Annotated in this window: 53 protein-coding genes and 1 other RNA gene (2 of these 54 only partly in view); 25 read left to right on the forward strand and 29 right to left on the reverse strand. The window is 60.3% G+C overall.

The features are described 5' to 3' along the window. Positions 1-270 carry the final stretch of an anti-sigma factor family protein gene (locus JNB88_RS23890; protein WP_220357585.1) on the forward strand. The gene continues 513 nt to the left of window position 1, outside the view, so the window shows 270 of its 783 coding nt (coding positions 514-783); its start codon lies beyond the left edge, outside the window; the stop codon is at positions 268-270. Positions 271-272: 2 nt separating this feature from the next. On the opposite strand, the gene JNB88_RS23895 is transcribed toward JNB88_RS23890, so the two are convergent. The 3 genes from JNB88_RS23895 to nthA are packed head-to-tail and all read right to left on the reverse strand — an operon-like array spanning position 273 to position 1,919. Then, positions 273-644, reverse strand: coding sequence for a nitrile hydratase accessory protein (locus tag JNB88_RS23895; RefSeq protein ID WP_220357586.1), 372 nt, complete (start codon positions 642-644; stop codon positions 273-275). Continuing rightward, positions 631-1,290, reverse strand: a complete 660-nt coding sequence (gene nthB / locus JNB88_RS23900) for a nitrile hydratase subunit beta (RefSeq protein WP_220357587.1) — start codon at positions 1,288-1,290, stop codon at positions 631-633. The genes JNB88_RS23895 and nthB overlap by 14 nt, the downstream gene beginning before the upstream one ends. Next, positions 1,287-1,919 (reverse strand): nitrile hydratase subunit alpha, encoded by a 633-nt coding sequence (gene nthA, locus JNB88_RS23905; protein ID WP_220357588.1) that lies wholly within the window; start codon positions 1,917-1,919, stop codon positions 1,287-1,289. The genes nthB and nthA overlap by 4 nt, the downstream gene beginning before the upstream one ends. Positions 1,920-2,018: 99 nt before the next feature. Here nthA and JNB88_RS23910 point away from each other — a divergent pair, with 99 nt between their 5' ends. Both JNB88_RS23910 and JNB88_RS23915 read left to right on the forward strand, forming a co-directional pair. Further along, positions 2,019-3,299 (forward strand): SDR family oxidoreductase, encoded by a 1,281-nt coding sequence (locus JNB88_RS23910; protein ID WP_220357589.1) that lies wholly within the window; start codon positions 2,019-2,021, stop codon positions 3,297-3,299. Then, the gene (locus tag JNB88_RS23915; protein WP_220357590.1) at positions 3,299-3,775 is read left to right on the forward strand and encodes a DUF2269 family protein; all 477 of its coding nucleotides are present in this window, start codon (positions 3,299-3,301) and stop codon (positions 3,773-3,775) included. Before JNB88_RS23910 ends, JNB88_RS23915 begins: the two co-directional genes overlap by 1 nt. On the opposite strand, the gene JNB88_RS23920 is transcribed toward JNB88_RS23915, so the two are convergent. Next, on the reverse strand, positions 3,767-4,360 hold the full coding sequence (locus tag JNB88_RS23920) for a LysE family translocator (RefSeq protein WP_220357591.1): 594 nt from the start codon (positions 4,358-4,360) through the stop codon (positions 3,767-3,769). The two genes, JNB88_RS23915 and JNB88_RS23920, sit on opposite strands and share 9 nt — an antisense overlap. 154 nt (positions 4,361-4,514) lie before the next feature. On the opposite strand from JNB88_RS23920, the gene JNB88_RS23925 reads away from it, so the two are divergent. Next, positions 4,515-5,363 (forward strand): aldo/keto reductase, encoded by an 849-nt coding sequence (locus JNB88_RS23925; protein ID WP_220357665.1) that lies wholly within the window; start codon positions 4,515-4,517, stop codon positions 5,361-5,363. A 65-nt stretch (positions 5,364-5,428) separates the two neighbouring features. Here JNB88_RS23925 and JNB88_RS23930 read toward each other — a convergent pair whose 3' ends face one another. Continuing rightward, positions 5,429-6,553 carry an alkene reductase gene (locus tag JNB88_RS23930; protein ID WP_220357592.1) on the reverse strand — a complete coding sequence of 375 codons (1,125 nt, stop codon included), beginning with the start codon at positions 6,551-6,553 and terminating at the stop codon, positions 5,429-5,431. Between the two features lie 85 nt (positions 6,554-6,638). On the opposite strand from JNB88_RS23930, the gene JNB88_RS23935 reads away from it, so the two are divergent. Beyond that, on the forward strand, positions 6,639-7,616 hold the full coding sequence (locus tag JNB88_RS23935) for a LysR family transcriptional regulator (protein WP_220357593.1): 978 nt from the start codon (positions 6,639-6,641) through the stop codon (positions 7,614-7,616). A gap of 58 nt (positions 7,617-7,674) precedes the next feature. Here the strand turns inward: JNB88_RS23935 and ilvN are convergent, their stop codons facing one another. Continuing rightward, the gene (ilvN, locus tag JNB88_RS23940; RefSeq protein ID WP_037129025.1) at positions 7,675-8,247 is read right to left on the reverse strand and encodes an acetolactate synthase small subunit; all 573 of its coding nucleotides are present in this window, start codon (positions 8,245-8,247) and stop codon (positions 7,675-7,677) included. Positions 8,248-8,271: 24 nt separating this feature from the next. Then, a complete protein-coding gene (locus JNB88_RS23945; protein ID WP_220357594.1) occupies positions 8,272-10,065 on the reverse strand; it encodes an acetolactate synthase 3 large subunit in 1,794 nt (597 codons plus the stop codon). Between the two features lie 345 nt (positions 10,066-10,410). Between JNB88_RS23945 and JNB88_RS23950 the strand changes: the two genes are divergently transcribed. After that, complete coding sequence (locus JNB88_RS23950; RefSeq protein WP_220357595.1) at positions 10,411-12,501, forward strand: ATP-binding protein; 2,091 nt, start codon at positions 10,411-10,413, stop codon at positions 12,499-12,501. Between the two features lie 15 nt (positions 12,502-12,516). Here the strand turns inward: JNB88_RS23950 and miaA are convergent, their stop codons facing one another. Beyond that, positions 12,517-13,404, reverse strand: a complete 888-nt coding sequence (miaA, locus tag JNB88_RS23955; protein ID WP_220357596.1) for a tRNA (adenosine(37)-N6)-dimethylallyltransferase MiaA — start codon at positions 13,402-13,404, stop codon at positions 12,517-12,519. 1 nt (position 13,405) lies between these two features. On the opposite strand from miaA, the gene serB reads away from it, so the two are divergent. Together serB and JNB88_RS23965 are read left to right on the forward strand one after the other, a co-directional pair. Then, a complete protein-coding gene (serB, locus tag JNB88_RS23960; RefSeq protein ID WP_220357597.1) occupies positions 13,406-14,296 on the forward strand; it encodes a phosphoserine phosphatase SerB in 891 nt (296 codons plus the stop codon). Then, entirely contained in the window at positions 14,293-14,859 is a 567-nt protein-coding gene (locus JNB88_RS23965) for a GNAT family N-acetyltransferase (RefSeq protein WP_220357598.1), read from the forward strand. Before serB ends, JNB88_RS23965 begins: the two co-directional genes overlap by 4 nt. Before the next feature lie 111 nt (positions 14,860-14,970). Here JNB88_RS23965 and JNB88_RS23970 read toward each other — a convergent pair whose 3' ends face one another. The 5 genes from JNB88_RS23970 to JNB88_RS23990 form a co-directional block, all read right to left on the reverse strand. After that, positions 14,971-16,566 (reverse strand): DegQ family serine endoprotease, encoded by a 1,596-nt coding sequence (locus JNB88_RS23970; RefSeq protein ID WP_220357599.1) that lies wholly within the window; start codon positions 16,564-16,566, stop codon positions 14,971-14,973. A 186-nt stretch (positions 16,567-16,752) separates the two neighbouring features. After that, positions 16,753-17,685 carry a protease modulator HflC gene (gene hflC, locus JNB88_RS23975; protein WP_220357600.1) on the reverse strand — a complete coding sequence of 311 codons (933 nt, stop codon included), beginning with the start codon at positions 17,683-17,685 and terminating at the stop codon, positions 16,753-16,755. Between the two features lie 3 nt (positions 17,686-17,688). Next, positions 17,689-18,780 carry an FtsH protease activity modulator HflK gene (gene hflK, locus JNB88_RS23980; protein WP_220357601.1) on the reverse strand — a complete coding sequence of 364 codons (1,092 nt, stop codon included), beginning with the start codon at positions 18,778-18,780 and terminating at the stop codon, positions 17,689-17,691. Between the two features lie 152 nt (positions 18,781-18,932). Then, complete coding sequence (locus JNB88_RS23985) at positions 18,933-19,448, reverse strand: dihydrofolate reductase (protein ID WP_220357602.1); 516 nt, start codon at positions 19,446-19,448, stop codon at positions 18,933-18,935. Between the two features lie 12 nt (positions 19,449-19,460). Then, positions 19,461-20,255 (reverse strand): thymidylate synthase, encoded by a 795-nt coding sequence (locus JNB88_RS23990; protein WP_220357603.1) that lies wholly within the window; start codon positions 20,253-20,255, stop codon positions 19,461-19,463. 186 nt (positions 20,256-20,441) lie between these two features. On the opposite strand from JNB88_RS23990, the gene ssrA reads away from it, so the two are divergent. The 4 genes from ssrA to JNB88_RS24010 all read left to right on the forward strand — a co-directional run bounded on the left by ssrA (position 20,442) and on the right by JNB88_RS24010 (position 22,008). Beyond that, positions 20,442-20,812, forward strand: a transfer-messenger RNA (tmRNA) gene (gene ssrA, locus JNB88_RS23995). Positions 20,813-20,940: 128 nt separating this feature from the next. Then, the gene (locus JNB88_RS24000; protein WP_037129053.1) at positions 20,941-21,447 is read left to right on the forward strand and encodes an SspB family protein; all 507 of its coding nucleotides are present in this window, start codon (positions 20,941-20,943) and stop codon (positions 21,445-21,447) included. A 50-nt stretch (positions 21,448-21,497) separates the two neighbouring features. After that, positions 21,498-21,692 (forward strand): DUF4169 family protein, encoded by a 195-nt coding sequence (locus JNB88_RS24005; RefSeq protein WP_037129056.1) that lies wholly within the window; start codon positions 21,498-21,500, stop codon positions 21,690-21,692. A gap of 97 nt (positions 21,693-21,789) precedes the next feature. Next, a complete protein-coding gene (locus JNB88_RS24010; RefSeq protein WP_220357604.1) occupies positions 21,790-22,008 on the forward strand; it encodes a ribbon-helix-helix domain-containing protein in 219 nt (72 codons plus the stop codon). Between the two features lie 31 nt (positions 22,009-22,039). Here JNB88_RS24010 and JNB88_RS24015 read toward each other — a convergent pair whose 3' ends face one another. The 3 genes from JNB88_RS24015 to JNB88_RS24025 form a co-directional block, all read right to left on the reverse strand. After that, positions 22,040-25,786 carry an AsmA family protein gene (locus tag JNB88_RS24015; protein WP_220357605.1) on the reverse strand — a complete coding sequence of 1,249 codons (3,747 nt, stop codon included), beginning with the start codon at positions 25,784-25,786 and terminating at the stop codon, positions 22,040-22,042. 181 nt (positions 25,787-25,967) lie between these two features. Further along, a complete protein-coding gene (locus JNB88_RS24020; RefSeq protein WP_220357606.1) occupies positions 25,968-27,380 on the reverse strand; it encodes an FAD-binding oxidoreductase in 1,413 nt (470 codons plus the stop codon). Between the two features lie 106 nt (positions 27,381-27,486). Continuing rightward, a complete protein-coding gene (locus JNB88_RS24025; RefSeq protein WP_220357607.1) occupies positions 27,487-28,521 on the reverse strand; it encodes an aldo/keto reductase in 1,035 nt (344 codons plus the stop codon). A gap of 94 nt (positions 28,522-28,615) precedes the next feature. Between JNB88_RS24025 and JNB88_RS24030 the strand changes: the two genes are divergently transcribed. Both JNB88_RS24030 and JNB88_RS24035 read left to right on the forward strand, forming a co-directional pair. Further along, positions 28,616-29,518, forward strand: coding sequence for a LysR family transcriptional regulator (locus JNB88_RS24030; protein ID WP_220357608.1), 903 nt, complete (start codon positions 28,616-28,618; stop codon positions 29,516-29,518). 326 nt (positions 29,519-29,844) lie between these two features. Then, positions 29,845-30,939: an AbrB family transcriptional regulator gene (locus JNB88_RS24035; RefSeq protein ID WP_220357609.1), complete on the forward strand. Its 1,095-nt coding sequence runs from the start codon at positions 29,845-29,847 to the stop codon at positions 30,937-30,939. Here the strand turns inward: JNB88_RS24035 and JNB88_RS24040 are convergent. Next, complete coding sequence (locus JNB88_RS24040; RefSeq protein WP_220357610.1) at positions 30,899-31,786, reverse strand: AraC family transcriptional regulator; 888 nt, start codon at positions 31,784-31,786, stop codon at positions 30,899-30,901. The genes JNB88_RS24035 and JNB88_RS24040 overlap by 41 nt on opposite strands. Before the next feature lie 32 nt (positions 31,787-31,818). On the opposite strand from JNB88_RS24040, the gene JNB88_RS24045 reads away from it, so the two are divergent. Beyond that, positions 31,819-32,226 (forward strand): DUF2000 family protein, encoded by a 408-nt coding sequence (locus JNB88_RS24045; protein ID WP_220357611.1) that lies wholly within the window; start codon positions 31,819-31,821, stop codon positions 32,224-32,226. 51 nt (positions 32,227-32,277) lie between these two features. On the opposite strand, the gene JNB88_RS24050 is transcribed toward JNB88_RS24045, so the two are convergent. The 4 genes from JNB88_RS24050 to JNB88_RS24065 all read right to left on the reverse strand — a co-directional run bounded on the left by JNB88_RS24050 (position 32,278) and on the right by JNB88_RS24065 (position 38,681). After that, complete coding sequence (locus tag JNB88_RS24050) at positions 32,278-32,943, reverse strand: YiaD family glycine zipper/OmpA-like lipoprotein (protein WP_037129073.1); 666 nt, start codon at positions 32,941-32,943, stop codon at positions 32,278-32,280. A gap of 195 nt (positions 32,944-33,138) precedes the next feature. Continuing rightward, on the reverse strand, positions 33,139-34,134 hold the full coding sequence (locus tag JNB88_RS24055) for a flagellin N-terminal helical domain-containing protein (RefSeq protein WP_037129076.1): 996 nt from the start codon (positions 34,132-34,134) through the stop codon (positions 33,139-33,141). 237 nt (positions 34,135-34,371) lie between these two features. Continuing rightward, positions 34,372-37,527 (reverse strand): efflux RND transporter permease subunit, encoded by a 3,156-nt coding sequence (locus tag JNB88_RS24060; RefSeq protein WP_220357612.1) that lies wholly within the window; start codon positions 37,525-37,527, stop codon positions 34,372-34,374. Then, on the reverse strand, positions 37,524-38,681 hold the full coding sequence (locus tag JNB88_RS24065; protein WP_220357613.1) for an efflux RND transporter periplasmic adaptor subunit: 1,158 nt from the start codon (positions 38,679-38,681) through the stop codon (positions 37,524-37,526). The genes JNB88_RS24060 and JNB88_RS24065 overlap by 4 nt, the downstream gene beginning before the upstream one ends. Positions 38,682-39,002: 321 nt before the next feature. Here JNB88_RS24065 and JNB88_RS24070 point away from each other — a divergent pair, with 321 nt between their 5' ends. Next, positions 39,003-41,486: an ATP-dependent helicase gene (locus JNB88_RS24070; protein ID WP_220357614.1), complete on the forward strand. Its 2,484-nt coding sequence runs from the start codon at positions 39,003-39,005 to the stop codon at positions 41,484-41,486. Between the two features lie 65 nt (positions 41,487-41,551). On the opposite strand, the gene JNB88_RS24075 is transcribed toward JNB88_RS24070, so the two are convergent. Together JNB88_RS24075 and JNB88_RS24080 are read right to left on the reverse strand one after the other, a co-directional pair. Beyond that, a complete protein-coding gene (locus tag JNB88_RS24075) occupies positions 41,552-41,899 on the reverse strand; it encodes a hypothetical protein (protein WP_220357615.1) in 348 nt (115 codons plus the stop codon). 78 nt (positions 41,900-41,977) lie between these two features. Then, entirely contained in the window at positions 41,978-42,379 is a 402-nt protein-coding gene (locus JNB88_RS24080; RefSeq protein WP_220357616.1) for a DUF488 domain-containing protein, read from the reverse strand. Positions 42,380-42,580: 201 nt separating this feature from the next. Between JNB88_RS24080 and JNB88_RS24085 the strand changes: the two genes are divergently transcribed. From JNB88_RS24085 to pncA, 3 genes are all read left to right on the forward strand, one after another. Further along, positions 42,581-44,056: a sensor domain-containing diguanylate cyclase gene (locus tag JNB88_RS24085; RefSeq protein ID WP_220357666.1), complete on the forward strand. Its 1,476-nt coding sequence runs from the start codon at positions 42,581-42,583 to the stop codon at positions 44,054-44,056. 310 nt (positions 44,057-44,366) lie between these two features. Next, positions 44,367-45,644 (forward strand): glucose/galactose MFS transporter, encoded by a 1,278-nt coding sequence (locus JNB88_RS24090; protein ID WP_037129285.1) that lies wholly within the window; start codon positions 44,367-44,369, stop codon positions 45,642-45,644. 105 nt (positions 45,645-45,749) lie between these two features. Further along, positions 45,750-46,376: a bifunctional nicotinamidase/pyrazinamidase gene (gene pncA, locus JNB88_RS24095; RefSeq protein WP_220357617.1), complete on the forward strand. Its 627-nt coding sequence runs from the start codon at positions 45,750-45,752 to the stop codon at positions 46,374-46,376. On the opposite strand, the gene JNB88_RS24100 is transcribed toward pncA, so the two are convergent. Beyond that, the gene (locus JNB88_RS24100) at positions 46,377-46,625 is read right to left on the reverse strand and encodes a DUF2164 domain-containing protein (RefSeq protein WP_220357618.1); all 249 of its coding nucleotides are present in this window, start codon (positions 46,623-46,625) and stop codon (positions 46,377-46,379) included. It lies immediately after the preceding gene. 132 nt (positions 46,626-46,757) lie between these two features. Between JNB88_RS24100 and JNB88_RS24105 the strand changes: the two genes are divergently transcribed. Both JNB88_RS24105 and JNB88_RS24110 read left to right on the forward strand, forming a co-directional pair. Next, on the forward strand, positions 46,758-47,474 hold the full coding sequence (locus JNB88_RS24105) for an AzlC family ABC transporter permease (protein ID WP_220357619.1): 717 nt from the start codon (positions 46,758-46,760) through the stop codon (positions 47,472-47,474). Positions 47,475-47,476: 2 nt separating this feature from the next. After that, positions 47,477-47,785, forward strand: a complete 309-nt coding sequence (locus JNB88_RS24110; protein WP_220357620.1) for an AzlD family protein — start codon at positions 47,477-47,479, stop codon at positions 47,783-47,785. 29 nt (positions 47,786-47,814) lie between these two features. Here the strand turns inward: JNB88_RS24110 and JNB88_RS24115 are convergent, their stop codons facing one another. Next, complete coding sequence (locus JNB88_RS24115) at positions 47,815-49,650, reverse strand: aminopeptidase P family protein (protein ID WP_220357621.1); 1,836 nt, start codon at positions 49,648-49,650, stop codon at positions 47,815-47,817. Positions 49,651-49,930: 280 nt separating this feature from the next. On the opposite strand from JNB88_RS24115, the gene JNB88_RS24120 reads away from it, so the two are divergent. Next, positions 49,931-50,104 (forward strand): hypothetical protein, encoded by a 174-nt coding sequence (locus JNB88_RS24120; RefSeq protein ID WP_220357622.1) that lies wholly within the window; start codon positions 49,931-49,933, stop codon positions 50,102-50,104. A gap of 156 nt (positions 50,105-50,260) precedes the next feature. Here JNB88_RS24120 and JNB88_RS24125 read toward each other — a convergent pair whose 3' ends face one another. From JNB88_RS24125 to JNB88_RS24135, 3 genes are read right to left on the reverse strand one after another with little or no spacing between them, the layout of a single operon-like run. Then, positions 50,261-51,139 (reverse strand): 50S ribosomal protein L11 methyltransferase, encoded by an 879-nt coding sequence (locus JNB88_RS24125; RefSeq protein WP_220357623.1) that lies wholly within the window; start codon positions 51,137-51,139, stop codon positions 50,261-50,263. 14 nt (positions 51,140-51,153) lie between these two features. Next, complete coding sequence (locus JNB88_RS24130) at positions 51,154-52,281, reverse strand: FAD-dependent oxidoreductase (protein ID WP_220357624.1); 1,128 nt, start codon at positions 52,279-52,281, stop codon at positions 51,154-51,156. A gap of 4 nt (positions 52,282-52,285) precedes the next feature. Continuing rightward, positions 52,286-52,888, reverse strand: coding sequence for an SCO family protein (locus JNB88_RS24135; RefSeq protein WP_220357625.1), 603 nt, complete (start codon positions 52,886-52,888; stop codon positions 52,286-52,288). A 356-nt stretch (positions 52,889-53,244) separates the two neighbouring features. Between JNB88_RS24135 and JNB88_RS24140 the strand changes: the two genes are divergently transcribed. From JNB88_RS24140 to JNB88_RS24150, 3 genes are all read left to right on the forward strand, one after another. Continuing rightward, positions 53,245-55,209, forward strand: coding sequence for a methyl-accepting chemotaxis protein (locus JNB88_RS24140; protein ID WP_220357626.1), 1,965 nt, complete (start codon positions 53,245-53,247; stop codon positions 55,207-55,209). A gap of 2 nt (positions 55,210-55,211) precedes the next feature. Beyond that, positions 55,212-55,679: a chemotaxis protein CheW gene (locus JNB88_RS24145; protein WP_007534808.1), complete on the forward strand. Its 468-nt coding sequence runs from the start codon at positions 55,212-55,214 to the stop codon at positions 55,677-55,679. A gap of 178 nt (positions 55,680-55,857) precedes the next feature. Then, positions 55,858-56,268 carry a GFA family protein gene (locus tag JNB88_RS24150; protein WP_220357627.1) on the forward strand — a complete coding sequence of 137 codons (411 nt, stop codon included), beginning with the start codon at positions 55,858-55,860 and terminating at the stop codon, positions 56,266-56,268. Between the two features lie 32 nt (positions 56,269-56,300). Here JNB88_RS24150 and JNB88_RS24155 read toward each other — a convergent pair whose 3' ends face one another. Then, positions 56,301-56,878, reverse strand: partial view of an aldose 1-epimerase family protein gene (locus tag JNB88_RS24155; RefSeq protein WP_220357628.1) — the 3' portion only. 292 nt of this gene lie beyond the right edge of the window; the window shows 578 of its 870 coding nt (coding positions 293-870); its start codon lies beyond the right edge, outside the window; it ends in the stop codon at positions 56,301-56,303.

Here is a 56,878-nt window from a genome sequence, read left to right on the forward strand (position 1 = left end):
GGCTTCAAGCTGGTCGGCGGCCGCCTGTTGCCCGTCGATGGCAAGCCCGGTGCGATGTTCATGTACGAGGATCAGGCAGGCGAACGCCTGACGGTCCTCGTCGGGCGTAACGCGGACAACAGGTCGACCAGCTTCCGCTTCGCCTCGTCTGGCAATGTCGAGACCTTCTACTGGATCGACGGTGAACTCGGCTACGCCGTGACGGGCGAGGTTTCGCGCGATGTGCTGAGAAAGGTCGCGGAGGAGTGTTACAGGCAGTTTCCGTCCTGAGCTCAGCGCAGCGGATCGTTGGCAAGCTCGATCGGCTTGCCATGCGGTGTCGCTTCGGCCGCCCGCCGCCAGCTTTTCTGAAGGTCGAGGATCATGTCGGCATCAGCGACCCCGTTTTTGACGAGAATTGCCGAAAGCGCAGCAACCCAGCAATCGAAATAGTCACTGCCATCTTCGGCGCGCCCGGGAGCGTGCAACTCGCTGGATAGGGTTTCGGCCCACTCGCCCCAGGTAAAGAGACCGCGTTCGTGCAGATGCACAGTTATGGCAAAGGCTTCCGCAGCCCACGGTTCGGGAAAGACCGGCTCGCCATCGGTCGATCTCGGCAGTTGCGGCGATTGCGCCAGCGGCGAGCGTATCTCACACTGGCTCAAGATAGCTCTCCCATGCATCGATCGACACGCTCAGCGTCGGGTCGGCACCCTCGCCCCAGATCTCGCCTCCATCGAACACGACCGTATAGACCCATTGCGGGTTCTCGCCCTTTCCATGGGCGTTGTCGTCGGGGAAAACGTAGGAGCCCTGGACTGCCTCCACCACGCCGGATTTGGCCCGCGCATAGCGGGGCAGCCGCGTATGTGTCGTCGGACTGAAGTTTATGGTTCGAACCTTGTCGCCGGCAGCGAAGCGAGGCGCCATTGTCACCGGCCGGTCACAAGGGCCACCCTTGGCGAGAACGCCCGCTACCATATCGGCCTTGAGAACCCGCTTCGGCGTTGCGCCATCCATTTGCTTGTGACCGGAGGCGATCTCGTCCGCCATCACGAACCCATGGCGCTGCAGCAGCACCTCGAGCGCCCGTGTCCAGATCTCGTAGTAGCTCGCAGCAAGATATCTCGCCGGTGGAATGTTCTCGCGCGCGTGCCGGCTCTCATCGATATTCCAGGCGCCAAGCGCACCGCCGGACAGCGTCAGTCCAAGCGCCCGCTTCTCCCAATCGGCGTGGAAATAAGGCTCATTCTTCTCCGGTGCCACCGGGCCGAAACCCATCTGGCCGCCAAGGTCGTGCGGACCGTTCATGGCGCAACTCCAGGGGCAGCAGCGAGGCCTGTTCCGATCATCGCGTCGCGACTGACGAGGTCGGCAAGCTGCTCCTCGTTCCACCCTTCGGTGCCTTCCGGCCTCTCTGGAATGACCAGATAGCGCAACTCGGCCGTAGAATCCCAGACACGGATCTTCTTACTCTTCGGCAATGTCACACCGAACTCGGCGAGCACGCCGCGTGGATCGATAACCGCGCGCGAGCGATAGGCCGGCGCCTTGTACCACACAGGCGGCAGGCCCAGTACCGACCAGGGGTAACAGGAGCAAAGAGTACAGACGACGAGATTGTGCGTTTCATCGGAGTTGAACACTGCACGCATGTGCTCGCCCTGGCGACCGGTGTAGCCGAGGCTCGCAATCGCCGCCGTCGCATCGCGCCGCAACCAATCCGCAAACGCCGGATCGCTCCAGGCCCTCGCCACGACATGCGCGCCGTTGCGCGGACCGATCTTGGTTTCATAGGTCTCGACGATCGCGTCGATCGCCACGGGGTCGATCAGCCCCTTCTCCGTCAGGACGGTCTCGAGCGCCCTCACCCGCGCCTGCATGTCGGTATAGCGGTTGTCATGATGGTGATGGTCGTGATGGTGATCGTCGTCGTGCACCAGATATCTCCCTTCGCCAGTCTGCAGCTATCTTTAGGCTCTTGCGCTCGTCTCGCCAAGGCCTCTTGCCGATGCAACTTTTCGGTTAAGTTCGATGCCATGAACATCCTGATTCTTGGCGCAACAGGCTTTATCGGTTCGGCGGTAGCAGCCCGCCTTCTTGCTGACGGGCACAATGTGACCGGCCTCGGCCGTAACCCCTCCCGTGCCCGTCTGAAGTCACCGGATATCAAATGGATAGCAGCCGATTTGTCAAAGATGCTGCACGCGGAAGACTGGCGCGGCCTCATTGAAGATTGTGACGCCGTCGTCAATTGTGCAGGCGCTCTGCAGGACGGTCTTGCCGACGACCTATCGGGGACACAGCACAAGGCGATGCTTGCGCTCTATGCAGCTGCGCGGGACGCGCGGCCCCTGATCGTGCAGATATCTGCGCGGACGAACAACGCCGCCGGCGATCTGCCGTTCCTAGCAACAAAACGCCACGCCGACGAGGCGCTCGCTGCAAGCGGCCTGTCGCATGTCATCCTGCGCCCGGCTCTCGTTCTCGGTCGCAACGCCCATGGTGGTTCGGCCCTGCTGCGGGCGCTTGCCGCCCTGCCTCTCGGCATCCCGTTGGTTCACGCAGCAAGCCCGGTTGCGACAGTTGCGCTTGATGATGTCGCGGCGGCAGTAAGCAGCGCCGTCGCGGGGCATCTCCCGGTGGGTACTGACACCGATCTAGCATCGACCGAGCAATTGACGCTCGCTCAGCTCGTTACACTCCACCGGCAATGGCTGGGTCTGCCAAATTCGGCTGTCGTTCCCCTACCCGCGATCGTCGCCAAGCCGCTCACCTGGCTTGCAGACGCTGCCGGTCGCCTTGGATGGCGGTCACCCTTGCGATCCACTGCCATGACCGTCATGGCGGAAGGCATCCAGCCAACCGCCGGCGCTAACCCAGGCATTGCGGTCGCGTCGGCGCGTGAGACCCTGCGAGTGAACCCGGCCGGGGTGCAGGACCTTTGGTTTGCCAGGCTCTATCTCTTGAAGCCGATGATGATTGGTACTCTGTCGATCTTCTGGCTGCTCTCGGGCTTTCTCCCGCTGTTCGACGTTCAGCGCGCTGCCACGCATTTCCTGCCGCTGCTGCAGGCGGGCCCTGCCGCGTTGCTGACCGTCCTCACCTGCCTGGTCGATATGTTGCTTGGGGCCGCCGTCCTCGTCCGGCCGCTCGCCCACAGGGCTATGCGCGGCATGCTGCTGGTTTCGCTGGGCTATCTTGCCGGTGCGACCATCGTCGAACCCTTGCTGTGGCTCGATCCGCTTGGTCCTTTGGTGAAAGTCCTGCCGTCGCTGCTGTTGACGCTGGCGACCCTCGCAATTCTGGATGAGAGATAATGCTGGAACAGTCACTGCTGCTGGCACACGTAATCGGTGCGACGGTTCTGTTCGGAACTGGCGCGGGCATCGCGTTCTTCATGGTTGTCGCCCACAGGACGCGGGATCCGGAGCTGATCGCTCATGTTGCAGGAACGGTCGTCGTCGCCGACACACTGTTCACCGCGACAGCCGCAATTCTCCAACCGGTGACAGGATACCTGCTGGCGAGACTTATCGGCTGGGAACTGACAGAAGGCTGGATAGCCCTTTCATTGCTTCTCTACGTTTTTACCGGTCTCTTCTGGCTGCCGGTTGTCGGGATCCAAATCCGCATGAGAAACCTCGCGCGCGCCGCCGTAGAAGCGCGCACGGAGCTACCCGCCGACTATTTCCGGCTTTGTCGCATCTGGTTTGCCTTCGGGTTTCCGGCATTCTTTGCAGTTATTGGCATCCTGTGGCTGATGCTCAACAAACCGACGATCACGCTATTTTAGCATCGGCCAAAGACTGAGCACCAACAGCACGGCCATTGTGATGTTGAACCATTTCAATCGTACGGGATCCGACAACCAGTCGCGCAGCGCCGAGCCGAAGCCCGCCCAGGTGGAGACGCTTGGGACGTTGACCAGCGCGAAGGCCAAGCCGACGATCAGGACACTCGCCAGGTAGATGTCGGGGATCGTATAGGTCGCCATCGCCGTCACGGCCATGACCCATGCCTTCGGATTGACCCACTGGAAGGCTGCCGCCGACAAAAACGACATCGGCTCTGCGCCGCTTTTGCCCTCGCCAAGGGTACGCGACGTCGCGATCTTCCACGCGATCCAGGCAAGATAGACGCCGCCAGCGAATTTCAGCGCCGTGTAGAGTACTGGTATTGTGTGCAGCAGCGCGCCCAATCCAAAGCCGACACCGATCAGCAGCGAGAAGAATCCTGCCCCGATGCCCAGCATATGCGGAACGGTACGGCGGAAGCCGAAGTTCACACCGGACGCGAACAGCATCATGTTGTTGGGACCCGGTGTTATCGACGTCGTAAAGGCAAACAGGACGAGTGCCAGAAATGTGTCCAGCGGCATGAGACCTCCCGGAGGGCTCGCGATGCTTGAGCAAGCCCGATTAATTTAGGTCAACATAACTGACCTAAATTCGTCATGCCACGCAATCATTGTCATGGTGACAGGATTGGTCGAAAGATTGCTGACTAGTCTCTTGGAAAACGGAATGAGCACAATGCAGGACGACACCATCCCAATGATCAGCTTTCCCGACGGCGTGAAGGTTCCGGCCCTCGGTCAGGGCACCTGGAACATGGGCGAGAAAACCTCCGAAGCGAAGCGGGAGATCGACAGCCTGCGCGCGGGTCTCGATCTCGGCATGACGCTCATTGATACCGCAGAAATGTATGCCGAGGGCGGAGCGGAAAGGATCGTCGGCGAAGCGATCGAGGGAAGACGGGACGAGGTATTCCTCGTCAGCAAGGTCTATCCCTGGAACGCCAGCCGCAAGGGAACGATCGCCGCCTGCGAACACAGCCTGCTCCGCCTCGGCACCGATCGGATCGACCTCTATTTGCTGCACTGGCGCGGCAACCACCCGCTGTCCGAAACCGTCGACGCATTCGAGGAACTGAAGGCATCGGGCAAGATCGGCGCCTGGGGCGTTTCCAACTTCGACACTGATGACATGGAGGAACTGCTGGGCGTTCCTGCAGGCCGGAATGTCGCTACCAATCAGGTTCTCTACAATCTGTCTCGCCGTGGCGTCGAATACGACTTGCTGCCGTGGTGCCAGCAACACCAGATCCCGGTCATGGCCTATTCGCCGATCGAACAGGGGCGCATCCTGCATCATCCGGAGCTGATCCGCATTGCCAAGGCCTACCAGGCAACGCCAGCCCAGGTGGCTCTTGCCTTCCTGCTAGAGCGTGATGGCGTAATCGTCATCCCGAAGACGTCGAGCGCTATCCGGGCCGCCGAAAACCGCGATGCAGTCTCGCTCGACATTACCGACGGAGATTGGGCAGCACTGGATGCCGCCTTTCCCCCGCCAACCCGAAAAAAGCCGCTGGAGATGCTCTGATCTCCAGCGGCTCCTGAGCGACGATGAGCTGGCGAGCTTCAAGGGCTCGCCGGCAGGCATTGCGGTCAAGCAGCCTTTGTTTCAGGGCCAACCGCGTACACCGGGTAGTCGGTGTAACCCTCCTTGCCTCCGCCGTAGTAGGTCTCCCGGTTCGGCGTCGCCAACGGCAGGTCCCGCTGCAACCGCTCCACCAGGTCGGGATTTGCAATGAACGGCTGACCGAAAGCGGCAAGATCGACGAGGCCGTCCCGCAGGAACTGTTCTGCGCGACGCTTATCGAGCGAACCGGCAAGAATAAGCGTGCCAGAATAGCTCTCGCGGAACTTGCGCAGAAACTCCTTCGAAATGGCCGGGTTGCTGGCTGGTCCCTGGTCCTTCAAATGCACATAGGCAAGGTCGCGTTCAGAAAGCGCAGCCGCAAGGTGCAAATAGGTTTCCTCGATCAGAGAATGATGCGGCATGTCGAACAGCTTGCCGAATGGCGAAAGCCTGATACCGACCTTCTCGGCGCCAATGCGCGCGACCACCGCGTCGACAATCTCAAGCACGAAACGTGTCCGGTCCTCGACGTTTCCGGCGCCGTAACGGTCGGTGCGGTCGTTTATCTCAGGATTGAGAAACTGCTCCAGCAGATAACCGTTTGCACCATGGATCTCGACGCCGTCAAATCCGGCAGCGACGGCATTGGCAGCAGCATTCGCAAAGTCGTCCACGACCCTTGTAACCTCGTCGGTGCCAAGCGGCCGCGGCACGCTCGCTTCGACGAAGCCTGCCACACCGTCCTCGTTGAATGCATAAGCCGTGCTCTTGTCGTCACGCGCCGGTCTGGCACTGGAACTGACGGGCTGGCCACCGCTAGGCTGGAGAGAGGTATGCGACATACGGCCGACATGCCAGATCTGCGCAAAGATCTTTCCGCCCTCCTCGTGCACGGCCTTCGTCACTCCCTGCCAACCGCGAACCTGATCGTCCGACCAGATGCCGGGGATAAAGGCAAAGCCGGTTCCCTCTTGCGAAATCGGCGTCCCCTCGGAGACGATCAGACCGGCACCAGCGCGCTGGCGATAGTAGTGGGCGGTCTGCTGATCGGCGATACCGTCCTGCGCCCTCGCCCGCGTCATCGGAGCCATGACGACACGGTTGCGAAGCTTTTGGCCGCGAAGGTCGTAGGCTTCAAAGAGAGACTTCATGAGCGTTATTCCTTAATTCGGTTGATTATCATCGACGGAACACATATCTCTCCCTCATCCATAAATCCAACAGATGGAAATCATGATGTCGATCGATCACGCTCATATCTTGAAATTCGACCTCAATCTGCTGGTCGCTTTTGATGCCCTCATGAGCGAGCGCAACGTCACGCGCGCCGCGCAGCGCATCGGCACATCGCAATCCGCCTTGAGCCACAATCTCGGGCGGCTGCGAGCGCTTCTGTCGGACGAGCTGTTCGTTCGCTCGGCGCGCGGGATCGAACCGACACCACGGGCGCAGGAACTCGCCGAAACAGTCAGCGGCATCCTGTGCACGATCCAGTCCCGCCTGATCGAGCCGGAACAATTCGACCCCGCAACGGATGAGCGGACATTCACGCTCGGAATGACCGACTATCTCGAAAGCCTGCTGATGCCGCCGCTTCTCGCGTCTGTTCGCGAACAGGCGCCACATGTCGATTTCGTGATACGGTCGCTGGATCAGGATTATCCCGCGGATCTGCTGGACAGTGGCGAGATCGATCTCGCGATCGGCAAGGTGGAGACTGGCAACGAGCTCCACAAACGCCGCAAGCTCTGGTCCGAGCGCTATGTCATCCTCAGCAATCCGGAGACAACCGGCGGTCCCGGCACGATCGATCTCGAGACGTTTCTAGCCACCCCACAGGCCGTGATCGTCAGCAAGGACGGCCGCTGCCGTCTGGTCGACGAAGTGCTGGCTGAGCGCGGATTGAAACGGCGCGCAGCAGTGACGACGCCGCACCTCTTCACGCTGCCGATCCTTGTTCGGGATACGCATGTGCTTGCCGCCGTACCGGCAAGTTTCGCACGGGCCTGGGCGCCGGTGTTCGGCCTCGCCGTCAGCCCTGGGCCAGTGGACATCCCGCCCTATGACATCTCACTTGGATGGCACACCTCGTCCGACCGCAACGCCGGTCACGTCTGGTTACGCCAACAGATTTTGGCGGCACTAGAGCCCGTGCGCGCCAAGGTCTTAGAGGCGAATGCTGGATCCGACATCGCCTTGATCGCCGCCGAATAGGATCACCATCGGAACGAACGAAGTGCCGGATACCACGCTGTCCGGCACATCTGTTTTCTTACATGCCCTGCTGGCCGCGGTTCATCGCGGCGATACCGGTGCGGCAGACCTCGATCAGGCCAAGCGGCTTCATGATCGAGACGAACTGGTCGATCTTCGAAGACTTGCCGGTGATCTCGAGAATGAAGTGATCAACCGTTGCGTCAACGACCTTCGCGTGGAAGGCGTCGGCAAGCCGCAGCGTCTCGGCCCGAGTCTCGCCCGTGCCGACGACCTTGACGAGAGCCACTTCGCGCTCGATCGGGCGCTCCTGGCCGAGTTCTCGGGCACGAACCGTCAGGTCAACCACCCGGTGGACAGGAACGATACGCTCGAGCTGCGCCTTGATCTGCTCGAGAACGTGCGGCGTGCCGCGCGTCACGATGGTAATGCGCGACAGATGCGCCTGATGCTCGGTTTCGGAGACGGTCAGGCTCTCGATGTTGTAGCCTCGGCCTGAGAACAGACCGATGACGCGGGCAAGGACGCCCGGTTCGTTGTCGACGAGGACCGAAAGCGTGTGGCTTTCGACCGCCGCCGTCTCCGGCGAAATGAAGTAGGCAGAGCCCGTCGGCTGTAGGTGTGCATTCATGATCTTGGGTTCCTCTACCTTATATCAAACGAGCTGACGGCCCTTGGCGTCGATCGCATTGGCGACCGCCTCGTCCGTGGCTTCATCCGGCAGCAGCATCTCGTTGTGCGCCTTGCCCGACGGGATCATCGGGAAGCAGTTGGCGAGATTGGCGACGCGGCAATCGAAGATCACAGGCTTCTTGACATCGATCATCTCCTGGATAGTCGCATCAAGATCGGCAGGCTTTTCGCAGCGCAGACCAACGGCGCCGTAGGCTTCCGCCAGCTTGACGAAGTCAGGCATCGCTTCCGTGTAGGAGTTCGACAGGCGGTTTCCATGCAGCAGCTGCTGCCACTGGCGCACCATGCCCATGTACTGGTTGTTCATGATGAAGATCTTGATCGGCGCTTCATACTGGATTGCCGCCGACATTTCCTGGATGCACATCTGGATCGAGGCATCGCCGGCGATGTCGATGACGAGGCTTTCCGGATGCGCGATCTGGACGCCGAGCGCGGCCGGCAGGCCGTAACCCATGGTGCCGAGGCCACCCGACGTCATCCAGCGGTTCGGCTTCTCGAAGCCGTAGAACTGGGCTGCCCACATCTGGTGCTGGCCGACTTCCGTCGTGATGTAGGTGTCGCGGTCCTTGGTCAGCGCGTAGAGACGCTCCAGCGCGTATTGCGGCATGATGACGTCGTTGCTGTGCGTGTAGGCAAACGAATTGCGCGCACGCCAGCGAGCGATATCGGACCACCATTCCGCGATCTGGCTCTTCTCCGGCTTCTTCGGCAGGGCACGCCACAGGCGAACCATGTCTTCCAGAACGCTGCCGACATCGCCACGAACAGGAACGTCGACGCGGACATTCTTGTTGATCGAGGATGGATCGATATCGATGTGGATCTTCTTCGAGTTGGGCGAAAACGCGTTGAGGCGACCGGTAATACGGTCGTCGAAGCGCGCGCCGATGCAGACCATGACGTCGCAATCATGCATCGCCATGTTGGCCTCGTAGGAACCGTGCATGCCGAGCATCTTCAGCCAGTTCTTGCCGGATGCCGGATAGGCGCCGAGGCCCATCAGCGTCGAGGTGATCGGGAAGTCCGTCAGCTCGACCAGTTCGCGAAGCAGCTTGGAAGCTTCCGGACCGGAGTTAACAACGCCGCCGCCGGAATAGATGATCGGGCGACGCGCCTTCGACATCAGCTCGATCGCCGCATGGATCTGGTTGAGATCGCCCTGAACCTTCGGCTGGTAGCTCTTCTGGATCGCGTGTGTTGCCGGCGGCGTATAGGTGCCGGTGGCGAACTGAACGTCCTTCGGAATATCGACGAGAACGGGACCCGGGCGGCCCGACTGCGCGATGCGGAAGGCTTCGTGAATGATCGCCGCCAGATCGTTGACGTCCTTGACCAGCCAGTTGTGCTTGGTGCAGGGCCGCGTGATACCAACCGTATCGGCCTCCTGGAAAGCGTCGGAGCCGATCAGCGAGGTCGGAACCTGGCCGCTCAGGCAGACGAGCGGAACGGAGTCCATCAGGGCATCCTGCAGCGGCGTCACGGCATTGGTGGCACCAGGACCAGACGTGACGAGCATGACACCGACCTTGCCGGTGGAACGGGCATAGCCTTCGGCCGCGTGGCCGGCACCCTGCTCATGGCGAACGAGGATGTGCTTGATCTCGTCCTGCTGGAAGATCTCGTCATAGATCGGAAGCACGGCACCACCCGGATAGCCGAACAGGTGTTCGACACCATTGTCCTTGAGCGCGCGGATAACGATTTCCGCGCCTGTCATCCTGTTATCGTCCGTCTTGTTGTCCGTGCCCGTCATGTTTCTTTTCCGTTTTGACTGCTGGGATTTGAGTTCTGTAGCAAGGAAGCCCGAATTTTGGGCATAAAAAAAGGCCCCTGAGGGAGCCTGTCATCTAGCGCATGGGTGGCTATCGCCGGATGGTTACACCATCCTGCCCATGCGCCTTCCCACCACGATAAGAGCTACTGCGATTTTCATGGGGCGAAGTGATAGACAGAAAATTTCGCATCGTCAACGCTTGCAGCAATAAAAAATCGAGCGGCATCAGACAGCCCGAGCCTGCGCGGGAATGCTGCGTCTGTCGCAAAAGACTTTCTTAAACGTTCGCTCATATCCTTCTTTGCTACTGCAGGGAGTAGCCCTTTGCTGAACAAGGACTTGCACACGTCAAGCAAGGCAGGCGAGCATGACCGCCGCGATGACCAGGCCCCGGGTAACCGGTTTCTCGGTCGCGTTGTTGCATGCAGCGGGTCTCGCGCCACCATAGCCGCAGTCGCCGAAGCCGGCGGCACGGAACTGGCCGAACTGTGGTCGGTCGGCAGGCTGATCTCGATCAGCGTCGGTCGAAACCGGGTGGTCGCCCTGGTCTATTCCATGAACACCGGCGGTCACAGTTGGGGTGAAGGCGAGGATAACTATTTCCAGATCGAAACCGAACTGCTCGGCGAAGTCCGTGTCGACGAGGATGGCCGCGAACAGTTTTCCACCGGCATCTCCCGTTATCCCTATCTTGGCGCCGTCGCTCATCGTATTCGCTCGACCGACTTGATGCGTATCTACGATGCCGGAAGCGGAACGACCGCCGTGATCGGCAAGCTCACCCAGGATGAAAGCATCGATGCCGCCATCCATATTCCTTCGATGCTGTCGAAGCATTTCGCCATCGTCGGCTCCACCGGCGTCGGCAAGTCGACAGCCGTGTCCTTACTCTTGCATAAGGCGATCGAGGCCGACCCGAAGCTGCGCGTCCTCATCCTCGATCCGCACAACGAATTTGCCGCCGCCTTCCCGAAGCACTCCGTTGTCATAGACACGGACACGCTCGATCTGCCGTTCTGGCTGATGAAACTGGAGGAGTTCGCGGAAGTCGTCTTTCGTGGTCGCACACCTGTCCCGGAAGAAGTCGATATTCTTCGCGACCTATTGCCGGAGGCGAAGCGCGCCTTCCGCGGCAGCGACAGTTCGCTCGTGAAACGCACAACCGAGAAGAGCTCGATTACTGCCGACACGCCCGTTCCCTACCGGATGGCGGATCTCCTCGCACTCATCGACGAACGCATCGGACGGCTCGAGGGTCGCGGGGAAAAACCGCTGCTTCGGTCGCTGAAGATGCGTGTTCTCGCTGCCATCAACGATCCCCGCTACCACTTCATGTTCTCCAGCAACACGATCAGTGACACGATCATGGAGACCGTGGCGGAAATCTTCCGCATACCCGGTGACAACAGGCCGATCTGCACCTTCCAGCTTTCCGGTATACCCTCCGAGGTCGTGAACTCAGTCGCCTCGGTGCTTTGCCGCATGGCCTTCGAAATCGCGCTATGGAGTGATGGCGCCATCCATATGCTCGTCGTTTGCGAAGAAGCACACCGTTACATTCCGTCCGACCCCAACCTCGGCTTCTTCCCGACCAGGCAGGCTATCGCCCGTATAGCCAAGGAGGGCCGTAAATACGGCGTATCGCTGGGGATCATCACTCAGCGCCCCGGCGAACTAGACCAGACCATCCTGTCGCAGTGCTCGACGCTCTTTGCGATGCGCCTAGCCAACGACCGCGACCAGGAGATCATTCGGTCAGCGATTCCCAACTCGTCGATCTCGACGACCAGTTTCATTTCCTCGATTGGCAACGGCGAAGCGATTGCCTTCGGTGAGGCGATCAGCGTGCCGATGCGGATGCGCTTCTCACGCGTCGAGGAACGCTACCTGCCAAAGGCCAACGGCGCCAATGTAAAGGTCAGCGACGAGGATCCCGACAACGTCGACTTGCGCAAGATCGTAACCCGCATGCGCGCGACAAGCGGCCCCGATATTTCGGCGTTCCAGCAAAGCTATTCCGCAGCGATGCCGCCGAGCGGTCCTTATGAGGACGAAGACGACTACGACGATTACGACAGCCCGGCAGCGACGCGCTCGTATCCGTCGGCGCCAGTTGCGACTCACGTATCAACAACGCCGCCACTCGCTCCAATCGAGCCGTACCGCCGCGAGATGTTGCCTGGAGCAGGCTCTCCGCGAGAGCCTCTGGCTACGGCGCCACGCGCAACCGCTGCAGCACCTGAAACGTCGATAGACAGCCGCCTTGAAGCGTTGAGGCGCGAGATCCATCGAGAACCTGCATCAGGGCAAAGCGATAATCCGCCGATCGCAGGGAGCATTCGCCGCGAGCCCGGCATGTCGCTCCGGGACAGCATACTGAAAAGGCCACTCAGCAGCCTGAATAACAAGGAATAACGCCACGCGCCCTCACTATAGGCGCTCCCAGCTTTCGTCCATCTGGTTGCGAAACCAGGTCATCTGCCGCTTGGCGTACTGCCGCGTCGCGGCGGCACCCCGCTCCAGCACTTCGTCGCGCGTCAGCTCACCGTTCAACATCGCCGCGATCTGAGACACGCCGATGGCCTTCATGACAGGCATGTCGGGCGACAGCGAAAGGGCGAGCAACGCCTTCACTTCGTCCTTCGCTCCCTGTTCCAGCATTTTTTCAAACCGCCCATTGATCCGCTGGTGAAGGACGGCGCGTGCCGGTTCTACGACGATCTTGCGCGCCGCCGAGGGGTCGATGATTACGGGCCCGGTTTGCGCCTGGAAATCGACGATCGAGCGCCCTGTCGCCTCGACAACCTCCAGCGCCCTCACGATACGCTGTCCATCCTGCGCACGAAGGGTGCCGGCGGCCACGGGATCGCGCTCTTGCAGTTGTCGATAGAGTTCGTCGGGCCCTTCCTCCTGCAGGCGAGAACGGAGGCGGTTGCGCACGTCCTCCGGTATTGCGGGCATGTCGGAAAGCCCGCCAGTCAATGCCTTGAAGTAAAGCCCGGTCCCGCCAACGAAAATCGGCTTTCGCCGCTCGGCACGAAGCCGGTGCAGCAGATCCGTAACATCACGCAGCCAGCTGCCGGTGGAATAGGCGCGACCGGCTGGAACATGACCGTACAGGTGATGTGGCACGCCTTGCATGTCCTCCTCCGAGGGACGCGCGGTCAGCACGTGCAGCGTGTCGTAGACCTGCATGCTGTCGGCGTTGACGACGACGCCATCGTGCTGTTTTGCCAGTTCGACGGCCAAGGCGGACTTGCCGCTGGCGGTCGGCCCGGTTATCAGGATCGCGTTCACTGCGCTCAGAAGGTTTTCCATCATGGCCCTCGTTGCCACGCTTGTTGCCAATCCGTCAAATCCTGTTCTCACGCCTGATATCGCCGAGCAGGCAGCCGATGCAGTGAAAGCTTCCGGCCTTTACTGGCTCGCCGACGGGATCGCCTGCGATATCGCGCTGAAGGATGGGACCGACGAGGAGGTTGCCCGCGCCAGCATTATCGCTGTGATCGGCAGCGCAGCAATCGATCTCGTCATCCAAGATACCGAGACGCGCCGCAAGAGGCTACTGATTGCCGACATGGACTCCACCATGATCGGCCAGGAATGCATCGATGAACTCGCCGCCGAAGTCGGACTGAAAGAAAAGGTCGCCGCCATCACCGCCCGCGCCATGAACGGCGAGATCGCTTTCGAGCCTGCCCTTCGCGAGCGTGTCGCGCTCTTGAAGGGATTGCCGATATCGGTCGTCGATGAAGTCATTGCCAAGCGCATCACGCTGACCCCGGGCGGTCCTGAATTGATCGCTACCATGAAATCGAAGGGACACTACACCGCGCTTGTCTCCGGCGGCTTCACTGTCTTCACCGGCCCCATCGCAAAGACGCTCGGCTTCGATGAAAACCGGGCGAACATTCTTCTGGAAGACGATGGCGTCCTCTCCGGCTTCGTCGCTGAGCCTATCCTCGGCAAACAGGCCAAGGTGGATGCGCTGAACGACATTTCAGAGAAGCTTGGCATTTCGCCAAGTGACGCCATTGCTGTTGGTGACGGCGCAAATGACCTCGGCATGCTGCAACTGGCAGGATCCGGCGTCGCACTGCACGCCAAGCCGACGGTTGCAGCACAGGCGAAGATACAGATCAATCACGGTGATCTCAGCGCCCTCCTTTATGTCCAGGGCTACCGAAAAACCGATTTCGTAACGCCATGACAGTGATCCTGACGACCGATCGCCTGCGTCTGCGCAATTGGACCGAAGAGGACCGACCGCTCTTCCACGAGATCAATTCCGACCCGGACGTAATGGAGTTCTTCGCCGTCCGTCGCGGCCGCGCGGAAGCCGATTCCATGCTGGACACTATCCGCGATAGCATCACCACGACAGGGCTCGGCTTCTATGCAATGGCTCTCAAGGAAACCGACGAGCCGATCGGCTTTTGCGGTCTGTGGAAACCCAAACTCGAACCGTTCCTTCCTGCGGACGCCATCGAGATCGGCTGGCGTCTTGCGAGGCGGCATTGGGGCAAAGGGTATGCGACGGAAGCTGGAGCGGCGGCACTACGCCGCGGCTTCACAGAGTTCGATCCAAGCGAAATCGTTTCTTTCGCGGTGACCGACAATCACCGTTCCACCGCCGTGATGCGTCGACTGGGCCTGCATCATGAACCGCAGCGCGATTTCGACCATCCCCGCGTGCCTGACACGCATCCGCACCTGAAACGCCACGTTCTCTATACGATTAGCCGTCAACAGTGGAACCAGACGACCGGCTGATACCGATTGCACGTTCGCGCATGAAACGCTTGCGGCCCGCCGCGTTGACGCAGGCATGAGAAGGCGCCTTCGTTCCGTCATTCCCGAAATGATGGCGCATCCCGCGTCTCATCATTCCATCGGCACTGCCACAAACCGCAGATCACCGTTCGACGAAGCGATCATCATCTGAGCGTTGCGCCGGCCTTCCTGCTTCAGCGACTGCACTTTCGCGGCAACCGCCTCTGGCGAGCGCATGAACTCCTGGGCAACTTCGACGATCACGTCACCGGGCTTCAGGCCTTTTTCGGCGGCCAGCGATCCAGGTGCGACTTCTGCGACAAGCACGCCGTCGACGCTTTCAGCGATACCAAATGTCTTGCGGGTCTCAGCGCTCAGTTCTGACAGCGAAAGGCCAAGCACGTTCTTCGGGTTCGTTGCGTCAGGTGTCGCCTGATCCGTCTTGCCCTTTGTGTCGGGCATAGGCTGGCTCTGCTGGTCATCTGGCTCATCCATATCCTGGTTTTCATCCGGGTCCGGATTGATGACGCCGCCTTTGCTGTTCGAGCCGGCATCGTTCGAGGCGGCCTGATCGCTGTCTTCCAGGCGGCCGAGCTTCACCTTCACGGTCTGCTCCTTGCCGTCACGAAGGACGACAACATCCACTTCCTTGCCAACCGGGCTTTCTGCCACGACGCGCGGAAGGTCGCGCATTTCGTTGACGGGCTTGCCGTCGAATTTCAGAATAACATCACCCGCCTTGATCGAGCCGTCATCGACCGGACCACCCTTGATGACGCCGGCAACCAGCGCGCCCTTGGCGCTCGAAAGACCGAGGCTGTCTGCCACGTCGTCGGTCACCGGCTGAATGCGAACACCGAGCCAGCCGCGGCGCGTCTCGCCAAACTCGCGCAGCTGATCGACGACACCGGCGGCCAGTTCCGATGGGACAGAGAAACCGATACCGATCGATCCGCCGCTTGGCGAAATGATCGCCGTGTTGATGCCAATGACCTCGCCCTTCATGTTGAACAGCGGACCGCCGGAATTGCCCTTGTTGATGGCCGCATCGGTCTGAATGAAATTGTCGTAGGGGCCGGCATTGATGTTGCGTCCACGGCCGGAAATGATGCCAACCGTGACGGAGCCACCGAAGCCGAACGGATTGCCGATCGCCATCACCCAGTCACCAATGCGCATGACGCTGGAATCGCCGAATTTGACGGCCGTCAGCGGCGCCTTCGGCTCAACCTTCAGGACTGAAAGGTCGGTCTTCGTGTCGGTACCGATCAACTTTGCCTTCAGCTTCGTTCCATCAGCGAAATTGACCTCGATGTCATCGGCGCCCTCGATCACGTGGTTGTTCGTGACGATGTAGCCTTGCGGGTCAATGACGAAGCCGGAGCCCAGCGAGTTGACGTTGTGGTTGCCGCCCTTGTTACCTTGCTGCTTGTTGAAGAAGTCGTTGAAGAATTCCTGGAATGGAGAACCGTCAGGCGCGCGTGGAGCCGGACCGACGCCCTCATCATCCTTGACATTCTGCGAGGTGGAAATGTTCACGACCGCATTCAGAAGCCCCTCGGCAAGATCAGCAACGGATGCCGGACCGTTCGTCGGCGGCGTGCCCTGGGCATGAACCGCCTCGGTCAGACCAATGTTAGCCAGAAGTGCAGCGCCGGCCAGGAGAGCGAGCGATCGTCTGAAGGTCGGGCGTGTCGTCGGGGCCATCAAGCATCCTCATTTCAAGTAAAATGCACTCTGACCATCAGCATAAGGCGGAATGATGGAGGGTGAAATCACCTTTTCGCGAATTCCCGTGCAATCTGACGTTTGCTATTGGCTCCATCACGTCGCGGAATAAAAAAGGGCCGGCAAACAGCCGGCCCTTCGTATTTTGCAGGTTTCGGTCGTCGATCAATTCGTCGGCGCAGTCGGCATCGCCGGCGCCGCCGCCGGACTTCTCGGCGCGCCGCTTTCGTTGTCGAAGAAGCGGAAGAACTGCGAATTCGGGGACAGCACGAGCGTCGTGTCCTGCGAAGGCAGAGCCACCGAATAGGCCGCCATGGAGCGATAGAATTCGAAGAACGCGGGATCCTTGCTGAAGGCATCAGCAAACAGGCGGTTGCGCTCGGCATCGCCCTGACCACGGAGGATTTCAGAATCGCGCTGTGCGTCGGCGGTAATTTCGACCACTTGCCTGTCCGCGATAGCGCGGCGACGCTGGCCTTCTTCCGTACCCTGCGCACGCAAGAGTTCGGCTTCGGCAAGACGCTCCGCACGCATGCGGTCGTAAGTCTTCGGCGCAACTTCACGTGTCAGATCCGTACGACGGATCCGAACGTCCTGAATGTTGAGGCCAAGTGCTTCCGCATCGCGATGCAGGTCATCGCGAACCTCGAGCATCATTGCCACGCGCTCTTCCGAAAGCGCGGCGTCAAAGTCGCGCAGACCGTAGACGCGGCGAAGCGAGGAATCGAGCTGCGTACGAAGGCGCGCTTCCGCGGCCTCTCGATCGCCCGAGACCGTTTCGCGGAACTTGCGCACATCCCTGATGTCATAGACCACGAAGGCGTCGACGTCGAAGGTCGCACCGCCGCGAACCTGCACGCGGATGTTGTCTAGGTCGAAGCGGAGTGCCTGCCGTTCGACGATCTGGACGCGATCGGCATCCATGAACGCAAACGGAAGCTTGAAGTAGATGCCGGGCTCGGTCTTCACCGACTGGATCTGACCGAATCGGACAACGATCGCCTGCTCACGCGCGTTCACGACGAAGATCGACGAGTAGAGCACAACCAGGATGGCGGCAAGAATGCCTAGGATAAGAGGAAGCCTGTTCGATGTCATGGCTCAACCTCCCTGCTGTGCCGGCTTGCCGATCTCGTTGAGCGGCAGGTAGGGAACGACCCCCTGCTTCTCGTCGATCACGACTTTCTTGGAATTCTTCAGAACCTGCTCCATCGTTTCGAGGAAGAGGCGCGTACGGGTGACTTCAGGCGCTTTCGCGTACTGCTCGTTGATGGCCATAAAGCGCTGGGCCTCACCTTCGGCTTCCTTGACGACGCGATCCTTGTAGGCGGCAGCCGCTTCACGGATCTGAGCGGCGTCACCGCGCGCCTGACCGAGTTTCTGGTTGGCGTATTGGTTGGCCTCTTCGACCAGCCGCTGCTTGTCCTGGTCTGCGCGCTGCACTTCTTCGAAGGCATCGGCCACCTCACGCGGCGGCGCCACGTCCTGGATCGTCACCGCTCCGATGGAAACACCGGCCCTGTAACGGTCCATGGTGCCCTGAACGATGTTGGCGACTTCGGTCTCGATCGGCTGACGATTGTCACGGAACGCGTCCTGAGCAGGACGGCGACCAACGACTTCGCGCATGGCGCTTTCGGCGACCTGCTGGAGAGTCTCGGCCGGATTTTCGACGTTGAAGAGATAAGCCTTGGGATCGCTGACCGTAAAGAACACGGAGAACTGGACGTTCAGGATGTTCTGGTCGCCCGAAAGCATCAGACCGCTTGATGACGAAGAGGACGTCGACGCTGCGCCGATGTTCTGCTGCTGCATGGTCACCTTGACGATCTCGACAGTCTCCATCGGCCACAGGTGGAAATGCAGACCCGGCGTCGCGATCTCATCCTTCGGATTGCCGAAACGCAATTCGACGCCGCGCTCGTCGGGCTGGACGATGTAGATGCACTGGAACAGCCAGAACACTACCAATACTGCCGCTACAAGGACGAGTACACCACCATTGAACCCACCGGGTACGATATTGCGAAGCCTGTCCTGGCCACGCCGGATGATATCCTCAAGGTCGGGCGGCCCGCCCCTGCCACCGCCGCCACCGCGTGGGCGATTGGGCCCTTGCCCCCATGGTCCCTGATTGTTACCGCCGCCGCCGCCCCAAGGGCCGCCGCCGCCATTCTGATTGCTCCAGGGCATCAAAACCTCGTTATTCGTTAAACTCCGATCGCCTAACCCGCGGGGGCGGCAGATAACTGCGATCGTGACCGTTATAGGTATCGCCGCATCGGCTTTCAACGCAACATGAGAAACTTGGCGATATTTATTGGAAAATAGTTGGTTTTCAGCTGCTAACGGCGGTCGTAGACCACGAACTTCGTGGGATAGCTGTCCCTGTCGCCTGCCGGTACGTCAATCGTCTCCGTCGCCGTCCAAAACGCCGGGTCGATCGGGGGAAAGAATGTGTCCCCCTCCACCGTCGTTTCGACGTGCGTCACGCAAAGTCGGTCGGCGAGTTCCATCGCCTGCGCGTATATCTGGCCACCACCGACGATGCAGATCTCTTTCTCACCATTGCGGCTAGCAACTTCCTCTGCGACATCCATGGCTTCAGTCAGGGAATGAGCCATTCGCACATCCGGATGGTCGATGCCGATCGCCTGGCGTGAGATCACAATGTTCGCCCGTCCCGGCAGCGGCTTGCCGATCGAATCATAGGTTTTCCGGCCCATGATGACAGGCTTGCCGAGCGTCAGCGCCTTGAACCGCTTGAGATCGGTCGATAGCCGCCACGGCATGTCGCCTTCGCGCCCGATAACGCCGTTGTCTGATACGGCAACAACTATGGTCTTGCGAATTCCCGACATGGATGTCTCCGATCAGACCGCGATCGGCGCCTTGATGCTGGCGTCGGCCTCATAGCCAACGAGCTCGAAATCCTCGAATTTGAAACCGAAGATATCCTTCACTTCAGGATTGATGCGCATGAACGGCAGCGGCTTCGGCGCGCGGGTCAGCTGCAGCTTCGCCTGCTCGAAGTGGTTGTGGTAGAGATGTGCGTCGCCCAGCGTGTGGACGAAGTCGCCGAGCTTCAAGCCCGCGACCTGCGCCACCATCATCGTCAGCAGCGCGTAGGATGCAATGTTGAACGGGACGCCGAGGAAGATGTCGGCAGACCGCTGATACAGCTGGCAGGAAAGTTTGCCGTCGGCGATATAGAACTGGAACAGGCAATGGCACGGCGGCAAAGCCATGTCGTCCACTTCCGCGGGATTCCAGGCCGAAACGATATGCCGACGCGAATTCGGATTCTTGACGATGCCGCCAACAAGATTGGCGATCTGATCGATATGGCCGCCATCCGGAGCGGGCCAGGAGCGCCACTGTGCTCCGTAAACCGGGCCGAGATCGCCGTTTTCGTCGGCCCACTCGTCCCAGATCGAGACACCGTTGTCCTTGAGGTAGCCGATGTTGGTGTCACCACGCAGGAACCAGAGAAGCTCGTGAATAATGGAGCGAAGGTGCAGCTTCTTAGTCGTCAGGACAGGGAAGCCCTCCTGCAGATCGAACCGCATCTGGTAGCCGAACACTGAGCGCGTGCCTGTACCGGTCCGGTCTCCGCGATCGGTCCCGTGTTCCATCACATGCTTCAAAAGATCGAGATACTGCTTCATCGTTCGCCGCCGATTCCCTTCTGTTCCTATTTAGGCGCTTCGGTTGTCGAAACCAATCGCCATTGGCCCTTTATCCCGGCAAATCTCCATACGCGCGAGGAACACTGCGATCGACCGGCTGAACCTATGTCGAAAGCCTCGAGGCCTCCAGGTCTTCCCCAGCCGCACAACGCTTTTGTGACGACGCCTCTTCCCATCCACTGCGGAAAACACTATATCAGCCGTTGCCGGTCTTCGGACCGGCTATGGCGATAAATGAGCGGTGTAATAAACCTATTGGACCCGGGGGCGGTACCCGGCGCCTCCACCAAAAACCGGCGGGCTAACAAAGAGATGGCCGGCTTTTGATGGGGGCGAAACAGGATCGACAAGGGTGTAAAGATCGTCTTTTTGCTCGGCATTGTACCGCCGTTATCGGGCTAAAATTGTAGTTGCAAACGACAACTATGCGGAAGCTCGTCTCGCTGCTTAATCGCGGTGTGACACTTCAAATAAAGCCCTAGTGGTTCGCACCTCTAGGCGGGGTCCGAAGGCACCTGGCAACAGAAGCCTTCACCTTCTCCCTTGCGCGCAAATCATGTATGGTTTGGTCAAGCATGACTCGGCTCCGGCCTTTTCCAAGGCGCCTTGGCATGGCATACAGCCTTGGGAAACGAGTCCGAACCAAAGAAAGACAGGAAAAAGCATGGGGCAGGATCACATCCGTTACGACATTCTGGCACAGGACGCACTGCGTGGCGTCATCCGCAAGGTTTTGTCTGAAGTTGCCGCGACGGGCCGCCTGCCGGGCGAGCATCATTTCTTCATCACCTTTCTCACGGGCGCTCCCGGTGTTCGCATCTCGCAACACTTGAAGGCTAAGTACCCTGAGCAGATGACGATCGTCATCCAGCACCAATTCTGGGAACTGAAAATCACCGAAACCACTTTCGAGATCGGCCTGTCTTTCTCGGACGTTCCGGAAAAACTGTTCATTCCCTTCAATGCAATCCGCGGCTTCTACGATCCCTCCGTCAATTTCGAACTGGAGTTTGACGTCCCTCTCGCAGACAGCGAAGAACTGCCGGCAGCCGAGATTACCGCCTACCCCGTCGCTGAAAAGACCGAGGAAGCATCAGCCGGAAAAGGCGAAGGCGAGGAAAAGAAGCCCGGTTCCGTCGTCTCGCTCGACGCCTTCCGAAAGAAGCAGTAAAACGAAGGGAAGCGATTGCTTCCCTTTTTCAATTCGGATCGAGGCCAGCCGTGACCGCCGAAGTCGTCAATCTGCGACAGTTCAAGAAGAAACAGGCCCGCGCCGAAAAAGAGAAGCAGGCCGAGCAAAACCGCATCTCCTTTGGCCGCACCAAGTCCGAGAAGCAGCTCACGACGGCACTCAATGAGAAGGCCGAACGGTCTCACCAGCAGGGCCGGATCGAAAAGTCCGACGACGACAAATGAGCGTCCCGAGAAGCAAAAATGATTCCGGGATCAATCTGTTGGATGTCTTTCTGGAATCATATCCTGAGCAGCCTGAACCGAATTCTGAAGCTTTGGGATGATCCGCAAGCACTCGGCTACCCTGCACGGACACCGCACCAGCTTTTCCCTGGAAGACGAGTTCTGGACCGAGCTGAACGCGATCGCAAAGGCCCGCGCCATACCGCTTGCAACGTTGATCTCCGACATAGACGATAAACGACAGCCGGAAAGCAACCTCTCGTCAGCGCTGCGCGTTCATGTCCTTCACTGGCTGAAATCCAAGGGCGTCAGCTAGCTCACGCCCTCCGACACTTTCGACGTCGGCGCTATTGCGGTATCTGCACACCCGGCAGTCCCGGTATCGTCTGGAAATTGAGCGAGTTCTCAGGCGGCACGGCAAGCTGCTCCTGGGCCCGCCGTGCGGCCTCGGCGGCGCGAGCATCATCCGCTGCGGCCTTTGCACGTGCCTCCGCCGCGGCTTTCGCTTGAGCTTCTGCCTCAGCCCTCGCCTTTGCTTCAGCCGCCTGCCTGTCGCGCTCGGCCTGCGCTGCCAGAGCCCTCAAACGTTGCTCTTCGGCCTGCCGCTGCGCTTCGAAGGCAGCAGCCTTTTGTCGCTCGGCATCGTTGAACTTGTAGAGCGCGACTTCGCGGCGCAGCCGTTGCTTTTCCAGTACGTTCGACTGCAGCCGCTCGACCCGTCGACGTTCACGTTCGAAAGCCCGCAACGATAGGAAGCCGGTGATGTCGGTAACGTCCATGGTTCGACCCGGCGACGCAAGCAGCCCTGAAAAGTCGAGGCGTACCGCGGGCTCCGCGCCCGGAAGCACGTCGCCGCCGGGATTGAGGGCGATGTTCAACGATGCGTTGATGCGCTCCTGTGGTAGATCAATCTGGCCGTTACCGACAACCTTGGCCTGATCGGTCGTCGCACTGACGTTTTGAAAACGCAGAACACCATCCGTCACGTTAAACGGAACGGCGGTCGGCGGCAGCTTCGCCTCGCCGTTGTTGAGCAAGGTCTCGACGATCGGATGAACCTTACCAGCATTCAGCTGGTCTTCCATGGGGTCGGTCGCAGCCAGCAATGGCGCCAGCATGCCAAGATTGAGCCCGCGAACGCTTGTATCGCCGAGCCGCATTTCGCCGGAACCGTTGAGCGAACCGACGATATCCTTCATCGACTTGCCGGACGCTTCCATGGAAAGCGCCAGCCCGAACTTGCCATTTGCGACAGGCGCTCCGTCGCGTGTCCATACGACGCCGGCCAAGTCCGCATCCGCCATGGCGAGCTTCGTCTGGAGGAATCCAGTCCCATCGGCATTGGTGAGAAGCAAGTTGCCATTGAAGGTACCGCCATCCCAGCCGCCCTTCATGTCATTCAGCTGCAGTTCGTCGCCTTTGTAGACGACAGCAGACGAGAAGTCCGAGACTGCACCCGACCAGCCCGGCCAGAATTGCTTGACGGAGAGCTTGAGATTGACGTTCATGTCCTTGAACACGGGAAGCCCGAGCGCTCCGCCCGACAGATCACCGGTTGCCGCATCCGTCATCGGCCCGTAGACGGCCTCGCCAAGCCATGCGGCGTCTACCTTGGAGAGCGTCATATCGCCTGTGGCCGTCGTTGTTTCGGCCTTGCGGTCGACCGTCAGTGCACCGCTGAACTCATTGTCGGCGGCATGTCCTGCGATGTCGGCCAAAGCGATCTTTTCGCCATCGATCGTTGCGTTCGTGGTCAGCTTGAACGGCAGGCCCGTCCCCATCTGCGGGATCGCGATGCCGTTCATGACAAGATACGGATCAAGGTCGGCGCTCTCCAGGGACACCGCAAGCTGTCCGTTCATGAAGGCTTGCGGGCGAACGTCAACCTTGCCCGCGGCCGTAAACGAGGTGCGGTCGGTCGCAAACGTTAGCTGCGCGTCGGCAGGATCCGTACCTTCGGCCTGCACCTTGAGTGTCAGGCGCCCGTTCGCGTCGGCATCCACCGGCAGAGGATCGAGGCCGGCCTGCCCGAACAGGATGGAGGTGACGCTGTTCTCCAGTGTCGCTTCGAGGCTCGTCGTTCCCTTGCCCGTCAGCGCCAGCAGATCCGACATGCGATAGTCAAGGTTGACGCGGCTGCCGTTGCTCACTCCAGCTAACGTCAGGGTCAGACCGTCGCCCCCTTCCCCTCCAAGCGTCAACGCTCCGCGCAGCGCCGTGTTCGTGTACCATGCGGCGTTGCGAACGAGCCGATCCATAACCGGATGCTGCGGCAGATGCTGCTTGAGCATCGTAAAGAATGAGCCCGGATCGGCCGATTTGAAGGTGATTTCTCCAGACCCCTTGTAGTCGAGGAGAGATCCCTCGACGCGACCGGTCGCGGTCACTTCGGCGCCTGCCAGGTTCTTGACGGAAAGCGTCTGGAACGCGAGAGCCCCATCGGCAATCGCAAAGCTTGTTTCCACATCAGCCGCTTCGACGCCAAAGGCTGTGAACTTGTCTGCCTTCAGTTGCGCGTTGATCTTGTGATCGAGCACGTTGTCGCCCGCGTCCTGGCCGGTAAACAATCCGGTCAGCGCGCGCAGCGCATCGAGATCCAGCGCATCGCCGGCAAGCGCCACGTCCAGCGTCGGTGTCTGGTTGACGACCGATTGGCGCTCCAGCCGCCCCTTGAGCGTCGCCTGGCCGACAGCGATCTCCAGATTGTTGAAAGTCTGTCGATCATGGGTAAGGCTGACATCGGCCGAAAAGCCGGCCTGCCGCAGTTGCCGGAGCGCTGGATCGACGGAACCGGCAAGCCAGGCGGCAAGCCCGGTAGGCTGGTTGGATGCCACGGTGATCTGTCCGTCGAAGGACGGCTGCCCCTGAAGTTTGAGGCTGCCCTGCCCCTCAACCTGCGTACGGCCCGGGAGTGTGCCCACGAAGTTGTCAATCGTCCAGCCCTTGCCGGCAGGCTGGACATCGAGCTGGATGTCACGGATCGTCGTGTCTCCCGCGACGATTGCCGGCAATCGAACGCTCGCCTTCCCGGGCACCTGCGGAACCGGCACCTGCGAAACGATCTGAATAAGGGCGTTCAAGCGCTGGCGCGCCGACAAACCGGGATCACGCGTGGTCTTGCCGTTGGCGCCCTGATTGCCGATGCGATTGACGTCGATCTGCTGGCCGTTCGCAATCAGCAGGAATTGTGGCTTGCTTCCGGTGTCCAGCGTCGCCTCGCCCGTGACGACGTACGGATCGTCCACAGCTCCGACCTCCAGACGATACTCCGGTATCCGGATGCTGTCGTTGGTAAGTTCGAACTTCCCCTTCAAACGCGGAGGCACGTCAGCCTTGTCGGCCTTCTTGCCGTTGCGGTTCTCGATCGATGCCGACACCGTTCCCTGATAGTTCGGTCTGCGGTCAACGAGCTTCAGCTCGCCGTCGAGATCAACCGTGACCGGTTGCCTGTCAGGCTGCAGGCGCGTGCGCATCCTCAGGATGCCGTTCTCGTCGGGTTGGTTGCTGGCGATGGTGAAGCTGCCATGCTCGCCATCCAGAGCCGCATCGCCTTCGATCCGCCACGGACCAGCGAGCGACTTTGCCGACATTTCGGCATTGAGACCCGTAATGTGCCGCGACCGTCCCGACTGATCGTCTATGAACTGGACATCGCCGCCGCTGACATGAACGTTTTCGAGAACGACAGTCTTGGCCGGAATTTCAGGTTGGCTTCCGCGGGTCCAGTCCAGGGTGCCGTCCTTCAGCAGTCGCAGCTTCACCTTCGGGTTGACCACGCGCATGTCGAAGATCAGCGCTTCGCCCGACAGGAAAGGCGCAAGTTCCGCGTCCATGGAGAACTGCTCGACCTGCACGATGGGCGACCCGTCAAGCTCCTGACCGACGCGCACGTCGTGGAGTGTCACCGACGGAAACGGCAGCAGGCGCGCGTCCACGGCCCCATGGACGACGACCTTCTTGCCGATGATCCGGCTCGCCTGGTCCTCGAAATTCCTTCGAAAGTCGGTCCAGTCAATAAACAGCGGCGCCAGCAGCGCCACGAACAGCGCCACGACAACCACACCGCCCAAAAAGACGAGGAACCGGCCTACCAACTCAACAATTCTCCATTCGGGAATCCATCGCGGACACTAGAACATGATACCGAAAGCTGTGAAGCAGCTTTCGGGCAACATCATGCTCTATTTACTTGATTTGGAGATGATTTCGCCTGATCGCCAATTAATCTTCCGCTGCCCCGATCTCGGTCAACCGCAGACCCAACGGAATCCAATTTCAGGCGCGGTGGAATATCTTGCCTGGATTGAAAATATCATCCGGATCGAGCGCTTTCTTGACCTGCCGCATCAGCTCGACGGTGCCGCCGAGCTCTTCCTCGAGGAATGCCATCTTGCCCTGGCCGATCCCGTGTTCGCCAGTGCACGTGCCGTCCATTGCCAGTGCGCGAGCGTTTAGTCGACCGACAAAAGCTTCAGCGACAGCAATGCCTTCCGCCGTCTTGTCGTCGAACAACAGGAGCACATGAAAATTCCCGTCGCCCGCATGACCGACAATCATCGCCAGGAGACCGTGCTCCTCAATGTCGGCCTGCGTCTCGCCAATGCAGTCGGCAAGACGGGAAATCGGCACGCAAACGTCGGTCGACAGCGCAGCCATCTCAGGCGCCAATGCGCGCGACGCCCAATACGCGTCGTGCCGCGCCTTCCAGAGCTTGCTGCGCTCCTCAGCGTTGACTGTCCACGAGAACTCTCCGCCGCCACATTCCGAGGCGATCTCTGCAAACTGCTCCGACTGCAATGCAACGGTTTCATCGGTTCCGTGAAACTCGAGGAAGAGCGTCGGCTTTTCCTCGTAGTTCAGCTTTGAATAAGCGTTGCAGGCGCGGATTTGCAGTGCATCGAGAAGTTCGATGCGGGCAACGGGAATGCCCATCTGAATGGTCATGATAACTGCATCACAGGCAGCGCGAACGGTTGGAAACGCACAGACGCCACCGCCGATCTTCTGCGGGATCCCCTGCAGCCGCAGCGTCACTGAAGTCAATATACCAAGCGTGCCTTCCGCCCCGACGAAAAGCCGGGTCATATCGTAACCGGCGGATGACTTTCGCGCGCGTCTGGCAGTGCGGATCTCCTCTCCGTTTGCCGTGACCGCAGTGACGGCAAGCACGTTGTCCTTCATTGTGCCGTAGCGCACGGCATTCGTCCCCGAGGCGCGCGTGGAGGTCATGCCGCCGATCGAGGCATTCGCCCCTGGATCTATCGGGAAGAACAGACCGGTATCGCGAAGATACGTGTTCAGCTCCTCGCGCGTCACACCCGGCTCGACGGTGCAGTCGAGATCCTCAGCATTGACTTCAAGAATCCGATTCATCCGGCTGAAATCGATCGATATGCCGCCATTGGGTGCATTGACCTGGCCCTCAAGTGACGAGCCGGTTCCGAAGCCGATCACGGGCACCTTGTGCTCGGCGCATATCCGCACGGCGACCTTCACATCGTCGCTGCTTTCGGCAAAAAGCACGCCGTCGGGCAATTGCGCCGGAATGTAGGTGGTGGTGTGCGCGTGCTGTTCGCGAAAGGCTTGACCAGTCTGGAAGCGCTCGCCGAAGCTCTGCTTCAGGACGCCGAGCGCAGCGACGATGCCAGCCTCGTTTCGTGCTCCGGTCTTTGCGTCTTTGAGCGCCATCTCTTTGATCCCCTTCACCTTCACTGCCGGGAGGCAGGTTGGTATGAGACAAGAGACGGCGCCTGTCTAGTGCAAGATTGGGGAGAACAGTCCCCTGCTGAACCCCTTAAACCAACGACGGGTTGAGGCGCGCGAAGGCCTCCTGCCTGCGGTATGGAACGTATGGATAGGGCGCGGTCACGGCACTCGCCTTATCGAGTTTCTCCACCTGTTCCTTCGACAACGACCAGCCAACGGCACCGAGGTTTTGCCGCAGTTGCTCCTCGTTCCGCGCGCCGATAATGACGCTTGAAACAGTTGGGCGGCCGATCAGCCAGTTGAGCGCGATCTGCGGAACGGTCTTGCCCGTCTCTTCGGAAATCTCGAACAGCGCATCGACGATATCGTAAAGCTTGTTGTCATCGACAGGCGGCCCGTACTCAGCCGTCTGGTGCAGGCGGCTTCCCTCCGGCAGCGGTTGACCGCGCCGGATCTTGCCGGTGAGACGACCCCAGGCAAGCGGGCTCCAGACCAGCGCGCCGACGCCCTGGTCGGCGGCGAGCGGCATCAGTTCCCATTCGTAGTCGCGTCCGGCAAGAGAGTAGTAGACCTGATGCGCGACGTAGCGCGGGTGGCCATGCCGCTCCGCGATCCCGAGCGACTTCATCAGCTGCCATCCGGCAAAATTGGAAACGCCGACATAGCGGATTTTTCCTGCGGCGATCAGCCCGTCCAGCGTCGCCAGCACCTCTTCGATGGGCGTCGAGGCATCGAAGGCATGCAACTGCAGCAGGTCGATATAGTCTGTACCCAGCCGCTTCAATGCGTCGTCCGTTGAGCGAATGAGACGCGCGCGTGACGTTCCCCAATCCGCGGGACCGTCGCCCATCGGCAACGCGATCTTGGTCGAGATCAGTACGGCATCGCGCCGCCCCGCGATCGCCTGGCCAAGAACCTCCTCCGAAGCACCAGCCGAATAGACATCGGCCGTGTCGAACAGATTGACGCCGGCCTCCACCGAGATGTCGATCAGGCGCCGGGCTTCAGCGGCATTGGTATTGCCCCATGCCCCGAAGAGCGGACCTGAGCCTCCGAACGTTCCTGCGCCGAAACTCAAGACCGGCACCCTGAGGCCGGATGCGCCGAGATTTCTGTATTCCATGACCTGTCTCCTGTTGTTCCATGCAAGAGATAGACACTGTCTTTTCTGTGATATAGATTGCCGAAAGGAAAACCATTCATGAATTTAAGTCATCATGAGCAGACAGGACATCAATCGCTCGGGCGAAATGGAAGTCTTCGTGCGTGCCGTCGAACTCGGCGGCTTCACCGCCGCCGCACGCGCCTGCCGCATGACACCGTCCGCCGTCAGCAAGCTCGTAGCGCGGCTTGAGGCACGTCTCGGCGCACGCCTCGTCAACCGTTCGACCCGCAAGCTGCAACTGACGTCGGAAGGCTGCGCCTTCTATGAGCGCAGCGTATCCATTCTGGCCGATATTGCCGAGGCAGAGCGATACGCATCCGCAGGAGAACAGGCCGCAGGTCCGATCCGCGTCAACACTAGCGCCTCCTTCGGTCACCACATCCTGTCGCCGCTGATATCCGATTTTCTCGCGCTCCATCCCGCCGTCACCCTCGACATCTCGCATACGGACGCGATTGTCGATCTCGTGGAAGACCGGGCCGACGTCGCAATCCGCGCCGGGCCGCTGAAGAGCTCCAGTCTGATTGCCCGCAAACTCGGGACCACGCGGAAGGTCATCGTGGCGTCGCCGGCCTATCTGAAGCGCACCGGCGAGCCAAAATCCGTTGTGGACCTGAAGCATCACCGCCGCATCGGCTTTTCATATGCACGCAGCGTGCAGGGCTGGCCGCTTCTTCAGGATGGAGAAACCGTAACCCTGCCGATCACGCCAGGCGTTCAGGTGGGTGACGGCGAAGCAATGCGATATATGGCCGTGTCCGGCGCGGGCCTTGCCCGCCTTGCCACCTTCACCGTCCGCGCGGATATCGAGGCAGGTCGGCTCGTGCCGGTCCTCGAAGACCTCAACCCCGGTGATATCGAAGAATTCTACGCTGTCTATATCGGCCAGGGTGGTCCTTTGCCGGCTCGCGTACGGGCTCTGCTCGACTATCTGGCGGAGCACGTCACCCTTTAGAGCCTTTCAGAGTTAAATTGAGCGTTCTGCCGGAGCAGGTTTGCGTCAGGGCAGAGGCGATCGGCGAAGGGCATACCCGGGCGTATGTCCGAGCCGATCACCTCTGATCCTGGCGAAAAGATGCCCGGCCGAACGCTTAAGTTTAACTCTGAAAGGCTCTAAGGCTTGCGAGATCTACAGGATTTCGCAATTGACCCCCTCCATCGCTGGCGCCTATATCGACGCAGTGTTCTCCGGCGTCTCCGGCCGGCCTTTTTGCCAGCCAGTGCGGCTCCCCTGCTTCGTCTCGATCGCGGTTCCAGCATTGGCAAGACATGCACTGGACCATGCCGTTGTACGACTCCAGCCGCTTCCTTCGATATGCCAACCTCCCCCGGTGGGCTTTGTTGCTCGGCATATCGACCCTGCTCGTCGTCGGGCTCGAAATGCTTGGCCTGCCGGCCTCCCTGCTCATCGGGCCAATGGTGGCAGCGATCATCCTCGCGCTGTCGATCGGCCAGGGATCCCTTCGCGTTCCACGATGGCCCCTCTTCTTCGGGCAAGCGCTCGTCGGGTTCCTGATGGCGCGAGCCATCACCGTCGACATTCTGAAAACGATGGCAGTCGACGCGCCGCTTCTTCTCGCGATGATCCTGTCCGTCATTGTCGCCGCGGCCGGTCTTGGCTGGCTGCTGACGCGCTGGCAGGTCCTGCCCGGAACGACGGCGGTGTGGGGCTCGTCCCCGGGTGCAGCGTCCGCGATGGTCATCATGTCGGAAGCCTACGGCGCCGACGCTCGCCTCGTTGCTTTCATGCAATATCTCAGGGTGGTCTTCGTCGCTGTCGCGGCCTCAGTGGTCTCGCGCCTATGGGTGGCCGCAGATGGCGGCGAACCGCCGGCCTTTATCCTCTTCCCACCGGTTGACTGGCCAGCACTTGCCGCCACGGTCGCGCTCACCTGCCTGTCAGCCTATGTGGCAGTGCGTCTTCGCATTCAGGGTGGCACCATTATCGTGCCATTGGTACTTGGCTCGGTGCTGCAGGGCTTCGGCCTGCTCACGATCGAGCTTCCGCTTTGGCTCCTCGCAATCAGCTACGCCCTGATCGGCTGGAGCATCGGGCTGCGCTTTACCCGTGCCATCGTCATACACGCCGCGCGCGCCCTGCCTCGCGTCGCCGCCTCGATCCTGCTCTTGATGTCGATCTGCGGCTGCATGGCCTTTGCCCTGCACAAGTTCGCCGGTGTCGATCCGCTCACGGCCTACCTTGCCACCAGTCCTGGCGGCGCCGATTCCGTGGCCATCATCGCCGCGTCAAGCAACGTCGACGTGCCATTCGTGATGGCGATGCAAACCGGCCGCTTCCTGGTAATCCTGTTCACCGGCCCAATGCTGGCGCGCTTTATCGGCCGCCGCTCAGGGCTGTCGGAGAAGCCCGTCTGAGTCCCGCCCACTGGCCGGGCGTCATACCGTACGCCTTCTTGAAATGGCGCGTCAGATGGCTTTGGTCGGCAAAGCCAGTCGCAGCAGCAACATCCGAAAGCCCCTCGCCCGCACCAATCATGGCGCGCGCCTGCTGCAGGCGCCGCATGAGGAGATAGCGATGCGGGCTCGTTGCAAAGGCGGCCCGGAAGTGCCGCGCGAGCGAAAAGCGGTCGAGGCCGGTGACAACCTCCAGCTCGCCTGATCGGACGGCTTGCGTTGCATGTGCTTCGAGATAGTCCCGCGCCAGTCTTGCGCGCTGCCACGCCACGCTACCGAGCGGACGCTGCGGCGTCTTTGCATGCTTCGCAAGCCCTCCCGCAACACGCGAGACAAAATCATCGACGAAGAGTTCGTCAAGCTCGCGATCCAGTTCGCCAAGCGCTGCGAGCAACGTTCCCGCCAGAACAGGGTCACCGATTACCGGTTGATCAACAAACGGAAGCCCGATCTTCTCCCTCTCCAGGCACTCGAGCAGCAACGCCGGCTCCAGATACAGCATTCGATACTGCAGCCCGTCGTCGGTCCCGGCACCCCCATCATGCTCTTCATCCGGGTGAAGGACGATCACCTGCCCCGGCAGGCTGAAACGCTGCTCTCCGCGATAGGAAAAAGTCTGCACGCCCTTCATCGTGACGCCGAGCGCATAGGTATCATGTCGATGCGGCTCGAAGGCGTTGCCCGAGAATTGCGCCTCTATGCGCTCGATGCCTGGAAAGGCCGGCGCGGTCACGATCCCGTCTGTGCCAGGCCCCGTGCACAAACGTTCAAGACCTTCGAAGGCGTGAATGGTTACATCCTGGTCCAACGCGACTTTCGAACCCGCTGAAAGAGACTGGAATGTTTGATACCAAAATTGCGATCGTCCTGCGAAACAATCTTGCATCATGGCAGAAGCTGAACGTCACCGCCTTCCTGATGAGCGGCATTGCCGGGCAGAACCCGGAGATCATCGGCGAATCCTACAAGGACCGCGCCGGCAACCTCTACAACCCGCTTTCCATCCAGCCGATCATTGTTCTGTCCGCCGAGGGCGAGACGATGTCAACGATCCATCGCCGCTCGCTGGAGCGCGGCGTCACCTCCTCGCTCTTCATCGAGGAAATGTTTGCAACCGGCCACGACGCGGCCAATCGCGCGGTCTTCGCCGAATATGCACCCGATGACGCCAAGGTGGTCGGCATAGCCATCCGTGCCGACAAGAAGATCGTCGACAAGATCACCAAAGGCGCAACGATGCACCAGTAACGAAAACGGCCGGGCGTTGGCCCGGCCGTCTCACGTAAACTGCGCTGCGGATCAGCTTTGCGTGACAGGTGCGATCTGGATTTCGACGCGGCGGTTTTGCGCGCGTCCCGCCTCCGTGGCGTTGGATGCGATCGGCTGCGACGGCCCGAAGCCCACCGCGGAAACGCGGCGCTGATCGATACCCTGGCTGCCGAGATAGTCGGCAACCGACAGCGCGCGGCGCTGAGACAGATCCTGGTTGTGCTGCAGGCTGCCGGTGGAGTCGGTGTGGCCGTTGACGTCGATGAGCGTACGGTTGAACTTCCGCAGAACGATCGCGACAGAGTTCAGTGTCGGGTAGAAGCCCGCCTTCACGGCATCCTGATCGACGTCAAATGTGATGTTGGACGGCATGTTCAGGATGATGTTGTCGCCGCGGCGGGTAACCGAAATGCCGGTTCCCTGGAGCTGAGCGCGCAGTTCGGATTCCTGCTGGTCCATGTAGTTGCCGATTGCACCGCCCGCGAGCGCACCGACACCAGCACCAATCAGCGCGGCGTTTCGACGTCCGACCGGCGAACCGCCGACGGCGAGGCCGGCAAGCGCGCCAACGCCGGCACCTAAAAGGGCACCGCCTGACGTGTTCGACATCTTCTGTTCGCCGGTATAGGGGTCGGTAGTCGTGCAAGCGCTAAGGTATGTAGCAGCAACGGTCAGAAGTATGAATTTCTTGATCATGGACTGGCGTCTCTCCAATTCGGTGTTGGTGCGAGAAGTATTAAGGATTGCGGCAAGAAGATGAAACGGACGGCTTCATCTACTGGAAAATCGCGATATTGCACAGTCACTGCGGATCGCATGCCACAACAACGACCTGTCGCGGGAGACAGCCAGCAGAATTGCTGGCCGCCCGCTATTACACAGGATGCCGAATCAGAGGTTCTGGAAGAGCTGGCGAACGGTATCGTAGCTCGCGTTGGCGATGTTCAGTGATTGCAGTCCGAGCTGCTGCTGCGTCTGCAGCGCGCGCAACCGGCTGGATTGCTCCTCCATGTCGGCATCGACGAGGCGGCTGATGCCGCGCGAGAAGGCATCATCGAGCGACTGCGCAAAGTCGCTTTGCATGCTGATGCGTGTTTCAAGTGCGCCGAAGGCGGAACCCACTGTTGTCATCTGATTCAGCATCATATCGACCACGGTGATCATCTCGTTGACCTCGTCCTCCGTCGTGCTGCTGGAGACACCGATCTCCACCTGCCCGGCTGAGTTGCCCGCCCCCTTCAACATGACATAGTTCTGTGAGGCCCCGGCCTCGGTAGCGAAATACTGGGAAGTCAGAGCGCCATATTCGCCGGATCCCGTCGTGCGGTCATCGACTAGGTACCGGGCGTCCTTTGAGGACGTTGAGCCCACGGGCGCCAGATCGACTTCGTAGCTGAGCGTATCGACGCGGACGCTTCCATCGGAAAAGCGGGTGAAGGACGCCGGTATCTGGCGGGGCTTGGACGGATCGTCGGAATCGTCGATCGCAACCCAGTTGTCACCGTTGAATGACGCCGATTGCGTCACCGAACGCAACTGATCCTTGAGCTGCTCGATATCCGCGTTGACCTTCTCCTTGTCGACGCCGGATTCCGTTGCGGCAACAAGCTTCGCCTTGATTTGGCTGACGAGATCGATCGCACTGTCGACGGCAGTGTATGCAACGCCCATCGTCGCCGCGGCAAGGCCAAGAGCATCGCGGATCGCTGACTGCGCGCTTTGATCGCTTCTCAAGGTGGAACTGATGGCCCAGTAAGCGCCGTTATCGGACGCCTTCTCCACTCTGAGACCGGTGGAAACTTGCCTCTGGGTCTTTGTCATATCACGACCGATGTCGCGCAATACATACAGCGCGGCATCCACCGAGGTGCGCCGGTAAATCGTCAAGGTACTGTACTCCGAACACAACAATACACAACTGATACAAGCAACCGGTACCGCGAACGTTCATGTCCGGGAGCGCCTGGACTGGCGCCGGAGCGGCCCTCCGAAACGCTGGAGGACCTATCGGTCTCAGCTCGAATGATTACCGCTTACGCTTAAAAAACATCTAAGGTTTAGAGCAAATTCATTCAAATCTGCAACTTCTCATAAACTATAACTCATAGCGTTTGCACGCTGCCGTCACTCGGCGGCCTCAAGGCGTCCCGCTTTGGCAGCAGGACGCGGACGCATCGCATGGGCCATTTCCTCATGAAGCCGTTCCTCTTCGTGAGCATGCGGTTTCGCGAAGCGGGCGATCAGCAAATAGGCGACCGGCGTGATGTAGAGCGTCACGAGCGTCGCAAAACCAAGGCCGCCGACGATGACCCAGCCCAGCGCAATGCGCGCCTCTGCGCCGGCCCCATGCGCGAAGACCAGGGGAACGCCACCGAGGATGGTCGCGATCATCGTCATCATCACAGGTCGCAGGCGCAGGGCACAGGCCTTCTCGATCGCCGCGCGAACATCCTCGCCCCGATCGCGGAGCTGATTTGCGAACTCAACGATGAGGATGCCATTCTTCGCCATGACACCGACCAGCAGGACAAGGCCGATCTGGCTGTAAATATTGAGGCTCGAACCGGTCAAGATCAGTGCAAAGACCGCACAGGCGAGCCCAAGTGGCACCGTCGACATGATGATTACAGACGACAGCACGCTCTCGAACTGAGCCGCCAGCACCAGGAAGATGATGACAATGGCAAAGCCGAAGGTCAGCGCCATGCCGCTGGAATTTTCTTCGAGCGTTGCGGCTTCAGCGAGCGGCACCAGCCGCGCGCCTGCAGGCAGGATCGGTTTGGCGATCTCCGTCACCTCCTTGACGGCAGCGCCGAGCGAAACGCCGTTCTTGAGACCTGCGGTGATGGCCACTGACGCCAGTTGCTGTTCGCGATTCAATTGCGGTGCGACGGAACTCTCCGTCAGAGTGGCAATCACCGACATCGGCACGATCTTGCCGTCGCCGGTCTTGAGGAACACGTTCTCGAGATCGGTCGGATCGTCCAGCGGCCGCGTGTTCGATGTGAGCAACACAGGATAGGACTCACCCTTCACGAAGACGTCGACGACCGAACGCCCTTCGAGCAACGACTGCATTGCAGTCGAAAGGCCCGTAATATCGATACCGAGATCGGAAGCGCGCTCACGGTCGATCGTGACAGAAACCTGTGCCTGTGTTGGCTCGTTGGTCAGTCGCGGCGTATCATAGTGTCCCGTTGCATCGAGCGCCTGGACCAGTTCGGCAGCTGCGGCTGTCAGAGCCTCATGGTCGTTGCCGACCAGTGCCATCTGCAACCCGCTGCCGGCGCCACGGATGCGCAGGCTGTTCGACTGGATGGCGTTGCCACGCAGCGCCGGCACCCTGCCAGCGGCCTTGTTGATATCGGCAACGATTTCGGCCTGGGTGCGCTGACGCTCGCCCCATGGGGCCAGCGTCAGCACCATGAAGCCGCTATTGACCTGCCCGCCCTGTCCCGAGATGGAAAAGACGTTGCGGATATCGCCACTGTCGACGAGCGGCTGAAGATATTCCTCGACCCGCTGCAGCTTGTCGCGGGTATATTCGAGGCTGGAGCCCTGCGGCGTGGTCAGGCGCATCATCACCAAGGCACGGTCTTCGTTCGGCGTAAGCTCGCTCTTGACTGTCGAGAAAGCCAGGACAGCCGCACCGGCGAAAACCATCGAAAAGACGATAACGACAAGCGGCGCACTCAGGCAGGCATGCAGCGACCAACGGTATGCATCCGCGAACCAGGTTCCGAAACGGCCGAGAATGCCGTGTTCCTCGGGCATATCCTTCGTCAACATTCGCGAGGCGAGCATCGGACATAGCGTCAGCGCGACGATCGACGACAAGCCTACCGAGAATGCCAGCACGAAACCGAACTCGCGGAACAATCCCCCTACCTGCCCCGGCAGGAAGGAGAGCGGAATAAAGACGGCGGCAAGCGTCGCAGTCGTGGCGATGACAGCGAAGAAAACCTCGCGCGTACCGAGCACGGCGGCGGCGCGCGGCCCCATGCCTTCCGCCCGCCGCCTCACGATATTTTCAAGGACGACGATCGCGTCGTCCACGACGAGGCCGGTTGCGAGCACGATCGCAAGCAAGGTCAGGATGTTGATCGAGAAGCCGACGAGATAGACGGCCGCAAGCGTGCCGATCAGCGCCACCGGCATACTGACGGCGGGAATGATCGTCGCACGCCAGTCCCTGAGAAAGAGATATATGACGCCGGTGACGATCACCGCCGCCAGGATCAGCGCCAGAACAACCTCGTGAATCGCGCCCTGGATAAAGACAGCGTCATCGCTGGTGATGGCGATCCGCGTGCCTTCCGGAAGGGTCTTTGAAAGTTCGGCAACAGCGTCCTTGATGCCATTCGAGATATTGAGTGTGTTCGACTGCGCCTGACGGATGATGCCGAGGCCAATACCGGGAACGCCGTTGGACCGCAGAGCGGTCTGCCCGTCGCGTGGGCCGAGCGTAACGTTGGCCACGTCACCGAGGCGCACGTGGTTCTGAAGGATGACGTTGGCGAAATCCTCAGGCGTCTGCAGGCTGGCCATCGCGCGCACGACAATCGTCTGCGTCGGGCTCTTCAGCGATCCGGCCGGCATGTCGAGAGCGGCGCTCGAAAGCGCCTTCGTCAGATCCCCGACCGTCAGGCCTCGGCTTGCAAGCTCGCTCTGATTGATGTCGACGCGGAAGACCTTTTCCTGATCGCCGTAGGTCTCGACATCGGCAACGCCGTCGACCGAGGCGAGCCGGTCGGTGACTTCGTTTTCAACGAGCAGCGTCAGATCATCCATGTTGAGTTTGGACGAGGTGACGGCAAGGCGCATGATCGGCTGCGAGTCGGAGTCGGCCTTGACGATCTGCGGCGCGTCCGCCTCCTCCGGCAGACGGTCTGCAATGCGGCCGATGGCGTCCCGCACGTCGTTCGCGGCAACGGCAAGGTCAACGGTGTCGGAAAATTCAAGCGTCACTCGGCTCTGGCCGAACTGTGAACTCGATGAAATCGACTTCAGGCCGCTCACGCGTGCCGCCGCTCCCTCGATGACCTTCGTCAATTCCTGATCGATCGTCTGCGGCGAAGCGCCGTCGAAGGTGGTGCGAACGGTGACAACGGGTCGGTCGACGTCAGGCAATTCGCGCACTTCGATGCCGGCATAGGCAGCCAGTCCCGCAACGATCATCAGCGTGTTGAAGACAAGCGCAAGGATCGGGCGCCGGACAAACAGCACCGTAAATGTCTGTTTGCCGGAAGCCGGCTTCTCGTGCATCTCGATCACGTTCATTGGGTTGCAGGCTCCGAATTCGACGCGACTTCGCTTGCGACACGCACCGTGCCACCCTCCCTGACGCGTTGCAGCCCTTCGGTGACGATGGCGTCTCCGTCCTTCAGATCGGCCTTTACGAGAATAAAGTCGGGATTGCGCTGCACGATGCTGACGCGCACCTTTTGGGACTTGCCGTCGATGACGTGCCAGACGAACGCGCCCTGCGAATCCCACTGGACGGAAACCGGGTCCACCGCCGGATACTGATCCCCCGCAAACTTCATGCCGACGTTGAACGACATACCGGCCCGCAATTCGTCAGAGGCATTGTCGATCCGTGCCCGCACGCGCAGCGTTCGGCTTGCCGCGTCGATGCGGTTGTCGATTGCCTCGACCACTCCCGAAAAGGCGCGCCCAGGCAGCGCGACAGACGCTGCCTCGACGGGGTGCCCCACGGTGATCGTGTTGGCAAAGCGCTCCGGCACCCAGTAATCGACGAGAATCTCCGTCCGGTCGTCGAGCGTTGCGATCGGTGTTGTCGTCGAGACGTTGTCGCCGACATTGACCGGGATGATGCCGATAATGCCATCGATCGGCGCGACAATGTTGCGGCGTTCGAGATTGAGCTCGGCGGCCTGCAACTGCAGCCGCGCGCCCTGCTCCGCGATCTCTGCGTCGAACACATCCATGCGCGACACGCTGGACTTGATATTGTGGTAAAGACTGGACTTCTCGATGGCGCTCTTCAGCGCCACATCGGCCTGACCGCGAGCAATGACCTGTTCTTCACTGTCGAGCCTCGCGAGAACCTGCCCTTTGGAAATCCTGTCGCCCGATTTGATCAGGATCTCGCGGATCGTACCGCTTGCCTGAGGCATCACCACCACGGAGCGAATGGCATCGCCCGTGCCGATGGCACTCAAGCGATCATTGACCACACCGCGAACGACTGCCTGCGTCACGACTAGAATCGGCGCATTGGCGCCGCCCTCACGGCGCCGCGACTGGCCTTCGCCTGCCGGCTGCGCGGCCTCACTCGGCGCCAGCTTGGAAACCTCTGAAAAACCGGCCTTGCGGAGCGTTTCACCAGCTCCCGGCACAAAGAAAACCCATCCGGCAAAGCCGGCTGCAATCACGACAAGGCAAGCTATGAACTGTTTCCAAAATGGCATTCACGTCTCCAGAGGGACACGAGGCTGGTCCAGGGTCGATCGAAAGAGGCGTTAGCAGGACAAATTGCCGCGCGTCTGCGACAATATTGTCCCTTTGCTGATCACCGGCAAGCGAATTGGGCCTTCATTACTGAATTGTAATATCAAGACTAAGTGAGCAACCGGCTGCCACTTGGCTGGCGACCAGCAAACGTCACGGGACGACTTCGACGACGACTGTCATCCTCGACTGGGCGCACAAGCTGAGGACAGCGGCTCGACGGGAATGAAAGCAGAACATCTTTTCTGGTCTTTCCATACCGAATCACTACATTACGCGCCATGAGCAATAGTTTCGACGATATGCCCTTCTTCGATGAAGAGCCGGGCGAGCCGCCGCGCAAGCAGCCGGCCCCTGCCGCTCCCGCCGCCGGAGGGCTCGCCGCCCGCGCAATGGCCGCCCGTGACGGTGGCAAGCGCCCCGATTACCTGGCCGGGCTGAACCCGGAACAGACGGAAGCCGTGGAAACACTGGAAGGCCCCGTCCTTGTGCTCGCGGGCGCGGGTACGGGAAAGACGCGCGTCCTGACGACCCGCATCGCCCACATACTCAATACCGGCCGTGCATTCCCCTCGCAGATACTCGCCGTCACCTTCACCAACAAGGCTGCCCGCGAGATGAAGGAGCGTATTGCCGTGCTGGTCGGCGGCGCCGTCGAAGGCATGCCCTGGCTTGGCACCTTTCACTCGATCGGCGTCAAGCTTCTGCGCCGCCATGCCGAACTCGTCGGCCTGCGTTCCGATTTCACCATTCTCGACACCGATGACGTTGTCCGCCTGATCAAGCAGTTGATCCAGGCCGAGGGGCTTGATGACAAGCGCTGGCCCGCCAAGCAGTTTGCCGGCATGATCGACACCTGGAAGAACAAGGGCCTCGGCCCGGGGGATATTCCGGAAGGCGACGCCCGCGCCTTTGCCAATGGCAAGGGCCGCGAACTCTATTTTGCCTACCAGCAGCGACTTTCGACGCTGAATGCCTGCGACTTCGGCGATCTCCTGATGCACCCGATCGCGATCTTCCGGAAGAACCCCGATCTCCTCAAGGAGTATCATGGGCGCTTTCGCTACATTCTCGTGGACGAGTATCAGGATACCAACACCGCCCAGTACATGTGGCTGCGCCTGCTGGCGCAACGTCCAAAGGGCGAACCCCAGAATGTCTGCTGCGTCGGCGACGACGACCAGTCGATCTACGGCTGGCGCGGCGCCGAAGTGGACAACATCCTGCGCTTCGAGAAGGATTTTCCGGGCGCCAAGGTCATCAAGTTGGAACGCAACTACCGCTCGACGGCGCATATTCTTGGCGCCGCCGGACATCTGATCGCTCACAACGAAGGCCGCCTCGGCAAGACCCTGTTCACCGACCGACGGGATCCCGAGGACATCAAGGTCCAGGTGCATGCCTCCTGGGATTCCGAGGAGGAAGCCCGCGCGATCGGCGAGGAGATCGAGCAGCTCCAGCGCGGCGATGCCGGCGGCAAGCGGCACCTGCTGAACGACATGGCGATCCTCGTGCGTGCGTCCTTCCAGATGCGCGAGTTCGAAGACCGTTTCGTCACGTTGGGCTTGAATTATCGTGTTATCGGCGGCCCACGCTTCTACGAACGCCTCGAAATCCGCGATGCCATGGCCTATTTCCGCCTCGTCGCCCAGCCTGCCGACGATCTCGCCTTCGAGCGCATCATCAATACTCCGAGGCGCGGCTTCGGCGGCGCTTCGGAGCGTGCGCTGCACGACTATGCGCGCAAGCGCGACATTCCGAAGCTGGCGGCGGCCGCCGACATGATCGAGACCGAAGAGTTGACAGCGAAGCCCCGCAAGGCGCTGTCCGACGTCGTTCATGCGTTCCATCGCTGGCAGGAAATGCTGGAGACCACACCGCATACTGAGCTCGCCGAGCAGATCCTCGAGGAGTCCGGCTACACAGACATGTGGAAGAACGACAAGTCGGCAGACGCGCCGACCCGTCTTGAGAACCTGAAGGAACTCATCCGCTCGATGGAGAGCTTCGAGTCGATGCGGGGTTTTCTCGAGCACGTCTCGCTGGTCATGGATGCCGAGCAGAACGAAAATCTCGACGCCGTCTCGATCATGACCCTGCACTCCGCCAAGGGCCTGGAGTTCGATACCGTCTTCTTGCCGGGATGGGAGGAAGGCCTGTTTCCGCACCAGCGTTCGCTCGACGAGAGCGGGCGTGCCGGTCTCGAGGAAGAACGGCGCCTCGCCTATGTCGGCATCACCCGCGCCAAGCGGCGCTGCCACGTCTGGTTCGTCTCCAACCGACGCATCCACGGTCTATGGCAATCGACGATGCCGTCGCGCTTCCTCGACGAACTGCCTGAAACGCACGTCGAGGTCGCCGAAACCGAGCAGAGCTACGGCGGCTATGGTCGCGGCGGCTACGGCCAGTCGCGCTTCGACAAGGCTGACCCCTTCGCCGCCCACTCCTATTCGACGCCGGGCTGGAAACGCGCGCAGCAGAACAAGACCGACGCCACCCGCGACAACTGGGGCACCCGCTCGGGTCATTCCGTCGAGCGCATCGGCTACGGCGAAAGCGGCCCCCGCAGCCGTACCATCGACGGCGAACTGGTGGCGAAATCCACGGCGAGCGAGCCCTCGAAGTTCAAGACCGGCGACCGCGTCTTCCACCTGAAGTTCGGCAACGGCAACATCATCGAAATCGAGGGCAACAAGCTGACAATCGATTTCGACCGGGCCGGGCAGAAACGGGTGCTGGACGGGTTTGTGGAGCGGGTTTCCTGAACCTGACTGCAAACGCGTTCATTTCACGAGTGCGCGGGGCCGATTTTATCGATCGGACCGCCCGTTCACCCCAGCATCGGCATTGACCCCAGCCCTAATATGTCATTGAGAAGTGCCAGCCCGATCCCGATCGCAACGATCCCCAATCCAATCAGGAAAAGCCGTCTTGACCGGTCGTATTTGGCAGCGATGAGCGAGTCACGCGCCAGCAGATCGGCGAAGACTTTGACCTGAATCGCAATTCCGATTGTCAAAAGCAGCATCGGCAGAATGTCGATTCTGCTCCAGTCGTTCGGATTGGACACCCAGCGGCTGATAAAGCTCAGCGAAAAGCCGAGGATAATGCCGGCGGCGGTCAGCGAGCCGTTACGGAACGTCGAGTCGATCTTTTCGTCTGGATCGTGGTCGCTCATGCCTCTGGCTCCGGTGGCTTTTCTAGAAAAGGCAGAAATTGCCTGAATCGACAAGACCACACCGCACCGAAGTAACGTCTAGGCGCAGGCTTCGGCCGCAAACGACGCGCCCCGCTCATCGAGCAGGCGTCGAAGCACACTCCGATGGCACCGGCTCTCATTCTCGCAATAGCAACCGATCGAAAAATGGCTGGAATGCGAAAGCGTGGTGAGCAGATCGAGCACGTGGCTCGCTTCCGGCACTTTCATCTCCCTCGTGAAGCTGCGCACGAAGGCCGTCCATTCGGCGTCGGTGCTAGCGGCCTTCGCCTCGGTCACCAGCGCCTGGCTGGGCGAAAGCACCGGCAGCCAGACGTCATAGTAGTTGCGACTGGAGAATTCTTCCTTAGGCACACCGCGCGGTGGCCGGCGGACGGTACCGATACGCACGCCCTCACCCTGCCTCCGTGGCGACCCCAACTGCACGACGCTTATAGCCATTGCCGCCTCTCGTTCTCGAGGTCGCGAATACCCGCTGAAGATTGGCTGGATCGCCGCGCGCGTCAATGGATCGACGCAAGAGTGAACGTCACTCCGCAAATGATGGTTTACGAATCAGCCTTAAAGATCGCACACATAGCGATACGCGCTGCGGCGCGCATCCGTTCCCTGCAGACTATGGTCGAACTGAAAGAACCCATGATGAGCGATTCCGATATCTTTGATCTCTCGCCAATTGCGATGTGGATCGAGGATTTCAGCGGCGTGAAAGCCCAGTTTGACCGCTGGCGCGCAGAAGGCATCGTGGATATCAGAGCTCACTTGAGAGAGGACACGGCACGCGTCGCGGCGTGCTCGCAGTTGATCCGCGTGCTGCGCGTAAACCGCAAGACGCTGGAACTCTTCGAAGCCGACGATCTCTCCCATCTTGTGACCAACCTCGGCCTCGTGTTTCGCGGCGAGATGCTGGAAAGCCACGTCAACGAACTCGCCGAACTCTGGGAGGGCAAGACGGAATTCACCAGCAGTGCGGTCAACTACACATTGTCCGGACGTCGGCTCGACATCCAGCTGCGCGGCTCGGTGTTGCCCGGCTACGAGCAGTCCCTTGGCCAGCTTCTCCTCACCACGGAGGACGTGACTGCTCGCGAGGAGGCACGCCGCAGGGAACGCGAAAACCGTCGCTATGCGGAAGGCATCTTCGAGCATTCGCCGGTCTCGCTCTGGGTCGAGGACTTCAGCCAGATCAAGCTGCTGCTCGAAAGTGTCCGCGATCGCGGCATCGACGATTTCCGGGTCTTTACGGACGTCCATCCCGAGTTCGTACGGCAGTGCATGAGCGAAATCCGGGTCATCAACGTCAACCAGGCGACGCTGGACCTCTTCTGCGCGCCGGATCGCCATACGCTGCTGCAACGCATCGGTGATGTCTTCCGGGACGATATGGAGAAGCACTTCCGCGAACAGCTGTTCGAGTTGTGGAACGGCAAGCTGTTCCATCAGCGCGAAGTTATCAACTATGCACTCGATGGATCCGAACGCTATGTCCTGCTGCAGTTCTCGGTCCTTCCCGGTTATGAATCCAACTGGTCCCTCGTGCAGGTTGCGCTCACCGACATCACCGCACGCAAGAAGGCGGAGGCCTATCTCGAATATCTCGGCAAGCACGACGTGCTGACCAAGCTCCACAACCGCGCCTTCTACGTGGACGAACTGAACAGGCTCGAACGCAAGTCGCTGCGTCCCGTTTCCGCCGTCGTGATCGATCTCAACGGCTTGAAGGATGCAAATGACCAGCTCGGACACGATGCCGGCGACGCGCTGCTGCGCCGCCTTGGCGAAGTCCTGAATGGTGCAGCGTCGCAACCCAACCATGCCGCTCGCATCGGCGGCGATGAGTTTGCGATCCTTATGCCCGGCGCCGACAAACAGGCGGCCGCCACCATGGTCGAGACCATTGGCGAACTCCTGAAAATCAACAACCAGTTCTATTCCAATGCGCCCCTCAGTGTTTCGCTCGGTATTGCCACAAGCGAGCCCGGCGAAACGATGGAGTCGATGGTCCGGCGTGCCGATATTGCCATGTATGCGCAGAAGCGCGCCTATCACGCCAGCCGCAAGCTGGAGGAACCACAGGCCGGCATATCGAAAGACAGCAGGTCCGTTTCAGCAGCTTGACCGGGCTGCCGTCCCCGGCCACATGAATTAAAGCCAGCGAAGACATTCGCCCCGGTCATCACCGAAAAAGCATGGCTTTCACCGCCATGCCCTCGATGGCTCGCCCGTCACGTCAGTTGGCGACACTTCGCAATCTCGACGCACAATAAAAATCGTTTGAATGCTACCAATTCCATTTCAAACGGTTATATGAGCCTTGTGGCTTGCTGCACGCTTCCTCCCAAGGCGCCGCCGAGCCGCCGCCGGGCCGCCGTTTCGTGACGGCTTTCAGGAAGACTTCCGGCGCAACAAGAACAAGAGGTACACAACAGTGGCTGGTATCATCACCAACAATGCCGCGAACCGCCCGGCATCAACTTCCCCCGCAGCGAACCATCAATTTGCCCTTGTGGCCCTGACGTCGCTGTTCTTCATGTGGGGGTTCATCACCTGCCTGAACGACATTCTCATCCCGCACCTGAAGAATGTCTTCCATCTAAACTACACCCAATCGATGCTGATTCAGCTTTGCTTCTTCGGCGCATATTTCATCGTTTCTCTCCCGGCCGGCGCGCTCGTCAAGCGCATCAGCTACAAGTGGGGTATTGTAACCGGCCTCGTCATCTCTGCTATCGGCTGCGCGCTCTTCGTCCCGGCGGCGAGCTACCGCGTCTACGCACTCTTTCTCGGTGCCCTCTTTGTGCTGGCAACCGGGATCACGGTACTGCAGGTGGCAGCAAATCCATACGTTACCGTCCTCGGGCCACCGGATACAGCTGCAAGCCGGCTGACGCTGACACAGGCTTTCAACTCGCTCGGCACAACGCTTGCCCCGGTGTTCGGCGCCTTCCTGATCCTGTCTGCCGCGACGGCCGCCGTTGCCGGCGCGACCCCCGAGCAACTCGATGCCATCAGGATTGCCGAGGCGGACGCCGTGAAGTTTCCGTATATGCTGCTGGCCGCCGCATTTCTGGTGCTCGCAGCGATCTTTGCGGCCCTGAAGCTCCCCCAGGTCGAAGGCTCCGACGAGATCGAGCCGATCACCGGCGGCGGCTCTGCCTGGCAGTACCGCCATCTGGTTCTCGGCGCGGTCGGCATCTTCCTCTATGTCGGTGCGGAAGTGAGCATCGGCAGCTTCCTCGTCAACTTCATGAGCCAGCCTGACATTGCCGGCTTTTCGGAAGCCGAGGCCGCTCATCATGTCTCCTACTTCTGGGGTGGAGCGATGATCGGCCGTTTCATCGGCGCCGTCGCGATGCGTTACGTCGATGACGGCAAGGCGCTGGCGGTCAATGCTGCCGCCGTGATCGTGCTGCTGCTGCTCACTGTCTTCTCGGGCGGGCACGTCGCCATGTGGTCCGTGCTGGCAATCGGCCTGTTCAACTCGATCATGTTCCCGACGATCTTCAGCCTGGCGCTCTACGGTCTCGGAAAACACACGAGCCAAGGCTCCGGCATCCTTTGCCTTGCGATTGTCGGCGGCGCAATTCTTCCGCTCATTCAGGGCGCCCTTGCCGACACGATCGGCATTCACCTCGCCTTCCTGATGCCGATTCTGTGCTATGCTTACATCGCCTTCTATGGGCTGAAGGGGCACCGTCCGACCTGACCTTTTCGAGACTCGCTTCGCCGCCCCTGCGGCGAAGCGCCTCGGTGCTTGCGCCTTCTCTCGACCCTTGGCATGGTGCAGCGCAAACTCGAGGGAGTCGCACCGATGAAAGCCTTGCTTCTAGTCGATATTCAGAATGGCTTTTGCCCCGGCGGCAACCTTCCAGTCCCCAACGGCGACGAGATTGTTCCCATCGCCAATCGGCTGATAGAGAGCGGCAAATACGACCTGATCGTCGCTTCCCAGGACTGGCATCCACCCAAGCATGGAAGCTTCGCCTCCTCTCACGCAGGCAAGCAACCTTTCGAACTGGGCACCCTTTCGGGCAAACCACAAATGATGTGGCCGGACCATTGCGTGCAGGGCACGGCCGACGCGGAATTGCATCCGGACCTCAAGATGGGGAAGATCGACCTCATCCTGCAGAAGGGCGAGAATCCGAATGTCGACAGCTACTCGGCCTTCCGCGACAACGATCAGGATGCGCTTACCGGCCTCGCCGACTTTCTCGAAGGCCAAGGCGTGACCGATCTCGACGTCTGCGGTCTTGCAACCGACTATTGCGTGAAATTCTCGGCGCTGGACGCCACGGAAATGATGTCCGGCATGCGTGTTCGCTTTATCGAGGATGCAAGCCGCGGTATCACACCAGAAGGCGTGATGGAGGCGATCGACGAAATGCGCGGACGTGGCATCGATATCATCACTAGCCGGCAGGCTCTCGACGGCTGATCACTCCGTCGCATTCCGCTGCAACTGATAGACGTCATCGGAAAAATCATCGATGCGCCTGGACAGAGCGACCTGCGCATCTTCCAGCCCCTTCTTGTAGTATGCGGCGCCAACCTCCTTCGCAAAGAATTCCAGAACGAACTCTGCCTTCAGAAGGCCGATTGGCTGGTCGAGTTCGCTGTCGAAATAGTGCTGGATCCGCGCGATGAGCTCGGTCTTCTCCTCTTTCGAAATTTCGATCCGATTCATCTTTGCTCCTCGAACGGCAATCAGTGGCAGCCGCATGGTTCAGCGAAATCGATCAATCAATCAAGGAAATTTGCTTGCGGCGCGTACCACCCGTCCTTAGACGGAGGCAAAATTCCACAAGGATGATCGCCGATGAGTCGCGCTGATTTTTTCGACGGTTTGCGCGGCGGCTCGGCCGTTGCGTTGGCCTCTGCTCCGTTCGGGGCGTTGTTTGGAGCGCTCGCCGTCGAAAAGGGCATGTCGCTGGCGGAAGTGGCCTTCATGAGTGCCACCGTTTATGCCGGCGCGAGCCAGCTCGTCGGTATCGAGCTCTTCGGCCACAACGTCCAGGCATGGCTGATCGTTGCTTCGATCCTGGCAGTCAACTTTCGTCATGTCCTCTATTCGGCAGCAATAGCGCCCTATATCAGGCACTTCTCGCCGCTCCAGAAGTTCTTCACCTTCTTCCTGCTCGTCGATCCGCAATTCGCTGAGACGGTCAAGCGGGGCGAGGCAGGCAAGCCGGTCACCTTCGTCTGGTATCTCGGTTTCGGCATCATCATCTACATACCCTGGGTCTTGGTAAGCTTGCTCGGCGGGATGCTTGGCAGCTTTATCGGCGATCCGAAGTCGATCGGTCTCGACATTCTGCTCCCGGCTTACTTCCTCGGCATCGTCCTTGACTTCCGGCATCGCGACAATTTCCTGCCGGTGGCCAGCGTCAGCGCGGTCGCCTCGGTTATCGCCTACCATTATGTCGGCTCGCCCTGGCACGTCAGCCTGGGTGCCGCGGCAGGCATCATTCTTGCCGCACTGTTCCCGCCTCCGCCGCGCGAACAGGAACTCGAATCCGATCTGCACGAGGTATGATGATGGCCTTCGATCTTCATATGGCGCTCGTGATCCTGGCTGCGGCAGTTGCGACCTACGCAACCCGTATCGGCGGTTATATCCTCATCACGACGATGAAGCGCATTCCGCCGCGCATGGAAGCCGCGCTTGCCGCTGTCCCCGCCGCCGTTCTGACAACGCTTGTGGCGCCGGCCTTCTTCAACGGCGGATGGGATTCGAAGATTGCCCTGCTCGTCGCGCTTGTCGTCGGCCTACGGGTCTCGCACACCTGGATGCTCATTGCCGCCTGGCTCGTCGTCATCGGCTGGCGCCACACGATCGGCGTGTGACGCCTTGACGGCCGGCAAGGCCGCCCTGCTCAGTATTCCAACGGCAAGGTCGCGTTCTCCAACCACGCCTTGACGTCGCGATCGTGGATCAGCGGCATCAGCGCCTCCCGGGTCCGCTCGTGATAGCTGTTGAACCAATGCAGCTCGTCATGGGTCAGAAGTTCCGGAACAACCAGGCTACGATCGATTGGGCAGAAGGTCAGCGTCTCGAAGCCGAGCATCGGCATGTCGCCGCCCTCAATCGCTTCCGCCTCACGGACATAGATCAGATTCTCGATACGAATGCCGAAAGCGCCCGGCCTGTAATAGCCTGGCTCGTTCGAGAGGATCATCCCCGGCAACAGCTCCTGGGTCGACAACCTGGCAATGCGCTGCGGACCTTCATGCACAGAAAGATAGGATCCGACGCCATGGCCGGTCCCGTGGGCGAAATCGACCCCTGCCCGCCAGAGCGCGATACGGGCCAACGGATCAAGGTCGCATCCGCGCGTGCCTTTCGGAAAGCGGGCGGTGCTGATCTGGATCATGCCCTTCAGCACCAGCGTAAAGAAGCGCCTTTGCTCCTCGGAGACTGAGCCGATACCGACCGTCCGGGTAATGTCGGTCGTGCCGTTGATATACTGCGCACCGGAATCGATAAGGAAGAGCTCTCCGGCCTCGAGCTTGCGGTCCGTCTCCGTCGTGACGCGGTAATGCATGATGGCCGCATGCTCGCCGGCCCCGGAGATCGTGTCGAAAGAAATGTCTTTCAGCGGATTCTGCATGCTCTGGCCGACGCGGGCACGCGCTGCTTCCAGTTTCTCTGCCACCTCGATCTCGGTCACAGTCCCCGGCTTGGTCTGCGACAGCCAGTAGAGAAACTCGACCATCGCCGCGCCGTCCTGCAGATGCGCCGCCGCGGAACCGTTGATCTCTACGCTGTTCTTGACCGCTCGCGGCAGCTTCGCTGGATCACTCCCTTCCGCGACCTCGCCGCCTGCATTACGAATGATCTCCGCCAGGGCATAGGAGGTGAGGTCGGGGTCAACGAGAATTCGGCCACCGTCCTTTGCGACAGCCGCCAGTCTCTTCTCGAGTTCCGAGGGCGGCAGCTGCGCGCACATCTGCGCGAGATAGGCTTCGGCCTCGATACCGGTCTTGCGCTTGTCAAGGAAGAGATCCGCCTTACCGTCGGCGTGGACGATCGCGCGCGCAAGCGGATGTGGTGTGTGCGGCACGTCAGCACCGCGAATATTGAAGATCCAGGCAACAGACGACGGATCGGCAATCAGCACGGCCTTGAGGTTCTTCTTGGCGAGTTCGGCCGCGATCGTCGCAATCTTGTCAGTCGCAAGCACGCCCGCCTGCACGATGTTCTGGATCGTCACCTGACCAAGCGGCTCCTGCGGCCGGTCGCTCCAGAGCTTGTCCAGCGGATTGTGCGGCAGGACAACGAGCGACCCACCGATCTCGACAAGGGCCTTCTCAAGTCGCCGCGCCTCTGCCCCGGAATGAAGCCAGGGATCGATACCGACGCGCAGACCCTTGGAGCCGTTCTTGGCGAGCCACACATGAGGCGGCTCGTTCACAAGGTCTCCCCCCGTGAAGACGGAGTTGTCCACCTGCTCGGCAAGTTGCGTCACGTAGCGTCCATCCACGAAGACGATCGCCACCGAACGCGTCACCAGCGCGATCCCCGCCGACCCGGTGAAGCCCGTCAGCCAGGACAGGCGCTCCGAACATGCCGGGACATATTCGCCGTTGAACTCGTCGGCGCGAGGCACAAGAAAGGCGTCAATGCCGAGCGCATCAAAACTTGCCCGCAAGGCCGAGACGCGATCGCGGCCGAATTGTGGCGTCGAAGTGACTTCGAAAGACTGGAACATGCTCAATAACCCGGTTTCTTGGACGAATCCCCTGCTGAGGGATTCAGCTATGTTATCGGAATTTCAGGCGAATACGAGAAATTCGCGGAGTGGTATCTGAACGAAAGCCGCCCAATAATTCGGCGGAAATGAGGCGCAGATCTACAAACTGGCACGCTTTATGCATTCCGCGCATGGCTCCCATGAATGAAACCCCCTCCCTCAGTTTTTCTAAATCGCTATATAGGCGCCATCAGACGGGTTCGAGACGAACCTGAAACGAAACAAAAGGAATTCAGATATGACTGCCCCTCTGTCGCGCTTCGCATACAGCAGCCCGGTGCAGGCTGGCGAGCGCCAGACTGTGCGTCACGTCATCGGCTCGCGCCGCCCGCTGCATGAGGACACCCTCAAGCTGCTCGGCGCCGGCCAAAAGGTTACGCGCCATCAGGTCGCAACCAGCTACGCGTTCTGAGCAACTCGCCGCTCCCTTCTCCTCCTCCCTCACGGGACCGGCGATCAGAACCAGTAGAAGCCCGCTCGAGCGCTCCTCCTCCTTCGAGCTCGCGGGCATGACCGGGAAACTGGTCTCAAGGCGGTGCCATTGGCACCGCCTTTTCTTTTTGCCCTCTCAGGGGCGATCCAGATGGATCGTCACCCAACCGTTGCGCCAGATCGTGCGGACGTGTCGCAGATGCGTCCCGTTATAGGCCGCAAGCACTTTCCAACGCTGCGAGGCGAGAATACCGGAAAGGATGACCGAGCCCCCTGGCGCTAGGTGGGTGACTAGCTGCGGCGCCATCTTGATCAACGGTCGCGCCAGGATGTTGGCGATGATCAGGTCGAATGGACCGTTGGCCGCAAAGGTGGTCGAGTGAAAGCCGGGTGCCGTCGCCGTCGAAATGCCTGACGCTATGCCATTGCTTCTGACGTTCTCGGCAGCAACCCGCGTTGCGATCGGATCGATGTCGGTTGCGAGAACAGGAATGTTCCGCAGCTTCCTGACTGCGATTGCCAGAACGCCGCTGCCGGTCCCCAGGTCGAGTGCATTCCGTACCCGACGAGACCGCAGAACGCGGTCAATTGTCTCAAGGCAGCCCGCTGTCGTCCCGTGGTGACCGGTACCAAATGCCTGGCCCGCATCGATCTCGATTCCAATATCACCGGGCCGCACCTTATCGCGGTCGTGCGAACCGTGAACGAGAAACCGCCCTGCCCGAACAGGCTTCAGCCCCTCGAGCGATTTCGCCACCCAATCGACATCGGGTATCACCTCACGCTCGACCTTGGCGTCGGGAAAGCTCGTCTTCAACGCTTCCTCGACGCGCGCCCTGACCGCAGCCTCGTCTTCACGCATCATGTAGACCGACGCTTCCCAGATGTCCTTTTTCTCGTCGATCTCGGTCGTCGCGATAGCGAAGTCTTCTTCGCCGAAGACATCGGACAGCAGGTCAAGAATTTCACCGGCCTGCACTTCGGTCGTCGTCACATAAAGGCGTATTTCACTCACAATCGGTCTTTCTTCTAAAGGGCGCCATCTATCCAGGGCGGCGACTGCGTATCATATCCCGATACACTGCGAAGCAAATTCTGTGAAAAAGCGGGTATCCGCAACATCAGCGGCGCTGCAAGGTTGCGGATGGCAATCGCCACTCGATTGCTCATCGTGATCAGCGATGTCAACCGATACGTCTGTTTCAGCACCGTTTGGACGGCGGGTATCCTGAGCGCGGCATACTCCTTCTCCCTCCCCTCCGAGATCAGCCACGCCAGCCAGCAGGCGTCCTCAATACCGAGGTTCATCCCGCGTGCGCCGGCTGGCGAATGGATATGGGCCGCGTCGCCGGCCAGAAACACGTTGCCTTTGGCCATTCTGTCGACGTGACGGAAATGAACGCGAAAGTCGGACGCCCAAACGCGCTCGACAACCGGCGCGGGATGCTGAATACGGCGCTCGAAATCGGGAAGCGTCGATATGTAGCGCAGCACATCCCTCGTGACAGGTAGCCGCCCGATGATGCCGGGGTCGACCAGATTGATCTCCGCAAACCCCGCGTCAATCGGCACGGCATAGCGAAAGTCCGCAAGATAGAAGCTGGTCTCAAGCGCCTCGCCCGGGAAATCAATACCGACGGCCTTGCGTACCGCCGAATGTGACCCGTCAGCCCCGATCACGATATCGAATTCCGCGGTTTCGGTAGAGCCATCCGCTTTCCGCATCGTCACACGCGGTTTCGAAAGATCTCCAGCAACCGTTTCGACAACAGTCTGCCACTCTGGAACGATCTCATAGTCGGAAAGCTTGCCAAGCAGCAAGCGCTCGGTATGGCCCTGTGCCAACGCGTATATCGCGCCATAGGGACCCGGCAGCTTGGTCGTATCCAGATCGACAAGCTTCCTACCCTTGGAGGTAACCCGGAACCGCGCGAGCTGTTGCGCTTCTTGCAGTATTGCGTCCGTCACGCGGGAGGGCGAAAGCAGTGTCAGTGTTCTGGCATTCACACCCAGCGCACGGCTTTCTGCCAGCGCCACCGGCCCGGTATCACTATCGACAATGCGTGGAAGATGCCCACGCCGGGCGAGTTCGAGGGCAGCAGTGAGGCCAGTCGCACCGGCCCCGGCGATCAAGATGCTACGATGCCCTGACGCCATGCCGTCATCCCTTGCTGACGAGGTTCTCCAGTTTCTTTACAGCCGTATCAGGATTTTCTCCATAGGCGATGGTCCCGGAGAACCGCCCTGCCGAATCCAGCAGGAAGACGGAAGCCGTATGGTCCATCGTGTAGTCGCCGTCCGGCTTGCTTTCGTCCACCGGAACCTTCTTCGCGTACACGCGGTAACCCTTGATCACATCGGCAACCTTGTCAGGAGCGCCCGATATGCCGACGATGCGCTTCGAGACGTTGGAAACGTAATGATTCATCACCTCGGGCGTATCCCGCTCCGGATCGACGGTCACGAAATAGGCCTGGAGCTTCTTGCCATCAGGATCGACCTTCTCCAGCCAACCGTTCATCTCGAACAGTGTCGTAGGGCACACTTCCGGGCAGTGGGTGAATCCAAAAAAGATCGCCGTAGGCTTGCCACGAAAGGCCTGTTCGGTGATCGGCTGACCGTTCTGAGCAACGAGGGTGAACGGTACGCCAAACGGTCCCTCGGACATCGCCTCTTTTGTCTTTGTGACATTGAGCGTCAGCCAGCCGAGAACTCCGGCCATCAGCAGCACCGCAACCCAGACCGCAATGCGGACAGTCTTCATCGATCAAACCTCTGAAATCGGGAGCATTCCCGTTTCTGCGTGATACCGCCTCGTTCTCCGGCGCGCAATTCAACAAGACGTTTTCCCAACGGCGACCGATTGCCCCACCAATACACGGAAAAATCGCAATGAAGATTTATATTTCTCAATATTTACAAATACATAGCCAATGCGAAATTGGAGTTCCTGCAATCTTCGAGAGTTAGCAAATACTTTAAAAAGTATCTCTATATTTAGCAGTGGATAGAACGCTTGACCGTTCTGGTGACATGACGTCCGCCTGGCATTTCGACCCGGCCATCCGCGTGAGCGCAAGACACATACCGCGTCTCATCGCGGAGGGGGATGATCGTCACATGACTGATACGAAAGTACGCAAGAGCCTCTCCGTAGGCCAGCGGCTTGGGACGCTGGCTGGCGCGGCGTTTATCGGCTTCGGTTCGATGCTTGGGGTTGGCTGGTACCAGAATTCGAGTGCCGACGCCGCCTTGAGGCACGCAAACGAAATTCAGGCCAGCGTCGATCACATCAACGAGATGCGCGCCGCAAACCTCACGCTAATTCTTGCCGCCATGGATACTATCGTCGACCGCGGCGATCGTAGCGTCATGCCCGAGCGCCTGAAACTGATGAACGAAGCCATCGGCGAGTTGCAAAGCAGCTCCAAAGAGATGCACCAGCTAGGAAATGAACTAAACGCCGGAAGCCTGCTGACCACTTACGACGCGGACGTCGCTTCCCTCGGCAAAAGCATCGTCACCGACTTGAAGGCTGCGGTGGAATCCGGCGCGCCGGACAGTGAATTCGATAAGCTGGATGATGCGATCGACGGCGGTGGCGACAAGGTGGGGGCAACGCTGGATAAACTCGCCCGCGAAGGTGGCGAACTGGCCAAGGCACGCATCGACGAAGCAAACGTGATCTCTGAGCGCGCGATTCAGATCCAGCTCGCACTCGGCATCGTGGCCATACTGACGATGGCCAGCCTGCAATATGTCCATGGTGGCTCCATCCGACGCGGTATCGAGGCGGTCCGCAAGAGCATGCAGAACATCATGAGCGGCGATCTCGACAGCCAGGTCCCCGCCACCGACCGCGGCGACGAGATCGGAGACATGGCGCGCGCCGCGGAGAGCTTCCGTCGCGCCGCCATCGAGAAGCAGGAACTGGAGGCGCGCAGCCAACACGAGCGTCAGCAAGGCGAGGCCGAGCGTCGTGGCCGCGAGGCGGCAAAGCTCGCGGATGCGGAAGCACTCAACACGGCAGTGAACGCCCTTGGGCACGGCCTCACGCGGCTGGCCGGTGGCGATGTCACGGTCACTATCAACGAGCCCTTCAAGCCCGAGCTCGAACGTCTACGGAACGACTTCAACCAGACGACCATGACGCTCCGCAAGGCAATGATCGACATTGCCCAGAACGGCACCTCAATCCAGGCAAACAGCCAGCAGATGCGCTCGGCTGCCGATGACCTTGCCAAGCGCACCGAGCAACAGGCAGCGTCGTTGGAGCAGACCTCCGCTGCACTCGACCAGATCACCGCGACGGTGCGCAGCGCCACGAACCGCGCCGAGGAAGTCGGCAAGATGGTCGAACACACGCGCCAGAACACGACCAAGTCCGACATCGTCGTCAACGATGCCATGGCGGCCATGCAGCGAATCGAAACGGCATCTCGCGAAATCGGCACCATCATCAACGTCATCGATGAGATCGCCTTCCAGACCAACCTCCTCGCGCTCAACGCCGGCGTCGAGGCCGCCCGCGCCGGCGAAGCCGGCAAGGGTTTTGCGGTCGTCGCGCAGGAAGTTCGCGAACTTGCCGGTCGCGCAGCTGGAGCGGCCAAGGATATCAAGGCCTTGATCGGAAAATCTGGTGCTGAGGTGAAGGCTGGCGGTGAGCTCGTGACGGCAGCCGGCGAAGCGTTGCGTCAGATCGGCGAAGATGTTTTGCGCATCGACGAGCATGTTAAATCAATCGTAACCTCTGCACGCGAACAATCGACCGGACTGAACGAAATCAATACGGCCATCAGCCAGATGGACCAGGTCACGCAGAAGAATGCGGCCATGGTGGAAGAGACGAACGCAGCAAGCCATGCGCTCGCCACCGACGCCGACAACCTGATCCACCTGATCCAGACGTTCAAGATCGGCGAGGGCATGAATGCCCGTTCAACGCCGCGGGAAGCCACCGCAGTCTCGCATCCGAAACCATCTCCCGCACGAAGCCTCATCGGTAAGGTCGCGGGCGCATTCAGCGGCGGCGCAACCGCCAGAGCCATGGCCGCACCGGCCGGAGACAACTGGGAAGAATTCTGATCATGAACAACACCATCATCAACCAGACCGGCTCGCATCTCGAGATCGTATCTTTCCATCTCGGCGAACAGGAGTTCTGCATCGACATCATGGCGATCCGCGAAATCCGCGGCTGGGCGCCGGTGACCCCGATGCCGCACACGCCGCCTTACGTGCTCGGCCTCATCAACCTGCGCGGCGCGGTGATCCCCGTTATCGACATGGCTTGCCGCCTTGGCATGAAGATGACGGAGCCGTCCGAGCGCTCGGCCATCATCGTCACCGACATCGCCGGCAAGCTGGTCGGCCTGCTGGTCGAGCAGGTCTCCGACATGATGACCATCAAGAGCGAAGACCTGCAGCCGGCTCCGGAGATCATTCCCGAAGCACAGCGCGCCTTCTGCCGTGGTATCGTGGCCCTCGAAAAGACGATGGTCTGCTTCCTGAACCTCGACACCGTAATCGCCGACGAGTTGGCGCAGGCGGCCTAACGGGACAAGCCAGGTCCCCAAAACCCGCGTCCAAACAGACTCCAGAACCGCTCGCAGCAAATCGTTGCGAGCGGTTTTCTTATGCCGGCACTCCCTCGCCGTATTTGCGGGCCCACTGTGAACAAAAAGGCTAAGGGAAGCGTTTGACCGGTCGTTGGAGATGGAACGGGGTAGCACGATGAACGATACGAAGACCCGCCACACCGGAGGATGCGTCTGCGGAGCGATACGCTACAGGATCGACGAGGCGCCTTTGGCGAGCGGCATCTGCCATTGCCGGACGTGCAGAAGGATTGCTTCGGCGCCCACCCTGCCATTCGTTACCTTTCCGGTACGAACGCTGATTTACGAACAAGGGGCGCCGCGAGCCTTCGCCTCCTCGAAGGGCGTCGTACGGACGTTTTGTGGTTCATGCGGCTCCCCACTCGGCTACCACAACGAGGCGGATCCCGGTTTGATCGACGTCATGACGGTTAGTCTTGACGACCCGGATGCGTATCACCCGACCTTTCACGTCTGGACGTCGGACAAGCTATCCTGGGATGTCATCTGCGACGACCTGCCGGCCCATCCCAAAAGCCGTCCCTAACTCGATGGCTGATAGCCGATCACAGAACCCAACTACTCGACGATCTCGACCGTGAACGCGAAGCGGCTGATCTCTCCGGGAGGCAAGGTCAGGCTGTACGGTCGCTCTGCAAGCTCCTTCGAACCGTTCTTTTCAGCAGCCATACCATGCCAGGGTTCGACGCAGATGAATGGTGCCCCCGGCTTCTGCCAGAGCGCCAGATTCGGCAGATTCTCAAAACTGAAATGCATCGTCGGCCCGCCCTCGACGCCGTAGCGCAGCCCCTTCCCCGCGCCTTCGGGAAAGATCATGGCATCCTGCTCGAACATGCCGTGGTCGAGAACAAGCCGTCCCGCCTTGAATGGAGATGCCAGCCTTGAAGCCGAAATCAGGCCCCCCTCCAATCGCACCAAACCGGGTTCGCCGAGATTGTCGAGCGTTATGACATGGTCCTGCCCGCCCGCACCCGGCAACGGCCAGACGAAGGCGGGATGAAAGCCGAAGCCAAACGGCATCGGCCGCTGGTCGCGATTGGTGACTTCGGCGGCGACGGTCAATGCCCGCCCATCAAGTGTGTGTTCCACCGCCAACAGGAAGTCGAACGGAAAGACGGCCTTCGTCGCAGGCGACG

The sequence above is a fragment of the Rhizobium cauense genome, from assembly GCF_019511525.1.
Classification (GTDB): Bacteria; Pseudomonadota; Alphaproteobacteria; order Rhizobiales; family Rhizobiaceae; genus Rhizobium; species Rhizobium cauense.

Coding starts and splice junctions, on each gene's coding strand:
- JNB88_RS24025 (WP_220357607.1), bottom strand. CDS start 28,521: ATGGAATACAGAAATCTCGGCGCATCCGGCCTCAGGGTGCCGGTCTTG.
- JNB88_RS23965 (WP_220357598.1), top strand. CDS start 14,293: ATGACAGTGATCCTGACGACCGATCGCCTGCGTCTGCGCAATTGGACC.
- JNB88_RS24085 (WP_220357666.1), top strand. CDS start 42,581: ATGAGCGATTCCGATATCTTTGATCTCTCGCCAATTGCGATGTGGATC.
- JNB88_RS24020 (WP_220357606.1), bottom strand. CDS start 27,380: ATGGCGCTCAAAGACGCAAAGACCGGAGCACGAAACGAGGCTGGCATC.
- JNB88_RS24105 (WP_220357619.1), top strand. CDS start 46,758: ATGAGTCGCGCTGATTTTTTCGACGGTTTGCGCGGCGGCTCGGCCGTT.
- JNB88_RS23945 (WP_220357594.1), bottom strand. CDS start 10,065: ATGACGGGCACGGACAACAAGACGGACGATAACAGGATGACAGGCGCG.
- miaA (WP_220357596.1), bottom strand. CDS start 13,404: ATGGAAAACCTTCTGAGCGCAGTGAACGCGATCCTGATAACCGGGCCG.
- JNB88_RS24075 (WP_220357615.1), bottom strand. CDS start 41,899: ATGAGCGACCACGATCCAGACGAAAAGATCGACTCGACGTTCCGTAAC.
- hflC (WP_220357600.1), bottom strand. CDS start 17,685: ATGACATCGAACAGGCTTCCTCTTATCCTAGGCATTCTTGCCGCCATC.
- pncA (WP_220357617.1), top strand. CDS start 45,750: ATGAAAGCCTTGCTTCTAGTCGATATTCAGAATGGCTTTTGCCCCGGC.
- JNB88_RS24115 (WP_220357621.1), bottom strand. CDS start 49,650: ATGTTCCAGTCTTTCGAAGTCACTTCGACGCCACAATTCGGCCGCGAT.
- JNB88_RS24010 (WP_220357604.1), top strand. CDS start 21,790: ATGATCCGCAAGCACTCGGCTACCCTGCACGGACACCGCACCAGCTTT.
- JNB88_RS24000 (WP_037129053.1), top strand. CDS start 20,941: ATGGGGCAGGATCACATCCGTTACGACATTCTGGCACAGGACGCACTG.
- JNB88_RS23990 (WP_220357603.1), bottom strand. CDS start 20,255: ATGAAGCAGTATCTCGATCTTTTGAAGCATGTGATGGAACACGGGACC.
- JNB88_RS24035 (WP_220357609.1), top strand. CDS start 29,845: ATGCCGTTGTACGACTCCAGCCGCTTCCTTCGATATGCCAACCTCCCC.
- JNB88_RS24145 (WP_007534808.1), top strand. CDS start 55,212: ATGAACAACACCATCATCAACCAGACCGGCTCGCATCTCGAGATCGTA.
- JNB88_RS24140 (WP_220357626.1), top strand. CDS start 53,245: ATGACTGATACGAAAGTACGCAAGAGCCTCTCCGTAGGCCAGCGGCTT.
- JNB88_RS24100 (WP_220357618.1), bottom strand. CDS start 46,625: ATGAATCGGATCGAAATTTCGAAAGAGGAGAAGACCGAGCTCATCGCG.
- JNB88_RS24110 (WP_220357620.1), top strand. CDS start 47,477: ATGGCCTTCGATCTTCATATGGCGCTCGTGATCCTGGCTGCGGCAGTT.
- JNB88_RS23935 (WP_220357593.1), top strand. CDS start 6,639: ATGTCGATCGATCACGCTCATATCTTGAAATTCGACCTCAATCTGCTG.
- JNB88_RS23920 (WP_220357591.1), bottom strand. CDS start 4,360: ATGCCGCTGGACACATTTCTGGCACTCGTCCTGTTTGCCTTTACGACG.
- JNB88_RS23930 (WP_220357592.1), bottom strand. CDS start 6,553: ATGAAGTCTCTCTTTGAAGCCTACGACCTTCGCGGCCAAAAGCTTCGC.
- JNB88_RS24070 (WP_220357614.1), top strand. CDS start 39,003: ATGAGCAATAGTTTCGACGATATGCCCTTCTTCGATGAAGAGCCGGGC.
- JNB88_RS24150 (WP_220357627.1), top strand. CDS start 55,858: ATGAACGATACGAAGACCCGCCACACCGGAGGATGCGTCTGCGGAGCG.
- JNB88_RS23915 (WP_220357590.1), top strand. CDS start 3,299: ATGCTGGAACAGTCACTGCTGCTGGCACACGTAATCGGTGCGACGGTT.
- JNB88_RS23910 (WP_220357589.1), top strand. CDS start 2,019: ATGAACATCCTGATTCTTGGCGCAACAGGCTTTATCGGTTCGGCGGTA.
- JNB88_RS23985 (WP_220357602.1), bottom strand. CDS start 19,448: ATGTCGGGAATTCGCAAGACCATAGTTGTTGCCGTATCAGACAACGGC.
- JNB88_RS24045 (WP_220357611.1), top strand. CDS start 31,819: ATGTTTGATACCAAAATTGCGATCGTCCTGCGAAACAATCTTGCATCA.
- serB (WP_220357597.1), top strand. CDS start 13,406: ATGGCCCTCGTTGCCACGCTTGTTGCCAATCCGTCAAATCCTGTTCTC.
- JNB88_RS24080 (WP_220357616.1), bottom strand. CDS start 42,379: ATGGCTATAAGCGTCGTGCAGTTGGGGTCGCCACGGAGGCAGGGTGAG.
- nthB (WP_220357587.1), bottom strand. CDS start 1,290: ATGAACGGTCCGCACGACCTTGGCGGCCAGATGGGTTTCGGCCCGGTG.
- JNB88_RS24130 (WP_220357624.1), bottom strand. CDS start 52,281: ATGGCGTCAGGGCATCGTAGCATCTTGATCGCCGGGGCCGGTGCGACT.
- JNB88_RS24050 (WP_037129073.1), bottom strand. CDS start 32,943: ATGATCAAGAAATTCATACTTCTGACCGTTGCTGCTACATACCTTAGC.
- JNB88_RS23925 (WP_220357665.1), top strand. CDS start 4,515: ATGCAGGACGACACCATCCCAATGATCAGCTTTCCCGACGGCGTGAAG.
- JNB88_RS24120 (WP_220357622.1), top strand. CDS start 49,931: ATGACTGCCCCTCTGTCGCGCTTCGCATACAGCAGCCCGGTGCAGGCT.
- ilvN (WP_037129025.1), bottom strand. CDS start 8,247: ATGAATGCACACCTACAGCCGACGGGCTCTGCCTACTTCATTTCGCCG.
- JNB88_RS24030 (WP_220357608.1), top strand. CDS start 28,616: ATGAGCAGACAGGACATCAATCGCTCGGGCGAAATGGAAGTCTTCGTG.
- hflK (WP_220357601.1), bottom strand. CDS start 18,780: ATGCCCTGGAGCAATCAGAATGGCGGCGGCGGCCCTTGGGGCGGCGGC.
- JNB88_RS24135 (WP_220357625.1), bottom strand. CDS start 52,888: ATGAAGACTGTCCGCATTGCGGTCTGGGTTGCGGTGCTGCTGATGGCC.
- JNB88_RS24065 (WP_220357613.1), bottom strand. CDS start 38,681: ATGCCATTTTGGAAACAGTTCATAGCTTGCCTTGTCGTGATTGCAGCC.
- JNB88_RS23970 (WP_220357599.1), bottom strand. CDS start 16,566: ATGGCCCCGACGACACGCCCGACCTTCAGACGATCGCTCGCTCTCCTG.
- JNB88_RS24060 (WP_220357612.1), bottom strand. CDS start 37,527: ATGAACGTGATCGAGATGCACGAGAAGCCGGCTTCCGGCAAACAGACA.